Source organism: Kluyvera ascorbata, assembly GCF_023195735.1.
GTDB lineage: Bacteria > Pseudomonadota > Gammaproteobacteria > Enterobacterales > Enterobacteriaceae > Kluyvera > Kluyvera ascorbata.
On sequence record NZ_CP096201.1, the window covers coordinates 3,846,363 to 3,904,033 of the forward strand.

51 protein-coding genes are annotated in these 57,671 nt (G+C 55.0%); 13 read left to right on the plus strand and 38 right to left on the minus strand.

The annotated features are described in order from the left end of the window. Window positions 1-190: 190 nt before the first annotated feature. The 6 genes from yajD to queA all read right to left on the minus strand — a co-directional run bounded on the left by yajD (window position 191) and on the right by queA (window position 6,120). Complete coding sequence (gene yajD / locus MY052_RS18510) at window positions 191-538, minus strand: HNH nuclease YajD (protein WP_035895149.1); 348 nt, start codon at window positions 536-538, stop codon at window positions 191-193. A 116-nt stretch (window positions 539-654) separates the two neighbouring features. Continuing rightward, entirely contained in the window at window positions 655-1,626 is a 972-nt protein-coding gene (secF, locus tag MY052_RS18515; RefSeq protein ID WP_035895147.1) for a protein translocase subunit SecF, read from the minus strand. Window positions 1,627-1,636: 10 nt separating this feature from the next. Beyond that, on the minus strand, window positions 1,637-3,484 hold the full coding sequence (gene secD / locus MY052_RS18520; RefSeq protein WP_072011411.1) for a protein translocase subunit SecD: 1,848 nt from the start codon (window positions 3,482-3,484) through the stop codon (window positions 1,637-1,639). Between the two features lie 27 nt (window positions 3,485-3,511). Then, window positions 3,512-3,844, minus strand: coding sequence for a preprotein translocase subunit YajC (gene yajC, locus MY052_RS18525; RefSeq protein ID WP_123649994.1), 333 nt, complete (start codon window positions 3,842-3,844; stop codon window positions 3,512-3,514). 22 nt (window positions 3,845-3,866) lie between these two features. Continuing rightward, window positions 3,867-4,994 (minus strand): tRNA guanosine(34) transglycosylase Tgt, encoded by a 1,128-nt coding sequence (tgt, locus tag MY052_RS18530; protein WP_123649993.1) that lies wholly within the window; start codon window positions 4,992-4,994, stop codon window positions 3,867-3,869. A gap of 55 nt (window positions 4,995-5,049) precedes the next feature. After that, on the minus strand, window positions 5,050-6,120 hold the full coding sequence (gene queA / locus MY052_RS18535; RefSeq protein ID WP_248537597.1) for a tRNA preQ1(34) S-adenosylmethionine ribosyltransferase-isomerase QueA: 1,071 nt from the start codon (window positions 6,118-6,120) through the stop codon (window positions 5,050-5,052). Window positions 6,121-6,211: 91 nt separating this feature from the next. Here queA and acpH point away from each other — a divergent pair, with 91 nt between their 5' ends. After that, window positions 6,212-6,793 (plus strand): ACP phosphodiesterase, encoded by a 582-nt coding sequence (gene acpH / locus MY052_RS18540; protein ID WP_248537598.1) that lies wholly within the window; start codon window positions 6,212-6,214, stop codon window positions 6,791-6,793. Window positions 6,794-6,962: 169 nt separating this feature from the next. Beyond that, window positions 6,963-7,565 carry a peroxiredoxin gene (locus tag MY052_RS18545; RefSeq protein ID WP_064547849.1) on the plus strand — a complete coding sequence of 201 codons (603 nt, stop codon included), beginning with the start codon at window positions 6,963-6,965 and terminating at the stop codon, window positions 7,563-7,565. Between the two features lie 125 nt (window positions 7,566-7,690). Here MY052_RS18545 and MY052_RS18550 read toward each other — a convergent pair whose 3' ends face one another. From MY052_RS18550 to MY052_RS18560, 3 genes are read right to left on the minus strand one after another with little or no spacing between them, the layout of a single operon-like run. Beyond that, a complete protein-coding gene (locus MY052_RS18550) occupies window positions 7,691-9,559 on the minus strand; it encodes an amidohydrolase (RefSeq protein WP_035895139.1) in 1,869 nt (622 codons plus the stop codon). Between the two features lie 20 nt (window positions 9,560-9,579). After that, window positions 9,580-10,122, minus strand: a complete 543-nt coding sequence (locus MY052_RS18555; protein ID WP_248537599.1) for an antibiotic biosynthesis monooxygenase — start codon at window positions 10,120-10,122, stop codon at window positions 9,580-9,582. 59 nt (window positions 10,123-10,181) lie between these two features. Then, entirely contained in the window at window positions 10,182-10,823 is a 642-nt protein-coding gene (locus MY052_RS18560; protein WP_035895136.1) for a hydrolase, read from the minus strand. A gap of 250 nt (window positions 10,824-11,073) precedes the next feature. Between MY052_RS18560 and MY052_RS18565 the strand changes: the two genes are divergently transcribed. Continuing rightward, window positions 11,074-11,976 (plus strand): LysR family transcriptional regulator, encoded by a 903-nt coding sequence (locus MY052_RS18565; protein WP_248537600.1) that lies wholly within the window; start codon window positions 11,074-11,076, stop codon window positions 11,974-11,976. On the opposite strand, the gene malZ is transcribed toward MY052_RS18565, so the two are convergent. From malZ to phoB, 5 genes are all read right to left on the minus strand, one after another. Then, window positions 11,970-13,790 carry a maltodextrin glucosidase gene (gene malZ / locus MY052_RS18570; RefSeq protein WP_248537601.1) on the minus strand — a complete coding sequence of 607 codons (1,821 nt, stop codon included), beginning with the start codon at window positions 13,788-13,790 and terminating at the stop codon, window positions 11,970-11,972. The two genes, MY052_RS18565 and malZ, sit on opposite strands and share 7 nt — an antisense overlap. Before the next feature lie 201 nt (window positions 13,791-13,991). After that, window positions 13,992-15,344 carry a proline-specific permease ProY gene (gene proY, locus MY052_RS18575; RefSeq protein ID WP_202218156.1) on the minus strand — a complete coding sequence of 451 codons (1,353 nt, stop codon included), beginning with the start codon at window positions 15,342-15,344 and terminating at the stop codon, window positions 13,992-13,994. Between the two features lie 128 nt (window positions 15,345-15,472). Next, window positions 15,473-16,792, minus strand: a complete 1,320-nt coding sequence (brnQ, locus tag MY052_RS18580) for a branched-chain amino acid transporter carrier protein BrnQ (protein WP_035895133.1) — start codon at window positions 16,790-16,792, stop codon at window positions 15,473-15,475. Between the two features lie 409 nt (window positions 16,793-17,201). Next, window positions 17,202-18,497, minus strand: a complete 1,296-nt coding sequence (gene phoR, locus MY052_RS18585) for a phosphate regulon sensor histidine kinase PhoR (RefSeq protein WP_035895132.1) — start codon at window positions 18,495-18,497, stop codon at window positions 17,202-17,204. Window positions 18,498-18,518: 21 nt separating this feature from the next. Beyond that, window positions 18,519-19,208 (minus strand): phosphate response regulator transcription factor PhoB, encoded by a 690-nt coding sequence (gene phoB / locus MY052_RS18590; protein WP_035895131.1) that lies wholly within the window; start codon window positions 19,206-19,208, stop codon window positions 18,519-18,521. A gap of 191 nt (window positions 19,209-19,399) precedes the next feature. Here phoB and sbcD point away from each other — a divergent pair, with 191 nt between their 5' ends. Together sbcD and sbcC are read left to right on the plus strand one after the other, a co-directional pair. Continuing rightward, on the plus strand, window positions 19,400-20,602 hold the full coding sequence (gene sbcD / locus MY052_RS18595; protein ID WP_248537602.1) for an exonuclease subunit SbcD: 1,203 nt from the start codon (window positions 19,400-19,402) through the stop codon (window positions 20,600-20,602). Then, a complete protein-coding gene (gene sbcC / locus MY052_RS18600) occupies window positions 20,599-23,739 on the plus strand; it encodes an exonuclease subunit SbcC (RefSeq protein WP_248537603.1) in 3,141 nt (1,046 codons plus the stop codon). The genes sbcD and sbcC overlap by 4 nt, the downstream gene beginning before the upstream one ends. Before the next feature lie 104 nt (window positions 23,740-23,843). Here the strand turns inward: sbcC and mak are convergent, their stop codons facing one another. Continuing rightward, the gene (gene mak / locus MY052_RS18605; protein WP_248537604.1) at window positions 23,844-24,746 is read right to left on the minus strand and encodes a fructokinase; all 903 of its coding nucleotides are present in this window, start codon (window positions 24,744-24,746) and stop codon (window positions 23,844-23,846) included. 87 nt (window positions 24,747-24,833) lie between these two features. On the opposite strand from mak, the gene rdgC reads away from it, so the two are divergent. Continuing rightward, on the plus strand, window positions 24,834-25,745 hold the full coding sequence (gene rdgC / locus MY052_RS18610; RefSeq protein WP_123649988.1) for a recombination-associated protein RdgC: 912 nt from the start codon (window positions 24,834-24,836) through the stop codon (window positions 25,743-25,745). Between the two features lie 40 nt (window positions 25,746-25,785). Here rdgC and ppnP read toward each other — a convergent pair whose 3' ends face one another. The 4 genes from ppnP to MY052_RS18630 form a co-directional block, all read right to left on the minus strand. Further along, entirely contained in the window at window positions 25,786-26,070 is a 285-nt protein-coding gene (gene ppnP / locus MY052_RS18615) for a pyrimidine/purine nucleoside phosphorylase (RefSeq protein ID WP_035895638.1), read from the minus strand. A gap of 78 nt (window positions 26,071-26,148) precedes the next feature. Beyond that, window positions 26,149-26,826 (minus strand): AroM family protein, encoded by a 678-nt coding sequence (locus MY052_RS18620; RefSeq protein WP_202216357.1) that lies wholly within the window; start codon window positions 26,824-26,826, stop codon window positions 26,149-26,151. Between the two features lie 292 nt (window positions 26,827-27,118). Beyond that, window positions 27,119-27,643, minus strand: coding sequence for a shikimate kinase AroL (gene aroL, locus MY052_RS18625; RefSeq protein WP_202216358.1), 525 nt, complete (start codon window positions 27,641-27,643; stop codon window positions 27,119-27,121). Window positions 27,644-27,916: 273 nt separating this feature from the next. Next, window positions 27,917-28,369, minus strand: a complete 453-nt coding sequence (locus MY052_RS18630; RefSeq protein ID WP_035895634.1) for a YaiI/YqxD family protein — start codon at window positions 28,367-28,369, stop codon at window positions 27,917-27,919. 157 nt (window positions 28,370-28,526) lie between these two features. On the opposite strand from MY052_RS18630, the gene proC reads away from it, so the two are divergent. Beyond that, window positions 28,527-29,336, plus strand: coding sequence for a pyrroline-5-carboxylate reductase (proC, locus tag MY052_RS18635; protein WP_035895632.1), 810 nt, complete (start codon window positions 28,527-28,529; stop codon window positions 29,334-29,336). 68 nt (window positions 29,337-29,404) lie between these two features. On the opposite strand, the gene MY052_RS18640 is transcribed toward proC, so the two are convergent. The 4 genes from MY052_RS18640 to MY052_RS18655 all read right to left on the minus strand — a co-directional run bounded on the left by MY052_RS18640 (window position 29,405) and on the right by MY052_RS18655 (window position 33,115). Continuing rightward, complete coding sequence (locus MY052_RS18640) at window positions 29,405-29,743, minus strand: PsiF family protein (RefSeq protein ID WP_035895629.1); 339 nt, start codon at window positions 29,741-29,743, stop codon at window positions 29,405-29,407. Window positions 29,744-29,843: 100 nt separating this feature from the next. Next, window positions 29,844-31,253, minus strand: a complete 1,410-nt coding sequence (gene phoA / locus MY052_RS18645) for an alkaline phosphatase (RefSeq protein ID WP_123649987.1) — start codon at window positions 31,251-31,253, stop codon at window positions 29,844-29,846. Window positions 31,254-31,352: 99 nt separating this feature from the next. Continuing rightward, entirely contained in the window at window positions 31,353-31,613 is a 261-nt protein-coding gene (locus tag MY052_RS18650) for a sigma-S stabilization anti-adapter protein IraP (protein WP_248537605.1), read from the minus strand. Between the two features lie 302 nt (window positions 31,614-31,915). Then, window positions 31,916-33,115: a multidrug efflux MFS transporter gene (locus MY052_RS18655; protein WP_248537606.1), complete on the minus strand. Its 1,200-nt coding sequence runs from the start codon at window positions 33,113-33,115 to the stop codon at window positions 31,916-31,918. A gap of 275 nt (window positions 33,116-33,390) precedes the next feature. On the opposite strand from MY052_RS18655, the gene ddlA reads away from it, so the two are divergent. Beyond that, complete coding sequence (gene ddlA, locus MY052_RS18660) at window positions 33,391-34,491, plus strand: D-alanine--D-alanine ligase (RefSeq protein WP_035895622.1); 1,101 nt, start codon at window positions 33,391-33,393, stop codon at window positions 34,489-34,491. 61 nt (window positions 34,492-34,552) lie between these two features. Here ddlA and MY052_RS18665 read toward each other — a convergent pair whose 3' ends face one another. Next, window positions 34,553-34,747: a DUF2754 family protein gene (locus MY052_RS18665; RefSeq protein ID WP_035895620.1), complete on the minus strand. Its 195-nt coding sequence runs from the start codon at window positions 34,745-34,747 to the stop codon at window positions 34,553-34,555. A 248-nt stretch (window positions 34,748-34,995) separates the two neighbouring features. Between MY052_RS18665 and MY052_RS18670 the strand changes: the two genes are divergently transcribed. After that, on the plus strand, window positions 34,996-35,298 hold the full coding sequence (locus tag MY052_RS18670) for a DUF2755 family protein (RefSeq protein ID WP_035895618.1): 303 nt from the start codon (window positions 34,996-34,998) through the stop codon (window positions 35,296-35,298). Here the strand turns inward: MY052_RS18670 and MY052_RS18675 are convergent. Next, window positions 35,295-36,401: a DUF1615 domain-containing protein gene (locus MY052_RS18675; protein ID WP_035895616.1), complete on the minus strand. Its 1,107-nt coding sequence runs from the start codon at window positions 36,399-36,401 to the stop codon at window positions 35,295-35,297. The two genes, MY052_RS18670 and MY052_RS18675, sit on opposite strands and share 4 nt — an antisense overlap. Before the next feature lie 25 nt (window positions 36,402-36,426). Next, the gene (gene sbmA / locus MY052_RS18680; RefSeq protein WP_035895614.1) at window positions 36,427-37,656 is read right to left on the minus strand and encodes a peptide antibiotic transporter SbmA; all 1,230 of its coding nucleotides are present in this window, start codon (window positions 37,654-37,656) and stop codon (window positions 36,427-36,429) included. Between the two features lie 330 nt (window positions 37,657-37,986). Between sbmA and ampH the strand changes: the two genes are divergently transcribed. After that, window positions 37,987-39,144, plus strand: a complete 1,158-nt coding sequence (gene ampH / locus MY052_RS18685; RefSeq protein WP_202216362.1) for a D-alanyl-D-alanine-carboxypeptidase/endopeptidase AmpH — start codon at window positions 37,987-37,989, stop codon at window positions 39,142-39,144. Here the strand turns inward: ampH and MY052_RS18690 are convergent. Further along, window positions 39,141-39,767, minus strand: coding sequence for a helix-turn-helix domain-containing protein (locus MY052_RS18690; protein WP_248537607.1), 627 nt, complete (start codon window positions 39,765-39,767; stop codon window positions 39,141-39,143). The genes ampH and MY052_RS18690 overlap by 4 nt on opposite strands. A gap of 92 nt (window positions 39,768-39,859) precedes the next feature. Beyond that, window positions 39,860-42,712, minus strand: a complete 2,853-nt coding sequence (locus MY052_RS18695) for an autotransporter outer membrane beta-barrel domain-containing protein (RefSeq protein WP_248537608.1) — start codon at window positions 42,710-42,712, stop codon at window positions 39,860-39,862. Between the two features lie 529 nt (window positions 42,713-43,241). Between MY052_RS18695 and hemB the strand changes: the two genes are divergently transcribed. After that, window positions 43,242-44,216, plus strand: a complete 975-nt coding sequence (gene hemB, locus MY052_RS18700; RefSeq protein ID WP_248537609.1) for a porphobilinogen synthase — start codon at window positions 43,242-43,244, stop codon at window positions 44,214-44,216. A 159-nt stretch (window positions 44,217-44,375) separates the two neighbouring features. Beyond that, entirely contained in the window at window positions 44,376-46,082 is a 1,707-nt protein-coding gene (gene olsF, locus MY052_RS18705; protein ID WP_248537610.1) for a bifunctional ornithine lipid synthase OlsF, read from the plus strand. Between the two features lie 48 nt (window positions 46,083-46,130). On the opposite strand, the gene tauD is transcribed toward olsF, so the two are convergent. The 8 genes from tauD to MY052_RS18745 form a co-directional block, all read right to left on the minus strand. Continuing rightward, window positions 46,131-46,982 carry a taurine dioxygenase gene (gene tauD, locus MY052_RS18710; protein WP_035895605.1) on the minus strand — a complete coding sequence of 284 codons (852 nt, stop codon included), beginning with the start codon at window positions 46,980-46,982 and terminating at the stop codon, window positions 46,131-46,133. Then, complete coding sequence (tauC, locus tag MY052_RS18715; protein WP_035895603.1) at window positions 46,979-47,806, minus strand: taurine ABC transporter permease TauC; 828 nt, start codon at window positions 47,804-47,806, stop codon at window positions 46,979-46,981. Before tauC ends, tauD begins: the two co-directional genes overlap by 4 nt. After that, entirely contained in the window at window positions 47,803-48,570 is a 768-nt protein-coding gene (gene tauB, locus MY052_RS18720) for a taurine ABC transporter ATP-binding subunit (RefSeq protein ID WP_202218157.1), read from the minus strand. Before tauB ends, tauC begins: the two co-directional genes overlap by 4 nt. Before the next feature lie 10 nt (window positions 48,571-48,580). Continuing rightward, window positions 48,581-49,546 carry a taurine ABC transporter substrate-binding protein gene (gene tauA / locus MY052_RS18725; protein ID WP_035896519.1) on the minus strand — a complete coding sequence of 322 codons (966 nt, stop codon included), beginning with the start codon at window positions 49,544-49,546 and terminating at the stop codon, window positions 48,581-48,583. Between the two features lie 172 nt (window positions 49,547-49,718). Further along, on the minus strand, window positions 49,719-50,651 hold the full coding sequence (gene mmuM / locus MY052_RS18730) for a homocysteine S-methyltransferase (RefSeq protein WP_248537611.1): 933 nt from the start codon (window positions 50,649-50,651) through the stop codon (window positions 49,719-49,721). After that, window positions 50,638-52,047: an S-methylmethionine permease gene (mmuP, locus tag MY052_RS18735; RefSeq protein ID WP_035896522.1), complete on the minus strand. Its 1,410-nt coding sequence runs from the start codon at window positions 52,045-52,047 to the stop codon at window positions 50,638-50,640. The genes mmuM and mmuP overlap by 14 nt, the downstream gene beginning before the upstream one ends. A 178-nt stretch (window positions 52,048-52,225) precedes the next feature. Next, window positions 52,226-53,347 carry a ribosomal protein uL16 3-hydroxylase gene (locus MY052_RS18740; RefSeq protein ID WP_035896523.1) on the minus strand — a complete coding sequence of 374 codons (1,122 nt, stop codon included), beginning with the start codon at window positions 53,345-53,347 and terminating at the stop codon, window positions 52,226-52,228. Window positions 53,348-53,439: 92 nt separating this feature from the next. Next, the gene (locus MY052_RS18745) at window positions 53,440-54,738 is read right to left on the minus strand and encodes a sensor domain-containing diguanylate cyclase (RefSeq protein ID WP_248537612.1); all 1,299 of its coding nucleotides are present in this window, start codon (window positions 54,736-54,738) and stop codon (window positions 53,440-53,442) included. A gap of 165 nt (window positions 54,739-54,903) precedes the next feature. Between MY052_RS18745 and MY052_RS18750 the strand changes: the two genes are divergently transcribed. Next, the gene (locus MY052_RS18750; protein ID WP_202216369.1) at window positions 54,904-55,119 is read left to right on the plus strand and encodes an ECs_2282 family putative zinc-binding protein; all 216 of its coding nucleotides are present in this window, start codon (window positions 54,904-54,906) and stop codon (window positions 55,117-55,119) included. A 274-nt stretch (window positions 55,120-55,393) separates the two neighbouring features. On the opposite strand, the gene MY052_RS18755 is transcribed toward MY052_RS18750, so the two are convergent. Then, the gene (locus tag MY052_RS18755) at window positions 55,394-55,909 is read right to left on the minus strand and encodes a 4-hydroxyphenylacetate 3-monooxygenase reductase subunit (protein WP_035896532.1); all 516 of its coding nucleotides are present in this window, start codon (window positions 55,907-55,909) and stop codon (window positions 55,394-55,396) included. 19 nt (window positions 55,910-55,928) lie between these two features. Further along, complete coding sequence (hpaB, locus tag MY052_RS18760; protein ID WP_035896538.1) at window positions 55,929-57,491, minus strand: 4-hydroxyphenylacetate 3-monooxygenase, oxygenase component; 1,563 nt, start codon at window positions 57,489-57,491, stop codon at window positions 55,929-55,931. Window positions 57,492-57,671: the final 180 nt, after the last annotated feature.

Genomic DNA, 57,671 nt, shown 5'->3' on the forward strand with positions numbered 1-57,671 from the left:
TGCGGGGGTTTTCTCTTTCCAGCGACAAGGCCACCGGGGATCAAGCCCCCGCAACACTGCGCCTCACCGGAATAAACCGGCTTGCCGCTGATTCTACTCTGCTCATTGATTTCGACATGGCCTAAAAACGAAAAAATCCCGACCTTACGATCGGGATTCCAGTAACCATGTACGCGTTACATCACACCGGCTATTTCTTCTTATTCAGCATCGCTTTCAGGTCCGCAAACGGGTTGTAGGTCGCCTCGCCCACGTCTTTTTGCGCATCTTCCCCGGCCACGACCGTCGAACCGTACTGATCCGCCTCAGTGTACTTCGAGTGCTCATGATCGTGACAGAACAGGCACAGAAGCTCCCAGTTGCTGCCATCTTCCGGGTTATTGGTATGGTCGTGATCCATATGGTGAACCGTCAGCTCACGCAGGTTGGAATAGACGAACTCGCGCGAACAGCGTCCGCATACCCATGGGAACAGTTTCAGCGCTTTTTCACGGTAGCCGCTTTCCAGCCGCACGTAGTTTTTTGGGATGATGGCCATAATGACTCGATATGTCGTGTTCAATGTAAGGGAATACGCACAGTCTAAATGGGCAATAAAAAAGCCGCAACACCCTACGGCGTTGCGGCTTTTATTCGTGCCCTAAGTGCGGAAGATTACGGCAGAATTGACGGCTGATCCGCCCCTTCTTTCTCCACTTTCTGCTGCAGCATGTGCTCGCGTTTCATACCCAGCTTCAGCGCCAGCGCCGAGGCTACGTAGATAGACGATGCAGTACCGATGGAAACACCGATAAGCATAGTCAGCGAGAAGCCTTCCAGTACCGGACCACCGAAGAGGTACAGCATCAGAATAACCACTAACGTCGTACCGGACGTAATCAACGTACGGTGCAGCGTCTGGGTCAGCGACACGTTAAAGATTTCGTATGGCGTACCGCGGCGAATCTTGCGGAAGTTTTCACGAATACGGTCAGATACCACGATACTATCGTTCAGTGAGTAACCGATAACCGACATCAACGATGCCACGATAGTCAGGTCAATCTCGATATGGAACAACGAGAGTATACCCGCAGTAATGATCACGTCGTGCGCCAGTGAGATAACCACACCCGCCGCCAGTCGCCACTCAAAGCGGAAACCGACGTACACCAGAATGGACAGCAAAGCCACCATCAGCGCCATCGCACCGGTTTGCGCCAGATCGGCGCCCACGCTTGGTCCGACGAATTCGATACGCTTAACGGCAGCATTCTGACTGGTGGCTTCGTTAATCACACTCAGCACTTTGCTACCCAGTACCTGGCCGCCATCCGCACCTTTGGTTGGCGGCATACGTACCATAATGTCATGGCTGCTGCCGAAGTTCTGCAGAAGCGGATCAACGAAGCCCGCTTTCTCCAGCGCATCGCGCATTAAGTCCATGTCCGCCGGTTTTTCCAGCGTAATTTCAATTACCGTACCGCCGGTGAAATCGAGACCCCAGTTAAACCCGCGTACGCCCATCACCACGATGGCCGCAATCAGCAGGAAACCCGAGATACCGAAAGCCCAGTAATCCCAGCGCATAAAGTCATAGACTTTACGGCCGTGGTTTAGTTGTTCAACGCTATATTCCTGTGCCACATCGCACTCCTCAGATTGACAGCTTTTTGACGCGCTTGCCGCCATACAACAGGTTTACGATGGCACGCGTACCGACAATCGCGGTAAACATCGACGTCGCCACACCGATACCGGTAGTAATCGCGAACCCTTTAATTGCCCCGGTGCCGACTGCATACAGGATCAAGACTTTAATCAGCGTCGTGATGTTCGCATCGAAGATGGAACTGAACGCGCCAGCATAGCCTTCGTTGATTGCCTGCTGTACCGAACGTCCGTTACTCAGCTCTTCTTTGATGCGTTCGTTGATCAGTACGTTAGCATCGACGGCAACCGCAAGGGTTAACACAATCCCCGCGATACCCGGCATACTCAACGTCGCGCCCGGCAGCAGTGACATGATACCGACGATCAGTATCAGGTTAGCCAGCAGTGCGCTTGTCGCAATCAGACCGAACTTCTTATAGAAGACGAGCATGAACAGGATAGAGACCACCAGACCGGCCAGACACGCTTCCAGGCCCTGCTTGATGTTCTGCATACCCAAGGTTGGACCGATGGTACGTTCTTCAACAATCTGAATCGGCGCAATCAGCGCACCGGCACGCAGCAGCAGAGAGAGCTGACGCGCTTCGTTCGGGTTGCTGATACCGGTAATACGGAAGCTGTTACCCAGGCGAGACTGGATGTTGGCGATGTTAATCACCTCTTCCTGTTTCACCAGAATGGCGCGACCGTTAGCATCTTTCTTACCGCTGTCTTTGTACTCCACGAACAGGGTCGCCATCGGCTTACCGATGTTGTCCTTGGTGAAGTTAGACATGATGTTACCACCCGCGCTATCGAGCGAGATGTTAACCTGCGGCTGGTTGTACTCGTCCTGGCTTGAAGTGGAGTCGGTGATATGGTCACCGGTCAGGATCACACGCTTGTACAGCACAACCGGCTGGCCTTCACGAGTATCTTTCACTTCAGAGTCGCCCGGCACGCGGCCAGAGGCAGCGGCAGCCTGGTCAACGTTGGTGTTTACCAGACGGAATTCCAGGGTTGCAGTGGCACCCAGAATTTCTTTCGCACGCGCGGTGTCCTGAATACCAGGCAGCTCAACCACGATGCGGTCAGCACCCTGGCGCTGAACCACTGGCTCAGCAACGCCCAGCTGGTTTACACGGTTACGCAGAATGTTGATGTTCTGCTGAACGGCGTATTCACGGGCTTCGCTCAGGCGAGCATCGGTCATCACCGCACGCAGCGCGGTGCTACCCTGACTGGAAATCACCAGATCCTGATGACGCTTGCTCAGATAAGAGACGGCTTCATCACGCGCATTGCTGTCACGGAAAGCGATGCTCAGACCGTAGTTGTCTTCTTTGCGAACGGTAGTATAAGGAATGCCTTTTTCACGCAGGTCACTGCGCAGGCTATCGATATTTTGTTCCTGCAGTTTGCCCAGCGCAGTGTCCATATCCACTTCCATCAGGAAGTGCACACCACCACGCAGGTCAAGACCGAGCTTCATTGGCTCTGCGTTAATCGCAGCCAGCCAGCGCGGCGTTGCCGGAGCAAGGTTAAGCGCCACGACGTATTTGTCACCCAGCACGTTTACCAGCGCTTCACGCGCACGCAGCTGGATGTCGGTGGTGTCGAAGCGCGCAAGAATAGCGCCCTCTTCCAGTGCCACAGACTTAGCGGTAATTTTTTCTTCTTGTAACGTTTTCTGGACCTGGATCAGCGTTTGCTCACTGGCGGCGACACCGCGCACGCCAGTGATTTGAACGGCCGGATCCTCACCATACAGGTTGGGAAGCGCATACAGCAGGCCGACGACAATCACGACGACCAGCATGACATACTTCCACAAAGGATAACGGTTTAACACGGCAGTTCCCTTTGGGAAAACGAATTATTACAGCGCCTTCATGGTGCCTTTCGGCAGAACGGCAGCTACGAAGTCACGTTTGATAACCACTTCAGTGGTGTCGTTCAGTGCGATAGCAATGTAGCCAGTTTCTGCTACTTTGGTCACACGACCAACCAGGCCACCGTTAGTCAGCACTTCATCGCCTTTCGCGATGGAGCTCATCAGGTTTTTATGTTCTTTGGTACGTTTTTGCTGTGGACGCAGAATCATGAAATAGAAGATCAGGCCGAAAACCACCAGCATCAGAATCAGAGACATCGGGCTGCCCTGCGACGGAGCCCCGGTTGCTGCTACCGCATCAGAAATAAAAAAGCTCATTCAAATTCCCTCATTATTAAAATTAATCAACGTTCAAAGGTGGAACGGTACGCCCCTGGCGTTGGTAGAAATCGGTCACGAAGCTCTCTAATTTACCCTCTTCGATAGCCTTGCGTAAACCAGCCATTAAGCGCTGATAGTAGCGAAGATTATGAATGGTATTGAGGCGCGCGCCCAGTATTTCGTTGCAACGGTCAAGATGATGCAAGTATGCACGCGAATAATTGCGACAGGTGTAGCAATCACACTCGGCATCAAGCGTGCTGGTATCGCTCTTATGTTTGGCATTACGGATTTTCACCACACCGTCGGTCACAAACAGATGACCGTTACGGGCGTTACGCGTTGGCATAACGCAGTCAAACATATCGATACCGCGACGAACGCCTTCAACCAGGTCCTCTGGTTTGCCGACGCCCATCAGGTAACGCGGTTTGTCAGCAGGGATCTGCGGGCAAACGTGCTCCAGGATACGGTGCATGTCTTCCTTCGGCTCACCTACCGCCAAGCCGCCGACAGCGTAGCCATCAAAGCCAATCTCCACCAGACCTTTGACGGAGATATCACGTAAATCTTCGTAAACGCTGCCCTGAATGATGCCAAAAAGCGCATTTTTGTTGCCGAGGCCATCAAAACGGTCACGGCTACGTTTGGCCCAACGCAGAGACATCTCCATGGAGCGCTTAGCGTAGTCCCAATCCGCCGGGTACGGCGTACATTCGTCGAAAATCATCACGATATCGGAGCCGAGATCGTACTGAATTTCCATCGATTTTTCTGGATCGAGGAAGATCGGGTCGCCGTTAATTGGGTTGCGGAAGTGCACGCCCTGCTCGGTGATTTTGCGGATATCGCCCAGGCTGAAGACCTGGAAACCGCCGGAATCGGTCAGGATTGGGCCTTTCCACTGCATGAAATCATGCAGATCGCCGTGCAGCTTCATGATTTCCTGACCCGGGCGCAGCCACAGGTGGAAGGTGTTGCCGAGAATGATTTGCGCGCCGGTCGCTTCGACTTCTTCCGGCGTCATGCCTTTAACGGTGCCGTAGGTACCTACCGGCATAAAGGCAGGCGTTTCCACTACGCCACGATCAAAAACCAGGCGGCCGCGGCGGGCGCGACCGTCTGTGGTGTCCAGTTCAAATTTCATCTTCACTCCTGCGTCAGAAAAACAGTCCGACGTTTTAAACACTCATGCCGGAAATTTATTCCCCGACACGCTCAGAAATAGCCTGCGGATTGTACGTGATAAACATGGCATCACCGTAACTAAAAAAGCGATATTTTTGTTCTACAGCAGCCTTATAGGCGTTCATGGTGTGCTGATAACCGGCAAAAGCGGACACCAGCATAATCAGCGTGGATTCCGGCAGGTGGAAGTTGGTGACCAGCGCATCAATCACCTGGTATTGGTAGCCTGGGAAAATAAAGATTTGCGTGTCGCCGAAGAACGGCGCAATCAGCTCATCTTTTGCCGCCTGCGCCGCGCTTTCCAGCGAGCGAACGGAGGTGGTACCGACCGCAATCACGCGGTTGCCGCGTGCTTTCGCCGCCAGCACTGCATCCACCACCTCTTGCGGCACTTCCGCGTATTCGGAGTGCATGATGTGGTCTTCAATGCTGTCAACGCGCACCGGCTGGAAGGTACCCGCGCCCACGTGCAGCGTGACAAACACCATCTCGACGCCTTTCTCGCGAAGCTTCGCCAGCAGCGGTTCGTCGAAATGCAGGCCCGCGGTCGGTGCCGCAACGGCGCCCGGCTTTTCGCTATACACGGTCTGATACAGCTCGCGGTCGGCGTCTTCGTCCGGACGGTCGATGTACGGCGGCAGCGGCATGTGGCCGATAGCGTTCAGAATGTCCAGCACGCTGCGTTCGTCGTCGAATTCAACTTCAAACAGCGCGTCATGGCGAGCGACCATTGTTGCTTTAATGCTTTCATCATCGCCCAGCAGCAGCTCGGCACCCGGCTTCGGCGCTTTAGAAGCGCGAATATGTGCCAGAATACGTTTATCATCCAGCATACGCTCGACCAGCACTTCAATCTTGCCGCCGCTGGCTTTACGGCCAAACAGGCGCGCCGGAATCACGCGGGTATTGTTAAAGACCAGCAGATCGCCAGGGTTGAGCTTATCGAGCAAATCGGTGAAAGTACCGTGCGTCAGCGCGCCCGTCGGCCCGTCCAGCGACAGCAAGCGACAGCTGCTACGCTCGGCTTGCGGATAGTGGGCAATCAGGGATTCTGGTAGTTCAAAGGAGAAATCGGCAACGCGCATGACAGTGACTCTGGGCTTAATAATGAGGCGGGTAGTCTAGTGCCGGGGAGACATCCCTGCAACCCTTACCCCTCTGGATAAACGTTTAACAATGAATTTTCTCGCTCACCTGCACCTTGCTCACCTCGCCAATAGCTCGCTTTCGGGAAATCTGCTGGCGGATTTTGTTCGCGGTAACCCAGGGCAAGATTATCCGGCCGCCATCGTTGACGGCATCCATATGCATCGCCGTATTGACGTAATGACCGACAATTTGCCGCAGGTAAAAGAAGCGCGCGAATGGTTCCGCCCCGAAACGCGCCGCGTGGCACCCATTACCCTCGACGTGATGTGGGACCATTTCCTTTCCCGCCACTGGAGCCGTATTTCACCGGACATCGCATTACCGGACTTTACCCGCTATGCCCGCGCCGAAGTCACCACGATTCTTCCGGATGCGCCAGCACGCTTTCTCACGCTGAACGAGCACCTGTGGACGGAACGCTGGCTGGAGCGGTACGCCGAGATGGATTTTATCCAGCGGGTACTGAACGGCATGGCCAGCCGTCGACCGAAGCTCGATGCGCTGCGCGACTCCTGGCATGATCTCGACGCGCACTATGATGCGCTGGAGACCCGTTTCTGGCAGTTCTATCCGCAGATGATGGCGCAGGCGAAAAACAAAACGCTGTAGGACTTGCATCGGGCCACGGAACGGCTATGCTTATTCCTTTGATAAAATAATAATTGATAGGTGAATCCTATCTTATTAATCGTCATAGTCTTTTTGTGTTCCTCGCTTACCCTCCTTATACTGGCCCGCGTTGCGTTCCATTAACCTTATAAATTCAAAGGAGAACCCCATGGTTCTGGTTACTCGTCAAGCGCCTGACTTCACCGCAGCAGCGGTACTGGGCAACGGTGAAATCGTTGAGAAATTCAATTTCAAACAGCACACCCAGGGTAAAGCCACCGTTCTGTTCTTCTGGCCGATGGATTTCACCTTCGTCTGCCCGTCCGAGCTGATTGCCTTCGACAAACGTTACGAAGAGTTCCAGAAGCGCGGCGTTGAAGTGGTTGGCGTTTCTTTTGACTCTGAGTTCGTCCACAACGCATGGCGTAACACCCCTGTCGACAAAGGCGGCATCGGTGCAGTGAAATACGCAATGGTTGCCGACGTTAAGCGTGAAATTCAGAAAGCGTACGGTATCGAACACCCGGACGAAGGCGTTGCGCTGCGCGGCTCCTTCCTGATCGACGCTAACGGCGTGGTTCGCCACCAGGTCGTTAACGACCTGCCGCTGGGTCGTAACATCGACGAAATGCTGCGTATGGTTGATGCGCTGCAGTTCCACGAGCAGCACGGCGAAGTGTGCCCGGCGCAGTGGGAAAAAGGGAAAGAAGGCATGAACGCGTCTCCGGACGGCGTTGCTAAGTACCTGAGCGAGAACGTTTCCAGCCTGTAATCGGCTGACGTTCCGGCAAAAAAAGGCTCGCATTGCGCGAGCCTTTTTTGTTTCCCCGGCGTCGGCGATGACTCGCCTGAGCTACATCCTGTAGCCCGGCCAAGCGAAACGCCGCCGGGATCGTTTTAGAACGAGAAGCAAGAACAGCCTAGCGCGCCCCAGAAGGCACGGTCATCCGATACCGGAATACCGGACTGGCGCGCAATATCGTGCTGATGCCCATGCACGCCGCAGCTGCCGCAGCACTGATGCATCTGCACCACTGCACCAATATGCTCTGAGCCCGGAGGCGCGGAGCGATAGTGGCCCGGCACTTTCACCACCGGTGACCAGTCCGGCACCACCGGAATCGACGGCGGGGCGATCGGCGTGAAGTGTCCGGCGGCGTAGACTACGCGGCCATCAACAATCGTCATCACCGACTCAATGCCTTTAATCTCTTCTTCCGGCACACTGAAGTAGTCCTTCGACAGCGCCACCAGATCCGCCAGTTGCCCAGCAGCAATACGGCCTTTTTTGCCCTGCTCGCTGGAGAACCAGGCGCTACCCGCCGTCCACAGTTCCAGCGCCACATCGCGCGGCAGACGGTTTTCATCGTCATACATCGCCATGCCGCCGACGGTCCGCCCGGAAACCAGCCAGTACAGGGCCGTCCACGGGTTATAGCTCGCCACACGGGTAGCGTCCGTCCCCAGACCAACAGGCACCTCCATCTCCAGCATTTTCGCCACCGGCGGCGTATGTTTCACCGCATCTTTACCGTAGCGATCGACAAAGTACTCGCCCTGGAAGGCCATACGGTGCTGCACCGCAATCCCGCCGCCCAGCGCCTTCACGCGCTCAATGTTGCGCTCGGTGATGGTCTCGGCGTGGTCAAAGAACCAGTGCAGACCGTTGAACGGAATATCACGGTTAACCTTCTCGAACACATCCAGCATACGGCTAATCGACTCGTCGTAGGTGGCGTGCAGGCGGAACGGCCAGCGATGCTCAACCAGATGACGGACGACGCGTTCAAGTTCATCTTCCATACCCGGCGGCAGATCCGGGCGCGGCTGCAGGAAATCTTCAAAGTCAGCCGCCGAGAAGACCAGCATCTCGCCTGCACCGTTAGCACGGTAGAAATCAGTGCCCTGCCCCGGTTTCAGCATATCGGTCCAGCGTTCGAAATCCTCAACTTCCTGCTTCGGACGCTGGGTAAACAGGTTATAAGCAATGCGGATGGTCATCTGCTTATTGGCATGCAGCTGCTCAATAATTTCGTAATCTTCCGGGTAGTTCTGGAAGCCGCCGCCCGCATCAATGGCGCTGGTCAGCCCCAGTCGGTTCAGCTCGCGCATAAACTGGCGGGTGGAGTTGACCTGCATCTCCAGCGGCAGCTTCGGCCCCTTCGCCAGGGTCGCGTAGAGGATCATGGCGTTGGGTTTGGCAATCAGCATCCCGGTCGGGTTGCCGTTGTTATCACGGACAATCTCACCGCCCGCTGGAGCTTGCGTATCCTTGGTGTAGCCCACCGCCTTCAGCGCAGCGCGGTTGAGCAGGGCGCGGTCGTAGAGGTGCAGGACGAACACCGGCGTATCCGGCGCGGCATCGTTAAGCTCCTGCAGCGTCGGCATCCTGCGTTCGGCAAACTGGAACTCACTCCAGCCCCCCACCACGCGCACCCACTGTGGCGATGGCGTACGATCGGCCTGCTCTTTGAGCATGCGCAGCGCATCCGCCAGCGACGGTACGCCTTCCCAGCGCAGCTCCAGGTTGTAGTTCAGCCCGCCGCGAATCAGGTGCAGGTGCGAGTCGTTAAGGCCAGGGATCACCGTATGGCCGTGAAGGTCAACAATCTGCGTGCCTTCACCCGCGTAGGACAGCATCTGCGCGTCGCTACCGACGGCGAGAATTTTGCCATCAGCGATGGCCACCGCTTCGGCGATGGGCTGTTGCGGGTCAAGAGTGTGAATCTGCCCCTGCGTTAAAATCAGGGTAGCGGTTTGTGACATAGCGTTCTCCTCGCGTCGATTCAGGCTTTTTTCAGCCAACCGGCAAACAGGCGGGTCACGATGGGCATCCAGAACCAGACCACCAGCGCGACCACACAAGCATCATTAATAAAATGCAGTAACAGGGTTCCCTTTAACGACGGCAGCAGCGCGCCGGTAATCGCGGGGACCAGGTTAGTACTGGGGAAAATCACCAGCAGCGTTATCAGAGACTGTTTCCAGCGCTTTGGCTGGCGAACGTTAGCGGCAGGCGGGGTGAACCAGAAAGCGGCTTCGGTGCGCACCTCGGTGCGGTCGCCGTCCCCCAGAACCGGGGCGATTTCCTCCACCAGCTTGCGTCGCACGTCAGACTGGGTCCAGGCGTAGAGGTGCTCGATGGTGTCGAAGCGGATGATAATATTCCAGGCCGTCTGTCCATCGACCGGACGAATAACGTTGGCACCCAGATGACCGGGATAGCTAGCGGCAATAGGCATAATTTCGCCAAGCCAGGCTTCGTACTGCGCAACGTGTTCGGGACGAATAGCGTGGGTAATAACCAGCGTGACATGCTTTTGCGTCATGAAGATGGGTTCCTTGCGCTTGCAACCGGTGGGGTCGACGCCCCACCGGGTCGCGGACCTTAAGCTTTGCGCTCTGGCGCGCCGTGCACCATGGTATAGGCATAGTCCACGCCCATCCCATACGCGCCGCTGTGTTCACGCACCAAATCCATCACCGCGTCGTAAGTTTCTTTGCGTGACCAGTCGCGCTGGTACTCAAGCAGCACCTGCTGCCAGGTCACCGGCACCGCACCAGCCTGCACCATGCGGTCGATAGAACGCTCGTGGGCATCAACAGAGGTGCCGCCGGAGGTATCAGTCACGACATAAACTTCATATCCCGCTTCCAGCGCCATCAGTGCCGGGAAGGTCAGGCAAACTTCAGTCCACAGCGCCGAGATAATCAGTTTTTTACGCCCGGTCGCTTCTACCGCTTTCACAAAAGCAGCGTCTTCCCAGGAGTTCATTGAAGTACGTTCGATAGGCTTAACGTCGGGATGAACAGCGAGTAATTCTGGCCAGATATAGCCGCTAAAACTTTTCGTTTCGACGGAAGTGTAAATTACCGGAACATTAAATATTTTACCGGCCTTCGCTAATGCTACGGTGTTATTTTTCAGCGTCTGGCGATCAATATTCGCCACCCCGAATGACATTTGTGGCTGATGGTCAATAAAAATAAGCGCAGAGTTTTGAGGGTCAATCAGTTCCCGGATAGACATAACACACCTTCTTAATCAATAAGTTAAAAGGTAACGGTCTTAAACTGCCGTCAGCAGCAGGATCCTGAATCAGAAAGCTTGTTGAGTATAGCGGGAAATTTCTAACGAGTTATTAAAGAAAACTTACCATCCCGTGACGGTAATAAATCAGCATCAAAAAAATGCGACAGTTTTATCTAATTTATTCACTGGCTTTGTTTTTCGCTATTCGTTACAACGTAGTGGTTTAATTTTCAGGATATTTTTTATTATGCGACTCAATCTGGACGTACTGCTCATTCTTGATGCCCTTGATAAACACGGGTCTTTCGCCGCCGCCGCTGATTCGCTGTTCAAAACGCCCGCCGCGCTTAGCTATATGATTCAAAAGCTGGAAAGCGACCTGGAAATTACGTTGCTGGACCGCTCCGGGCATCGGGCTAAATTTACCGATACCGGACGAATGGTGCTGGAAAAGGGCCGTCTGCTGCTCAACGCGGCAAAAGATCTGGAAAAACAGGCGGTACAGCTGACCTCTGGCTGGGAGAAAGAGCTGGCGATAGCACTAGACGACTCGTTTCCCTTTGCCGCGCTATTGCCGACGATAGACGCCTTTTACACCCTGAATAAACAAACGCGCCTCAACTTTACCCATCATACGCTGGCCGGTTCCTGGGAAGAACTCACCCATAACGGCGCGGATATTATCCTCGGTGCGATTAACGAACCGCCCACCTCCGCCGCCTGGTCGTACCGTATGCTCGGCACGCTGGATAACGTGTTTGTGGTCGCGCCAAGTCACCCGCTGGCCACCGCGTCAGAGGGCTTAACCAACGAGCAGCTCTGTTTACATCGCGCGGTAGTGATAAGCGATAGCGCACGGGTATGCCATCCCTTGCAGACCAACCTGATGGATGAACAGCCGCAGATTCGCGTTGACGATTTTCACAGTAAGGTGACGCTGCTGCGCGCCGGTATGGGCTGTGGATTCCTCCCCCGCCATATTGCCAGCCCATGGCTGGCGACAGGAGAGTTAGTGGAGAAAACGGTAAACTCATTTCGCCAGAAAGACGTCGCCTATATGGCCTGGCGCAACGGCAGCGACGGGCTCGCCCAGCGCTGGTGGCGTGAAACCCTGCTCGCCAGCGCTGAAATTCGCCGTCTCTATCAGTGACCGGTCCACACCGACGCGGAGATATCCGGTAGCGTCAAGCGCATCCCCTCAAGCTGCGCATCGCCCTCCCTTCGCTGCCAGTGAGCCACGTGCAGCAACGGGGAGTCAGAGAGCGTGACGTCGCAGGCTTCCCCACGGTTAATCGCCACCAGCACGCGCTCTGCGCCAAGCACGCGCAGGAACACCACCACGTCTCCCGCCGCATAGAGCACCTGGCAAGCGCCAAGGCGCAGCGCAGGCGTCGCTTTACGCAACGCGGCCAGACGCTGGTAGAGCGCCAGCAGATTTTTATCCTGTTTGCTTTCATCCCACGGGAACGGCTTGCGGCAGAGCGGGTCGTTATCGCCGTCCAGCCCCACTTCATCGCCATAGTAGATACAGGGCACACCGGGCCAGCTAAACAGCCAGACCACGGCCAGCGGCAGACGCGCCACATCGCGACCCAGCAGCGATTTAAAACGCGCCGTATCGTGGCTATCAAGCTGGTTAAACATCCGTAGCTGCTGCTGATGCGACAGCCCGGCGCGGTAGTCTTCCATCCACGCGATACAGGTTTGTGCATCAATCTTCTGCGGGTCGTAGGAGATATCGGTATTCGCAAGGAATCCCCACAGCGGGAAGGTAAAGCCGCGATAGTTCATCGCCGCGTCTTCCGCATCCTGCTGTAACCACTGACGCGCATCGCCAAAATGTTCGCCGAGCACGTAGGCGTCCGGTCGCGTGGCTTTCGCCGCCTGGGTTATCCCTGCTACATGCTTCAGGTTGTTCTTTGCGCCACCCGCTTCGCCGAGCATGTGCACCACGTCCAGTCGCCAGCCGTCCATATTCCACGGCGCTTTCAGCCAGTGGCGAACGATGCTGTCTTCACCGCCGTAGATTTCGTCAATCAGCGCCTGAGACCGGTAATCCAGCTTCGGCAGGCTCGCGTAGCCTAACCAGTCGAGCGCTTTACCCTCCGGTGAAAAACTGTATTGGTCGCGCCACGGAGAGTCCGGGTGATGGCAGGCCCCGCTCGGTGTGCGGTTGTGGCGGTCAAACCAGGCGTGGGTATCACCGCTGTGGTTAAACACGCCATCGAGGACGAGGCGCATCCCCTCGCGCTGGGTGTTATGGCGCAAGCGCAGCAGTGCGTCGTTGCCGCCGAACTGTGGGTCGACCTGACGATAATCTTCAGTATCGTACTTGTGTACGCTGGGTGCGGTAAACACCGGGTTCAGGTACAGCGCGGTGACGCCAAGCGCTTTCAGGTACGGCAGTTTTTCGCTGATACCGTCGAGGTCGCCGCCGTAAAAGGTCGAGCCACCCGCTTCGGCAGTGAGAGGGTCATCCCAATCGCGCAGGACGATGTCGTGCCCGGCGGCGTGATGATGGTAGACCTTATCCTGCTGGTCGCTGCGCGATGGGCTGCGGGCGAAACGGTCCGGGAAAATCTGATAGAAAACCTGTTCGGTCACCCACTGTGGGCCAGCGTCCGGGCAGTCAAAGGCAAAGAGTTCGAGCTTGGCCGGTGGAAAGGCGCTAAAGCCTTTTGGCGAAAACCACTGCTGGCGGTCATCCCACAGCAGCTTAAAGGCGTAACGGCGGCGCGGCTGGCCTTCATGCAGGCTGATTTCCGCGCGCCATTGCACGATATCGCGGCTCGGCGCTTTGCCGCTGCGGCGCATCGGTAGCGCCATCTCTTCGTTATCAACTTCCGAGCGCATCGTCACCCGCTGCGGCAGATCATCGCCACGAAGCCACAGCGTGATAATGAGTTTGTCCTGTTGCTGTTTAATAAAGGGAGCAACAGGAAGGTGCCAGGCATTCAACATCATCTATCCCCTATCCTCAAAGTGAGCTCACCTTGCCATACGACTATTGCACCCTACTCATCTTTTGAACATTTTTGTAGGGAGGAGGACGGGGGCGGAGAATAGAGAGGCAAAAACGTTGTAACCAGGCCAAGCGAAATGGTGCCGGTAAAGCTCCCGGAGTCGGTGCTGACGCACCGACTCCGAGCTACTTGATAGAGCAGATTATTTGCGGCGACGGGTTTTAAATGCCCAGCCGACTAACAGCAGCAGGATCCACGCAAAGCCCACGTACAGCGAAATACGCGTGTCCGGGTGGTAACCAATCAGCGCGATGATAAAGACCAGGAAGACGATACCGACAATCGTTGTCGCCACGCCGCCAGGCACTTTAAACTTCAGCGCTTTGATTTCATCAGCCGACAGGCGGCGACGGAAAGCCACCTGCGAAAGCAGGATCATAATCCACACCCACACCGTCGCGAAGGTCGCCAGCGACGCAATCACCAGGAAGACGTTTTCCGGCATGATGTAGTTGAGGTAAACCGCAAACAGCAGCGCGATGGTCATTACCATCACCGTCACCCACGGAATACCGCGACGGGACGTTTTAGCGAATACCTTCGGTGCGCTACCCTGCTCCGCCATCCCGTGCAGCATACGACCCACGCCGAACACGTCGGAGTTAATCGCCGACAGCGATGCCGTCAGGACCACAAAGTTGAGGATGCTGGCCGCGAAGGTGATCCCCAGATGCTGGAAGGTCATCACAAACGGGCTGCCGTTGGTACCAACCTGGTTCCACGGATAAATAGACATAATGACGAACAGCGTACCCACGTAGAACACCAGAATACGCATCGGCACGGAGTTAATCGCGCGCGGAATCGAAGTCTCAGGGTCTTTCGCTTCACCGGCGGTAATACCGATAATTTCGATACCGCCGTAGGCAAACATCACCATCTGCAGCGACATCACCATGCCAAGCAAACCGTTGCTAAAGAAGCCGCCGTTGCTCCACAGGTTATGAATCCCCGTCGGCTGCCCGCCGTTGCCAATACCCCAGATGATGATGCCAAAACCGGCGATAATCATGATGATAATGGTGGCAACTTTGAAGAACGAGAACCAGAACTCCAACTCACCGAATACCTTCACGCTCATCAGGTTGATGGCGCAGATAATCAGCACCACGCTGAGCACCCATATCCAGTGCGGCACCGCCGGGAACCAGACGCCCATATAGATACCAAAGGCGGTCACATCCGCAATGGCTACAATCAGGATCTCAAAGCAGTAGGTCCAGCCGGTGATGTAGCCCGCCAACGGGCCCAGGTTATCCTGCGCGTAGCGAGAGAAGGAGCTTGCAGACGGGTTATGCACGGACATTTCGCCCAGCGCACGCATGATGATATACGCGGCAACGCCGCCAATAATGTAGGCCAGCAGAACGCTTGGCCCGGCCATCTTGATCGCATCGGCGGAGCCGTAGAACAGCCCCGTACCAATGGCCGATCCGAGGGCCATAAAGCGAATGTGTCGGGTGCTTAACCCGCGCTTCAGCTTGTTGTTTTCCATCGTTTCCAGTGCCATGTCATACCCATCATCATCGCGCCGCAGCGCGAACGACTTAGGTGAAAGTACCCAAAATAAAAAACCACGGAACATCACGTTCCGTGGTTAAAACACCTTGATGTCAACGCCGGTTAGTGGGCGCTTGATGTCACCTGACGACCTGCTGTGCGGTCCCAGATTATGGCCAGAACCGCCATCACAACCGTCGGCATCAGCCATGCAAGGCCTTGCTCGGCCAGCGGTAAACGGGTCGTCCACGCTGGCAGCACATCTGCAAAGGCAGAGGCTTTGATGCCGTCAAGGATACCAAATACCAGGCTGATAAACATCGGTGGTGCAATAACGCGGCCCGAATTATGCCACCAATTGCGGGTAAAACTCAGCACTACGAGTGCGATACATGGCGGATAAATCGCGGTCAGCACCGGAATGGAGATTTGAATCAGGTGGCTCAGCCCCAGATTCGACACCGCCATCGAGAACAGGCCAAGGATAAAGACCAGTGAACGGTAGGAGAACGGCAGGTACTGCGCAAAGAACTCAGCGCATGCACAGGTCAGGCCCACCGCCGTCACCAGACAGGCGATGAAGATCAATGCCGCCAGCAGGAAGCTGCCCGCGCCACCGAAGGTGTGCTGTACGTATGCGTGCAGAATTGCTGCACCGTTCGCGTTCTGATCGACAAGCGTCGCGCTGTCTGACCCCAGGCGGAACAGCGCCAGATACAGCAGCGTCAGGCCCACACCGGCCATCAGGCCAGCCCAGATGGTATAGCGGGTCAGCAGACGTGCTTCGGTCACACCGCGAGAACGCGCGGCGTTAACGATAACGATACCAAACACCATCGCACCCAGCGTATCCATGGTCAGATAGCCGTTCACAAAACCGTTTGAGAACGCGGCGGTTTCATAGGCTTCCATCGCGTGGCTGATAGGGCCAGCTGGCCACATCACGGCAGCAACGGACAGCACAATCAGCGCCAGGATTTTCAGCGGCGCCAGGAAATTACCCACGGTATCCAGCAGTTTGCCCGGATAGAGCGACACCAGAATCACCAGCGCGAAGTAGACAACGCTGTAGATAAACAGCGGCAGTTCACCGCTGCCGGTCAGCGGCGCGATACCAATTTCAAACGACACGGTCGCGGTACGCGGGGTCGCAAACAGCGGGCCAACCGCCAGGTAGCAGACCGTAGCGAGCAGTACGCCCGCCACTTTACCAATTGGCGTGCTCAGGCTATCGACGCCGCCGCCCACTTTCGCCAGCGCGACGACGGTCAGCACAGGCAGACCTACCGCAGTAATCAGGAAGCCGATAGCCGCAGTCCAGACGTGTGGACCGGCCTGCAAGCCAACCATAGGAGGGAAAATGATGTTGCCTGCGCCAACAAACAACGCGAAGGTCATAAAGCCCAGAGCGATGATGTCACGCGATTTTAATTGATGGGTCATATGTAACTACAGCCTGTGGATGTGGTGTTGTAAAACAAATTTATTGTGTCAGCGCCTGTGGAATGATGCAGAGGAAACTGACAATAAACTCAGCGGGATATGCTCCCTTCGCGGCGTAGAGAAGAATAGTTTTTTGATTTACCGCGTATATACAGTCTGTTTACGACTGCATGGGGGCCAATTTAAACGCTTATAACGTTTTAAAGCAACACGGGATCGCAAAACCAGATGATTATATTGATAGTGAAAAAATAAGCAGACGGATTAACTGGATTTAAGAAAAACATCCGGCTAATCATGCGAACAAAAAATAATCAGACGTTCGTAAATCACGCGGGGGTTACTTGACTGCAAAGCAAACAGACCAGCCGAGGCTGGTCTGTGGAAAGTTAAGCTGACAAGCGTGAAATTACTCGCTATTTTTGGCAATTAAACGTTCCGGCAGCAGAAAGCTGAAACACGAACCTTTGCCGAGCTCACTGGTAATATCCAATCGGCTATCGTGATGATTAACCGCATGTTTAACAATTGCCAGCCCCAAACCGCTACCGCCGGTCTGCCGTGAACGCGCTTTATCCACGCGATAAAAACGCTCGGTCAGCCTTGGCAGATGCTCAGGCGAAATTCCCGGTCCGTTGTCCTCCACGCTGAACAATGCCCCGTGCGGCGCATGCTGCCAGCGCACGGTAATCAGCGTCCCTTCCGGCGTATGATTCACCGCGTTGTAGACCAGATTCGACATCGCGCTACGCAGCTGATCCTCATTGCCCAGCACTTTTAACGTCTCATCAATTTCAAAATGGAACTGATGCTTATGCTGACTGAGCGTTTGCGCCTCGCGCTCGACTACCCGCAGCATCATCGGCACATCAATTTTTTCATTGAGCGCCAGCGTCGGTGAAGCCTCAATCTTAGAGAGCGTCAGGAGTTGGCGCACCAGCCCTTCCATCCGCTGCGTCTGCTCACGCATGGTGTGCAGCGCTTTTTCACGCACGTTCCCTTCCAACACCTGCTCCTGCATCATCTCCAGATAGCCCTGCAACACGGTTAACGGCGTGCGCAGTTCATGGCTAACGTTGGCAAAGAAGTTGCGTCGAGCGCCTTCCAACTGGTGCATCTGCGTCACATCACGCGCCACCATCAAAAGCTGACGGTCGGTGTAGGGCATGACGCGGATCTCCAGATGGCGACCGCTGTTCAGCACCAGATGCAGTGGCTTTAAGAACTCACGTTTTTTGAGGTGTTGGGTAAATTCGGGGTAGCGCAGCAGGTTGAGGATGTTTTGCCCGCTATCGTCGGGCCAGCGAAGCCCCAGCAGCTGCTGGGCCAGGCCATTACACCAGAAAATAGCGCCCTCTTCGGTGGTAAGCACCACCGCATCCGGCAGCGACTCCGCGCCGCTGCGAAAACGTTTAATCAGATTACCCAGTTCGCGGCGGCGTTTTTTATTACGCAACTGCATCTGGTTGAGCCCGTATAGCAAGGGCTCCCAGCTACCGCGTCCCGGCGGCGGGGTCATACTTCTGTCAACCCAAAGCCACCATGAAAGTCGCAGTAAATTCCAGAAATGCCAGATAAGCAGCCCGGTCACCGCCGCCAGTAAAAACCACGGCAGATAACCAAAAATCAGTCCCAGTATCACGGCCGGGAGACAGCATAACACCAGCTCCAGTACCAGCCTTTTCCATGACAGCCGTTCCAGCACGCGTCACACTCCTGTCAAAATTTAGAAACGGGCGGAAAAACGATAACCCGTGCCGCGAACGGTTTGCACCATGCGGTCATGACCACTGTGTTCCAGCGCTTTACGCAGACGACGGATATGCACGTCGACGGTACGGTCTTCAACATAAACGTTAGTGCCCCAGACGTGGTTCAGCAGCTGTTCGCGGCTGTAAACGCGCTCCGGGTGCGTCATAAAGAAGTGCAGCAGTTTAAATTCAGTTGGGCCCATGTCCAGCGGGTTTTCACCGGTCATCACGCGATGAGAGGTCGGGTCAAGGCTCAGCCCCTGCATCTCAATCACCTCTTCCACCGCCATCGGCGAAATGCGGCGCATCACCGCTTTAATGCGGGCGACCAGCTCTTTTGGTGAGAATGGCTTGGTAATGTAATCGTCAGCGCCCGTTTCCAGGCCACGCACGCGGTCTTCTTCTTCACCGCGAGCGGTGAGCATTACCACCGGAATGTCACGCGTCAGCGCTTCACGTTTGATATGCTTAATAAATTGCAGTCCCGAACCGCCCGGTAACATCCAGTCGAGCAGAATAAGGTCGGGCCAGGGTTCATTCAGTTTACTGACAGCGGTGTCGTAGTCTTCAGCTTCTACCGGCTGGAAACCATTTTGTTCCAGTACGAAGCAGACCATCTCGCGGATTGGCGCTTCATCTTCAACGACCAGAATACGTCTTGCCATTATTTGCCCTGTTTTTAGACATCAGTATTATATACGGCGTCATTATGCGTCAGATTTATGACAGATTTATGAAAAACATGACCGTTAGATGATCGCGGTTTGCCGTTTATGACACTGCCGAAACGCGCTCATCGACCTCAACGTAGGCTGATGTTTATAATCAACTTTACGCCACTTCTCACGGAACCGCTATGCGCATCATCCACACATCGGACTGGCACCTCGGCCAGAACTTCTACAGCAAGAGCCGCGCGGCTGAACATGAGGCTTTTCTGCACTGGCTGCTCGCGACCGCCGAAACCGAACGAGTCGATGCCATTATTGTGGCGGGCGATATCTTCGATACCGGCTCCCCGCCGAGCTACGCGCGTGAGCTGTACAACCGATTTGTGGTTAATCTGCAACAAACCGGCTGCCATCTGGTCGTGCTGGCGGGCAACCACGACTCTGTGGCAACGCTGAATGAATCCCGCGATATCCTTTCATTTCTGAATACCACGGTGATCGCCAGCGCAGGCCATGCCCCCTTTATCCTGAACCGCCGCGACGGCACGCCCGGCGCGGTATTCTGCCCGGTGCCGTTCCTGCGCCCGCGCGACATCATAACCAGCCAGGCCGGGCTTTCCGGCAGCGAAAAAGTCCAGCAGGTACTGGCGAGCATTACCGATTACTACCAGTTGCAGTACCAGCAAGCCTGCACGCTACGCGGTGACGCCACGCTGCCGATTATTGCCAGCGGTCATTTGACGACCGTCGGTGCCAGCAAAAGTGACGCGGTACGCGACATTTATATTGGCACACTGGACGCGTTTCCGGCGCAAAACTTCCCGCCGGCCGACTACATCGCGCTGGGCCATATTCACCGGGCGCAGAAAATCGGCGGCAGCGAGCATATTCGCTACAGCGGTTCGCCTATCGCCCTCAGTTTTGATGAAACCGGCAAAGCCAAAAGCGTCAATCTGGTGAGCTTCGCCGACGGCAAGCTTTCCGAGGTCACACCGCTTACCGTTCCGATTACTCAACCGCTGGCGGTGATCAAAGGCGATTTTGACACAATCAGCGCCCAGCTCGCTGAATGGCGCGATGCTGCCGCAGAGCCGAGCACCTGGCTGGATATCGAAATCACCAGCGATGAATACCTGCATGATATTCAACGTAAAATTCAGGTTATCACCGATGACCTGCCGGTAGACGTGCTGCTGGTGCGCCGCAGTCGCGAACAGCGCCAGCGCATTCTGGCAAGCCTTGAGCGCGAGACCTTGAGCGAGCTGAGCGTCGAAGAAGTATTCCAGCGTCGTTTGTCGCTGGAAACGCTGGAGGAGGAGCAGCAGCAGCGTCTGCATGCGCTGTTTAATGACACGCTCCAGAGCCTTGGCGAGGAGGAACAGCCATGAAAATTCTCAGCCTGCGTCTGAAAAACCTCAACTCGCTAAAAGGCGATTGGAAAATCGATTTCACCCAGGAGCCGTTTGCCAGCAACGGTCTGTTTGCCATTACCGGCCCCACCGGCGCGGGCAAAACCACACTGCTGGACGCCATCTGCCTGGCGCTATACCACAAGACACCGCGCCTAAGTAACGTCTCCCAGTCACAAAACGACCTGATGACCCGCGACACCGCCGAGTGTCTGGCGGAAGTGGAGTTTGAAGTTCAGGGCGTGGCCTATCGCGCTTTCTGGAGCCAAAACCGCGCCCGCAACCAGCCGGACGGCAACCTGCAAGCGCCACGCGTCGAGCTGGCACGCTGCGATGACGGGCAGATTCTGGCGGACAAAGTGAAAGACAAGCTGGAGATGACGGCCTCGCTGACCGGTCTCGACTACGGCCGCTTTACCCGCTCAATGATGCTCTCTCAAGGCCAGTTTGCCGCCTTCCTGAACGCCGAACCGAAAGAGCGTGCCGAACTGCTGGAAGAGCTGACCGGCACCGAAATTTACGGCCAGATCTCTGCGCAGGTATTTGAAAAACATAAACACGCGCGCGGCGAGCTGGAAAAACTTCAGGCGCAGGCCAGCGGCGTGGTGCTGCTGAGTGAAGAGCAGCAGCAGACCTTGTCACAGAGTTTGCAGGCGCTTACTTCTGACGAACAGCAGTGGCAACAGCAACACACCCAGGCCGCCCAGCATCAGCAGTGGCTGGTTCGCCAACAGGAACTTGAGCAGGACGAACGGACTCATCAGCAGGCGCTGATTGCCGCAAAACAGGCGCTGGAAGCCGCCAAGCCGCAGCTCGCCACGCTCAGCCGGGCGCAGCCAGCCGAGGCATTACGCCCGCGTTGGGTCCAGCTACAGGAGCAAGCCGCCACGGTGGCAAAAACCCACCAACTGACAGAGCAAGTAAATACTCGCTTACATGATTCTCGCCGCCTTCGCGACCGTATCCGCCTGAGCGCCGAACGGCAGGCCACCTCGCTCCAGCACACGCAAAGCCAGATTCAGCAGTGGCTTCAGGAACATGATCATATCCAGCATTGGCAGGGGGAACTGACCGGTTGGCGCAGCGCCTTTAGCCAACAGGCTCGCGAACGCGCTCAGATAGAATCCTCCGCGCAACGTTTAAAGGATCTGGAGAAACAGTTCGCTCAACTGCCGCCGTCAGCCTTAACGCTGACTCAGGAAGAGGTTGCCGGACAAATTGCGCAGCACGCGGCCACCCGCCCGCTGCGCCAGCAATTGAGCGCGCTGCATACCCAGTTCATCCCACTCCAATCGCGCCGCCTGCAGCTTCTGCACGCTCAGCAGCAGCGCCAGCAGCAGTTGGAGAAACTGAACGCCGGACTTACCCAGCTTCGTCAGACCTATAAAGAGAAAAAGCAGCAGCGCGACGACGTTAATGCCATCTGCGAACTGGAGGCGACCATCGTCCGCCTCGAGGCCGAGCGCGCGCGTCTACAGCCAGGCGCCCCCTGCCCGCTGTGCGGCTCCACCAGCCACCCGGCGCTCGCGGAATATCAGGCGCTGACTCCAGATGCCAACAAAGCTCGCCGCGACGCGCTGGAAAAAGAGGTCGCTCATCTGGCGGAAGAAGGCGCCACGCTGCGCGGCCAGCAGGCCGCACTGGAAAAACAGCAGCAGCAAGAAAATACGGAGCTAGAGACGCTTTCTGAGCGAGAGCAAGCACTTACATCACAGTGGCAAACCGTCATTCAAGGGTTGAATATCACGCTGCAGCCCGCTGACGACATCAACGGTTGGCTCGCCGCCCAGGACGAGGCAGAACAGCAGCGCTATCACTACAGCCAGCGCCTGACGCTCGACGCGCAAATTCGCGAGCTTCGCGCCCAACAAACCCAATTGCGCGATGAACTCGCTCAACGTGCCGCCGCGCTGACCCAGACGTTCTCCGCTTTCGGCCTTCCCCCTGCGCAACCAGGCGAAGAGAGCCAGTGGCTGGCCTCCCGTGAAGCGGATACCCAGCGCTGGCAACAGCAGCAAAAACAGCATCAGGAGATTCAACAGCAGCTCGCGCAAATCCAACCGCTGCTCGAGACGCTGCCTGCGGTACAAGACCCAACTGACGTCGCCCCAGTGGCGCTCGACGGCTGGCAGCAGGTGCATCATGACTGCGTGTCGCTGGAAAGCCAATGGCACACGCTCCAGCTTCAGGAGGTGCAGGAGAAACAGCGCTTGCAGCAGGCCGAGCAGGCCTTCGACCAGGCGCTTGCCGAATCCCACTTTAGCGATCGCCAGGACTTCCTCAGCGCCCTGCTGGACAACGAAGAACGCCAGCGTCTGGAACAGTTAAAACAGACGCTGGAGACCCAGCATCAGCAGCGCCAGACCCTGGCCACTCAGGTGCAGGAGGCGTTGCAGCGTCATCTAACGTTGCGCCCGGAATCCCTGAATGCCGCGCTAACCCTCACCGATGCTCAGATGCAGCTCCAGCAAATTTCCCGTCAGCTGCGCGAAAACAGCGAGCGGCAGGGCGAGCTTCGCCAGCAGCTTAAGCAGGACGAAGAGAATCGGCAGCAGCAGCAGGCGCTGTTCCTGGAAATCGAAAAAGCCAGCGCCGCGCTGGAAGACTGGGCGCATCTGAACGCACTGATAGGCTCTAAAGAAGGCGATAAGTTCCGCAAATTCGCCCAGGGCCTGACGCTGGATAATCTGGTCTGGCTCGCCAACGAACAGCTTAGCCGCCTGCACGGTCGCTATCTACTCCAGCGTAAGGTCAGCGACGCGCTGGAGCTGGAAGTGGTCGATACCTGGCAGGCAGACGCGGTGCGTGATACCCGGACGCTTTCCGGCGGCGAAAGCTTCCTCGTCAGCCTTTCGCTGGCGCTGGCGCTTTCTGACCTGGTGAGCCATAAAACGCGCATCGATTCGCTGTTCCTTGATGAAGGCTTCGGCACGCTGGATAGCGAAACGCTGGACACCGCGCTTGACGCGCTGGATACGCTTAACGCCAGCGGCAAAATCATCGGCGTGATTAGCCACGTAGAAGCGATGAAGGAACGGATTCCGGTGCAGATTAAGGTGAAAAAGATCAACGGGTTGGGATATAGCCGATTGGATAAAGCGTTTGCGGTTGAGTAAGCCCTCCACCTAATGTAGGCCCGATAAGCGTAGCGCCATCGGGCATTCCGGTGCACATTGCCGGATGGCGGCTACGCCTTATCCGGCCTACAGAAAATACCAACTCACGCCGGCCACAGCCACGCCGCCCCACGCACCCCGCTGGAGTCTCCATGCAACGCCTTGCGAATCGGCGTTTCACACTCCCCGCCGAATACCCACTCTTTCACCAATTCGGGCACCGTCTGGTAAAGACGCTCAACGTTACTCATCCCGCCGCCCAGCACAATGACATCCGGGTCGAGGATATTCACCACGTGCGCCAGCGATTTCGCCAACCGCTGTTCATAGCGGCCAAGCGCCTGCTCCGCCAGCGCATCCCCTTCGCTCACCAGCTGCATAATTTCACCGCCTTTGAGTGGATTACCGCTCAGGCGGTGATAATCCGTAGCGAAGCCGGTGCCAGAAATAAAGGTTTCAATACAGCCCTGCTTACCGCAATAGCACGGTACTTCAGCCCGGAAACGGAGTTCATCGTCATTCATCCACGGCAGTGGATTATGCCCCCACTCGCCGGCCGTACCATTACCGCCAATATGCGCGCGGCCGCCCAGTGCCACGCCCGCGCCGCAGCCGGTGCCGATAATGACCGCAAACACCGTCTGTGCGCCCGCCGCCGCGCCATCTACCGCTTCAGATACCGCCAGACAGTTAGCATCGTTGGCCAGTCGCACCTCGCGATTCAGGCGACGGCTAAGGTCTTTATCAAATGGCTGGCCGTTGAGCCAGGTGGAGTTGGCGTTTTTCACCACGCCGGTATAGGGCGAGATCGAGCCGGGAATACCCATGCCCACCGTCCCCGTTTGTCCAGTTGCCTCTTCGGCGAGAGCAACAAGATGCGCAATGTTCTCAATGGTTTGCTGATAGTCACGCGGCGTCGGCAAACGGTGGCGATAAAGCTGCTCACCCTGGTCGCTTAGCGCGATGACTTCGGTTTTCGTTCCACCTAGATCGATACCAATTCGCATTCATTACTCCTGTTTAAAACAATGCAAGGGCGTGGACAATTCGTTATCATTGCCCGCTGATTTAACGACAACACCGTGGAAATTATCATGCTGTGGTTCAAAAATTTAATGGTTTATCGTCTCAGCCGCGACATCTCTCTGCGCGCGGAAGAGATGGAAAAACAGCTCGCTGAGATGACCTTCACCCCATGCGGCAGCCAGGATATGGCAAAAACCGGCTGGGTACCGCCGATGGGCTCACACAGCGATGCGCTGACGCACACAGTAAATGGTCAGATCATCATTTGCGCTCGCAAAGAAGAGAAGATCCTGCCCTCTCCGGTGATTAAACAGGCGCTGGAAGCGAAGATCCAAAAGCTCGAAGCCGATCAGGGCCGCAAGCTCAAGAAAACCGAAAAAGATTCGCTGAAGGATGAAGTCCTGCACTCTCTGCTGCCGCGCGCTTTCAGCCGCTTCAGCCAGACGATGATGTGGATAGACACCGTTAACGATTTGATTATGGTCGACTGCGCCAGCGCCAAAAAGGCGGAAGATACGCTGGCGCTGCTGCGTAAAAGCCTCGGCTCGCTGCCGGTGGTGCCGCTGACGCTGGAAAATCCGATCGAACTGACCCTGACTGAATGGGTACGATCTGGTTCGGCTGCGCAAAGCTTCCAGATCCTGGATGAAGCCGAGCTGAAAGCGATCCTCGAAGACGGCGGCGTGATCCGCGCGAAGAAACAGGATCTGGTGTGCGATGAAATTGCCTGTCATATCGAAGCTGGCAAGCTGGTGACCAAGCTGGCGCTCGACTGGCAGCAGCGCATTCAGTTTGTGATGTGCGATGACGGCTCCATCAAGCGTCTGAAGTTCTGCGATGAACTGCGCGATCAGAACGAAGATATCGACCGTGATGATTATGCTCAGCGTTTCGACGCGGACTTTATTCTGATGACCGGTGAGCTGGCTGCAATGATTAAAAGCCTGGTTGAGGGTTTAGGCGGCGAAGCCCAGCGTTAAGCGAGATATTCCCTTCCTGCCGCAGCAGGAAGGGAATAGATTACAGATAGCGGCACAGATAAGAGGTTGGTTCTGCAACCTGCAGGTTAAATTCACTGTGGCCCGGCACGTTGAACACTTCCCCTGCGGAATAGACTTTCCACTCAATTTCACCCGGTAACAGCACGTTCAGCGCACCGCTAATCACGGTCATTTCTTCCGGCTGTGCGGTACCGAAGGTGTATTCGCCTTCCGCCATCACGCCCACGCTGGCACGACCCGTGCTGCTGCTGGTGAAGCCAATGGATTTCACTTTTCCCTCAAAGTACTCGTTGCTCTGAAGCATAAACAGGCCCTTATTATCTTGTCGTCAAAAGACCAATATAGAGTTGCAAACAGAAGCCTGTCACGCGAAATCATACGCTTAACACAATAATTCTGCCGCCAGCCTGGCCACCAGCACATTCGACAATAGAACCGGTATGTCCAACGCTTTTTGTAGCAGATCACGGTGACGCTGGTGATAGCTCAATGAATCAAGCACCAGCACATCAGCGCCTTGTTCCTGCAACGAACTGCCCGCAGAAATCAGATGCTGGTCGGTATCGATGTTCGGGTTTGCCAGCGCGTAATAGGGCAAATTAGACAACATCTGCCACTTCTCCTGCTGGGCATCGAGAATGGCTTCAATGGGGACCAATACCCCAACCTGATGTCCCTCGACGATAGAGGCGACCAACGGTGGAATAATACGCTGAGGCTCCAGCAATATCGCGTTGCGCGCCACCATACTGCGTAATTTAAACGTATTCAGCAAAAGAATGACGTCATAAGATTGATTGTCGAGCACCTCAATCACGGCCTGTAGGCTGTGCTCAACTTTCAGACGGGAAACTTCGACAAACTGGTTATCATTTAATAGAACCAACAAACGGTCTTCACCGGGTTCTGGTGCATACTCTTCCATGACTTGCGCACGGCTCATTTTGCCTAATAGGCTAATGTGGGTGATTTGATCTTCCCTGATGTGCTCGGTCAAAAGCGGCAACACTTCACTGACGGGCACCACCCCTATAGTAAGAATCGCCATCGTTGCACTCATGTTATCTACCTTCTGCTTCTCACATGCTCGTTTTACACATAGCCACCTGGATGGATGAAAAACACCGCTCAGAAGCGTAGCAGTTCAGCCAACGGGTGGAATGTAAAGATTCCAGATGTTTCCAGTACTCTCCTGATATGGTTTGATTTTAACTTTTCTATAACATTAATGATAGCTAAAAATGTGACTTACGCAGAATATAACCACGAATTAAAAGTGGTTATATCGGCAATCAGAAGAGAAACCTGAGGGGAATAAACGGGATGTAAAACCAGGGAGTAAACGCGCCCTGCTAGCTGGCGGTTGCCAGATGCAGAGCGTCAAGGATCAGCGTCACGACGCGCTCTGGCGCCGCAGAAGCATCAACAACGTAGTGAGCCGTTTCACGGTATAGCGCATCGCGCTGAGCCAGCACTTCTGCCACTTCTTCGCTAATTGGCTTACCGGTCAACGTCGGGCGCTGAGACTCTTCTGGAAATGCTTCCAGACGACGCGCCAGAACTGGCACAGGTGCATTCAGGTAGATAACCACGCCGTTCTGGCGCATAAATTCACGGTTAACCGGCGCAAGGATAATCCCACCGCCCGTCGCCACCACGGTGCCTGGTTGCGTCACCGACATCAGCGTTTGCGTCTCTCTGGCGCGAAAACCTGCCCAGCCTTCAAGGGCGACAATGTCCGCCACGCTCATACCAGACTGCTGCTGCAACGCCAGATCAGTATCAACAAAGTGAAAATGGCAGGCATGAGTCAGCGCTTGGCCTATCGTCGTTTTTCCGCAGCCTCGGGCTCCGATAAGAAAAATAGGCTGTGTCATGACCTGGAATTCCCCTTGATAACGCGTAAATGCGGGATCGGTGATTGAAAAGTGAATGATACCATCAAACTAGTACGCAAGTAAGTGTAAACTTTATATTACATTCTGATGTATTTTGAGACATGCTGCATCGGTATGCATTGATAACAATGGCAACTAAGGCGTAAAAAAAACATGCCACAAAGCGTTGCGCTAACAGTACATGAAAGTATCTTGCTTTGACAAGCCGGATGTCGCGGCAAAAGGTAGCACATTATTGTGACAGAAATCACGTCAGCCGCGTTTTACCGCCAGCAACCATTTATCCAGCTCGGCGGCAAACTGCTGGCGATCGCGCTGAGAGAGCGCAGCCGGCCCGCCGGTCTGAATACCGCTGGAGCGCATGGTATCCATAAAATCACGCAGCGTCAGACGCTCCTTAATGGTCGCGTCGCTGTAGCGTTCACCGCGCGGATTCAGCGCCGCACCGCCCTTTTCCAAAACCTCTGCCGCTAGCGGAATATCCGCGGTGATCACCAGATCTCCAGGCTTGCAAAGACGCACGATTTCGTTATCCGCTACGTCAAATCCCTTCGGTACGACCATCGCACGAATAAAGCGTGACGGCGGCACACGCAAATACTGGTTAGCCACCAGCACCAGTTCAATCTGCGTGCGGTCTGCGGCGCGAAACAGCACCTCTTTAATCACGTTCGGACAGGCGTCCGCATCAACCCAAATGGTCATCGTCACTCCACGGTGAAAATTATCGCAAAGCGTGATTATACAGAGAGCGGAGGTGCGGACGTAATAATTGCCGCCGGAATGATAAAAGTGCGTTACCCATCGCGGTGAATCGCCTATAACAGTAAACTACGAAAAAAACAGACAGAGGGAGAGAAAGATGGAGAAGAAAATTGGCTTCATTGGTTGCGGTAACATGGGCAAAGCTATTCTTGGCGGCCTGATTGCCAGCGGTCAGGTACTTCCTGGGCAGATTTGGGTCTATACACCGTCGCCGGATAAAGTGGCCGCGCTGCGCGATGAATTCGGCATTAATGCGGCGCAGAGCCCGCAGGAAGTCGCTCAGGTTGCCGACATCGTCTTCGGTGCCGTCAAGCCAGGTATCATGGTTAAAGTGCTGAGCGACATTGCCTCCAGCCTGAATAAAGATTCCCTGGTGGTCTCCATTGCCGCAGGCGTCACCCTGGAGCAGTTGGCTCGCGCACTGGGCCATGACCGTAAAATCGTCCGCGCCATGCCAAATACCCCGTCGCTGGTGAACGCTGGCATGACCTCCGTCACCCCAAATGCGCTGGTGACGCCAGAAGATATCGCCGATGTGTTGAACATTTTCCGCTGCTTTGGCGCGGCGGAAGAGATTTCTGAAGCCATGATTCACCCGGTCGTCGGGGTGAGCGGCTCAGCGCCAGCCTACGTATTTATGTTTATCGAAGCGATGGCCGATGCTGCCGTGCTGGGCGGTATGCCACGTGCTCAGGCCTACAAGTTTGCCGCGCAGGCGGTCATGGGCTCGGCCAAAATGGTGCTGGAAACCGGTAAGCATCCGGGTGAGCTGAAAGATATGGTCTGCTCGCCGGGCGGGACCACGATTGAAGCCGTGCGCGTGCTGGAAGAGAAAGGCTTCCGCTCTGCGGTCATCGAAGCGATGGCGAAATGCATGGAAAAATCAGAGAAGATGAGCAAGTCATAAGTTGCAGGCCCGGCACACTGCCGGGCCTGATTCACTTGCCATAAAAAAAGCGCCCGCGGCGCCATTACTTATTTGTTTTTCAGACAGGTACTCATAAAGGTTTTACGTTCGTCACCTTTTAAGGTTTTGGTTGCCGCCTGTGCGTTACAGTCCTTCATTTTTTGCTGCTGTGGCGTGAGCTTTTTACCATCAGCGGCGGCCGCCCCTTCTCCTTTCAGACAGCTGCTCATAAAGGTTTTACGCTCATCGCCTTTCAGGGTTTTTGACGCCGCTTCGTGATTACACGTGCTCATACGCTGCTGCTGTGGCGTCAGGGTTTTCTCCGGCGCTGCGGCCGTTGTTGCCGCCGACACGGCACCCGCCGTAAACAGACCACACAGTAGAGTAACCAGTAATGTTGTTTTCATTGCACCATCCTTTTGTGAGTAGAACTCTGTAAGTCTGGTCGCTGGAAGGAAAATTACCAACCCGGCGGCAAAATTTTACCGCCGGGTGGTGAGCGTAGGGTTACAGCCCCAGCGCGGCTTTCATCGTATAATACAGATCCGTCTGGTCGGTCAGACCGACGACGTTCGCCGCGTGTGGGCCATAGGCCGCAATGCGCAGCTGCGTGCCGGTATGTTCCATCGACTCTTCTTCCGAGTTGCCGTAGCTCATGACCATTACCGAACCATCTTTCGTGTTCAACGCCTGCGTCAGGCCGGGCGCTTTGGTTTCTGGTGGAATAATTTGGCTTGAGTGCGCGTGGTCAGCCGTCACGATAACCAGCGTATTGCCGTCTTTTTTCGCAAACTCCAGCGCCTTCTGTACCGCTTCGTCCAGATCGACCGTTTCGCCAATCTGCCCGCATGGGTTCGCCGCATGGTCCTGTTTATCAATGGACGCGCCTTCAACCTGCAGGAAGAACCCTTTTTCGCTGGTGCTCAGCAAAGAGATCGCTTTATCGGTCATCTGCGCCAGGGTCGGCACGCTGGCATCGCGTTTCGGGTTAGGCGTACAGGTTACCGCAGGCTTATCCAGATTGCCGTGGTAAGACGCTTTTGGCCCTTCCCAACGCACTGGCATATTGCCGTCAGAGAACAACCCCAGCAGCGGTTTATCCTGATTTGCCTGAGTAATGGCATCAAGCGTCGTCACATTGTCGACGAGCTGATAGCCCCTTGCCTGCGCCTGTTCGCGCAGCGTTTTACCCTGCCATTCGCCCGCGGTCGCGGTTTCAGCAAAGGTCTTTGCGCCGCCGCCAAGCGTCACGTCGGCGCGCGCATTCAGCATCTGTTCAGTGATGGAGCCTTTGCCGCCTTTTTCCAGCGCGTTGGTTGGACACTTCTCGCTGGTAACGCTCGGACCGTAGCATTTACGCGAGGTGACGTGTGAAATCAGCGCCGCAGGCGTGGCATCCTGCAGTTCGGCGGTAGAAACGTTCCCTGTCGCCAGGCCGGCGGCTTTTGCCAGCTCGAGAATGGTCTGATGATCTTTTTCGTGAATATCGACGCCCAGCGCGCCGTTATAGGTTTTCACCCCGGTGCTCCACGCCGTTGCGGATGCCGCTGAGTCGGTCACGTAGTCCGGCTTGCCGGTTTTCTTATTCAACGCATAGTGCGTGTACTGCCCGGTTAACGGTAACGCATCGATACCTTTAAAATAACCGCCCGCCCCTTCGGCATAGTTTCGTGCGGCGGTAATTTCAGAATCGCCCATCCCATCGCCAATCAGCAAAATAACGTTTTTGGCCTGCTTATTATTCAAGGAGGCGCGAATAGCCTCGGTTTGATCGGCAGATAAACGACGAGCACCGCCCGGCTGGGTTATATCCCCTTGCGCAGCGCGGTTATCAAGAACGGCAGTAGAAGTATCCGCGTGCGCGGCAGGTAAACCCAGCAGAGGTAATAATGCGGCAAAAATAGCACTGTATTTCACGTTAGTTTCTCCATGTACAAATACTTAAATAATGAAACACGGAGACTGTAAGAAAAGAGCGTTACATTTTAATGACACCATAACCAGTGCCATTACCTACTAATTTTCGGGGTGTAGAAATAACCGTTTAACATGGTTATATAAGAGTTCGCTATTATGATCGCGGACATGTTCAGCAGCAGCGAGCTTATTCAGCGTTGCGCTTATTTCATCTTCCAGCGCCGGGCTGGATTCCTGCTTCAAATGCTGTAAAAGTGTGGTCACCACCACTTCAAGTGCATCGACCTGAATGCGTAACGCGTTTGCTTCATCTTCCTTTTCGGCCAGCTTGACCAGCAGTTCTGCAATGAAATTTTTCATCGCGCGTTTTCCTTGTATGACGGCGTGGGCAGAGTTCGGGCTCTGAAAAATAAATAGACCGATAAAACATACGGTTCTATTCCCCCTTTAGCAACATCGAATAGAATTACAATATATTTCGCATTCTGCAATAGCTGATGTTAAAAATATAATCCTCATCAATATCATGGAATTGGCTGTAAATGCAGTCATCGAAACGTTTTTCTCACGATAATAATAGGAAAACAGAAATCGCTATAAAAATCGTTGAGGCAGGAATCAGGGAATAAAAGCGAGCGCATTTATTCCCTGTTGTGGGCATATTACTGGCGTACAGGCTGAGCGCGGCGCAGCATCACCGCTAATTGCCATAGGTTAATCAACACAATCACGGCGGTCACAATAAATACCCAGCGGAACCCCGCCATTGCCGAAATGGATGCGCCGATCAGCGGACCCGCCACGTTACCCAGATACATAAAGGACTGGTTATAACCAAAAATACGTCCGGTGACGCGTTCGCTAATATACTTCAGCAGCAAAGTTTGTACCGCAGGCAGCATGGCACCATCGGCAAAACCAAGAATAAAACGTAGCACCCCCAACTGGAATGGCGTGGTGACAAACGACATCGCAAAGAACAGTATCACTGCAAACGTCAGCGTGCCTAACAGTATGCGACCCGTACCGATACGGTCGCCCAGCTTACCTAACCGCGGTGCCGATATCAGCGCCGACACGCCGGGGACGGCGGCGATCATGCCGCTTAAGAAGGCAATATTCGTGCTGTCTGGCGACATCGATTTAATAAACAGCGCCAGAATGGGGCTGATAGAACCATTACACAGCTGGATAACCATCGTGGTAACAAACAGGCTGATAACCAGCCCCGGATAAGGCAGTGTTGCAAACACCGCTTTGCCGCTGAGTTTTTCGCTTTTATTAAACTGTGGGCGCGGGCCTTCTTTTATCAGGAACAACGTCACCAGGAAGCTCACCAGCAGCAGGAAGGCGGTGATGTAAAAGACCATTCTCAGACCCACGTGGTCAGCCAGAAAGCCGCCAAGCAGCGGGCCGCCAATCACGCCGGTGATTTGTGCCGTAGAAAGCGTGCTCAATGCCCAACCGCTACGTTCACGCGGTACCTGAGAGGCCACCAGCGCCATCGCGTTTGGGATATAGCCAGACGTTAAGCCCATCACCGCGCGCAGGAAAAAGAGCTGCCAGACGTTGGTGGCAAAAGCCTGAAGCAGGATAGCAACCGCCATGCCCAGGGAAGCACGCAGCAGCATCAGCTTACGGCCTTTACGGTCGGCGAGGCTGCCCCACATTGGCGAAACAATGGCAGAAACCAGGAAGGTGACGCTGAACGTTAACCCGGACCACATGGAGAGAGATTCATGGGAGGTTACCCCCAACTGCGCCACATAAAGCGGCAAAAAGGGCAAAATCTGGCTGATAGCCAACCCGGTGAAAAAACAACCGAGCCAAACAGAAATAAGGTTAACCTTCCAGGATTCCATAACTACACGTATTGATTCAATTTGCAGGGACGAGTTAACAGGTTAGCAAGATGCGCTTTGCGCCGTATTGTCAGAGATGCTTAATCCATTATTTCAGAACAATATCAGCCACTCAGCGTTTTTGTGTGATAAATATCACGCTTATGATGCCATTACGCAGTCACTTATTCTTAAGCCTTGTCTGTGATTCACTCACTTTAGTATGGAAAAGGCAGATGCCTCACCACGCCCGTGGTATGTTATGTGCTTTGCGTTTGGAATGGATGGAATTTGAGATGGCAAAGTTGCGGGTTGGGATTGTTTTTGGCGGCAAATCAGCGGAGCACGAAGTCTCCCTACAGTCTGCTAAAAATATCGTAGAAGCGATTGATAAAACGCGTTTTGAAGTCGTGTTGCTGGGGATTGATAAACAAGGGCAGTGGCACATCAGCGATGCGCAAAACTACCTGCTAAACGCCCACGACCCGGCACACATCGCGCTACGCCCTTCCGAAATCACGCTGGCCCATATCCCAGGCAAAGAGCATCAACAGATGATCAATGCGGCAAGCGGCAAGCCGCTGGACGCCATTGACGTTATTTTCCCGATTGTCCACGGCACCCTGGGTGAAGATGGCTCTCTTCAGGGCATGCTGCGCATGGCCAATCTGCCATTCGTTGGCTCTGACGTGCTGGGCTCCGCCGCCTGCATGGACAAAGACGTCACCAAGCGTCTGCTCCGCGACGCCGGGCTGTCTATCGCGCCGTTTGTGACCTTAACTCGCCGCACCCGCGACAGCTTCTCCTTCGATGAGATTAAAGCGAAGCTCGGCCTGCCGCTGTTCGTCAAACCGGCAAACCAGGGTTCTTCCGTCGGCGTCAGCAAAGTCAACAGCGCCGAGCAGTATCAGCAGGCCGTAGCGCTAGCCTTCGAGTTTGACCATAAGGTAGTGGTTGAGCAGGGTATTAAAGGGCGTGAAATTGAGTGTGCGGTACTCGGCAACGATGACCCGCAGGCCAGCACCTGTGGCGAGATCGTCCTGAACAGCGAGTTCTACGCGTACGATACCAAATACATTGACGATAACGGCGCAAAAGTGGTGGTCCCGGCAGCGATCTCCGCCGATGTGAACGACAAAATCCGCCATGTTGCCATTGAGGCTTATCAGACCTTAGGCTGTAGCGGAATGGCGCGCGTTGACGTATTCCTGACTGAAAACAACGACGTGGTGATTAACGAAATTAACACCCTGCCGGGCTTCACCAATATCAGCATGTATCCAAAACTGTGGCAGGCCAGCGGCCTGGATTACACCTCGCTGATTACGCGTTTGATTGAGCTGGCGCTGGAACGTCATCAGGCCGATAAGGCGCTGAAAACGTCGATGAACGGCTAAGGCATTTCCCCGGCGTCGCTGTCGGTTGGGCAGCGACGTCGAAATACATTCGCAGAACAAATTACTCTTCCCGACGGCGAATAATAAATCCCGCCAGCCAGAAGCTAATCACCCAGGTCACCATTCCCACGGCATAGGTTTGCCACCCCTTGGCTTCAAACCCGAGCAGCCCGACAATTCCATTCAGAATAAAGATCAGGCCGATGGCAAAAGCATAGTAATGCCAGTCACGGCGAATTTTTACAGGCAGGTTCATAGCAGCTCCAGCAAAAAAAAAGATGATGCCATAAAGCCGCGTCAGCGTCTGTGGTGTGAACAACAATTAGCAGATGTTAATTTAATTAACGTCAAGCCGAAAACCGGCAATGGATAAGCGAGAGTGATATTCCAGGATTATTCTTGCTCAAAATTTACCATAAATCCGATATTGACAATCCCCTTCTGCTGCCACACTCACCCCTGTATCACGAAACAATCTGCATTCACGTTATCCTGGAGGTCTCAATGACAGATTTCACGTTGTCAAAACTCATGTTCAGTGGGAAAAAGAGGGACTCCTCCGCCTCAGGCAATCTGGCCTACGCGCTTTTCGTACTGCTCTGCTTTTCGGTTGGCGCGCAGCTGTTGACTCTGGTGGTTCACGCACCAGGTGTCTATGAACACCTGATGCAAATGCAGGACAGTGGCCGTCCGCGCGTTGAAATTGGCCTTGGCGTGAGCACGCTGTTTGGCGTAGTGCCGTTCCTGGCAGGCTGCGCTATTCTGGGAGTAGTCTCCCTCGTGCACCGCCTGCGTCATCGCGATTAATTGATGGCCATGCATTTGGCCCGACGCTCATCCACTCTTTTTGCAAACCACGCCGTGGTTAATTTGCGGGTGATCTTCGGGCTCTCAAGCTGAATGCCTGGCAGCATCTCTCTCGCCAGCGGTTTACCCGCCTTCTGTTCCGCAATCTTATAAACGCCCTTGTAGAGCGCCGTGGTCTCAAACGCCTGGCTATCGCCTTTTTGTAGCTGGCGATGAATATCGCTATTACTCAACGATAGCTGATTAGCCAGCTTTCTGACCGCCATCTCCGTGCTCCCCGGCTCATCGCTACCGTAAAGAATCACGTCACCGTCGAGCGCCAGTTTCACGCCGGTGGCCTTGCTAACCGCGTACTGGAATGCCGCATTACGGCTGGCGTACCAGCCGGCATTAAAATCGGCAAAGCGATAAATAGGTGCCGTGTAATTAGCCGGATAGTTCAACAAGTGATAGGTACCAAACCACAGGCCGCCGCGCAGGGTAAAGACCTCCTGACGCACGGTGCCATCCATCTTCCACGGATAGCCGTTCTGGTGCTGTTCGGCAAAGGCGATGCTCACCTGCATTGGCCCGCCGGTATGTACCGGATTCAGTGAGCCAAAGAGCTTCTGCCCCATCGGCACCATACCGATAAAGTCATCAAAGATAGCGCTTAGCTGCTTTTCTGTTTTCACCGCGTCCAGCCGCTCGCTGTAGCTCTTACCGGTTGGCGAATTGATTTTCAGCGCCGTATGCACCAGGAAGACCGGGATGTGCATCTTCTCAGCACGACGGTCGATCTCCTGCCAGGCAATTTTGCCCAATCCCGGCACCGCCGGGTCGGCCTGATAGTTAGACTCCTGCTGGGCCACCGCCAGTACCGAACAGATATTCTCTTCGGTTGGCGCGAGCTTCTGGCTTTCAAACGTTTTCGCCAGCGCCTGCGCCCAGGCATCACGGTCCTTCACGCTGGCGGGCATTTTTTGCCGCACGACGCTTGCCACATCTACCGGTTTTTCTCCCGCTTTCATCTGCGGTGCCTGCTGGCTGGTACAGGCGCTGAGCATCAGGCCGCCAAGCAGAGTAAGAGGTAATGAACGGTAATACGTTGCGGCAGTCGCCATGCGTTTTCCTTGTAAAATTTAATCGTTATGCCTGGCTCTGCGGCTGGGCAAGTTCATCCGTCAGCGGTTTATTATCTAACTCACGCTCGAAGCTGCGCAGACGTTTGTAGATGGACATCAACTCCACCAGCGTAGTCCAGGAGCTTATCAGGTACTGGAAGGAACCGCGTACCTGGCCGAACACGTTGGTAATCTGCGTCATCAGGCCGAGCGTAATCGTACCGGCAACAATCGACGGAAACAGCAGGAACAACCCGAAAACGTTATCCACCTGCAGATACAGAATACGGGCAATGTTGAAGTACATGTAGTGGAAGTAGAGGCGGAAGTAGTTCTGACGTACCGCGCTGAACAGCTCGCGCACCGTTGGCGGTGTGGCACGGCTGGCGTCATCTTCACCGTATACCAGCTCTTTACGATAGGCCGCTTCAACGCGTTGGTTTTTAAAGTTCAGCCCCGGCAGTTTGATCCCCACCACCGCCAGCATCCCGGTGCCCATCAGCGACCAGACGATAGCCGCAATCACCAGACCATAAGGCACATGACCAATAATCGGCAGGTCAGGCACGTGCGCAGAGAGCGTCACCAGCACCGGCAGGAAGGCAATCAGCGTCATAATGGCGTTGATAAAGCTGGTCCCCATATCTTCCAGCGTCGAGGCGAAACGCATCGTATCTTCTTGCACACGCTGCGCGGCACCTTCGATATGGCGCAGGTGCTGCCAATGCGTCATATAGTGTTCGTTCATCGCGGTACGCCAGCGGAAGACGTAATGGCTGACAAAGAAGTTGTTCAGTACACCAATCACCACGGCGATAAGCGCAATCCCAAGGAAGATACCGATCTCCTGGTAAAACTGGTTAATTGAGACTTTGTTCGGCGCCGCCAATGCGGTCTGGATAAGGTCGTAGAACGGCGCATACCAGGCGTTTATCGCCACGCCCACTTCAACCATAAACCAGGTGACGAAGATGATGAGCGCGGTGCCCAATATGGACCAATACTGCCAGCGGTGCGGGCTGCGAATAAACCAGTAACCGGCAAACAGGCCAACACACACCAGGTAGTAGGCATAAAAGATCAGGTAGTTCATCGACCAAAAGCGCGCGGCGCTGATCGGAACATCGTTACTCGCGCCGGTCAGGCGAAGTAGCCAGCTACCGCCGCCCACCTGCCAGAAAATGACCGCTATCATTGCCCAAATAAACGCCGAGAGAAAAAAGGGACCCGGCTTAGGGAAAAAAGACTTAAACATAGTGCTCTCCTGCTAACTTCTTATGATTCTGCTTTTGCTGTGACAACAGAATACCGCTACGGATCATTTTTACCGTAAAGAGGTATTAGGCAATGTAACTGTGCAATCAGACCGGAAAACGGCGACAGAGTTCGCCAGACGGCATCGTATGTATCATACGCGCCGGATCACAAAAGTGCGTATCCGCCTTGATGAATAATCATTGCGTTTACGCTCGGTTACGTTTTTCCCGCTATCATACCGTTTAATGGCGCTGCGCCTGATGCCGATTCGTTGTATTTTTAGTATAAATACGCGTTACTTCCTCATTTCAATTCATGGATGCCTCCGTTGAAACGTAGTCTGCTTTTTTCTGCCGCGCTCTGCGTGGCGTCATTGACCTCGGTGCAGGCTGCACAGCCTCTTACCACCCCCGCGTTTGCGTCCGATATCGTTGACCGTTATGCCAACCATATCTATTACGGCAGTGGTGCTACCGGCATGGCGCTGGTGGTTATCGATGGCAACCAGCGGGTGTTCAGAAGCTTTGGCGAGACGCGCCCTGGCAACAACGTGCATCCGCAGCTCGATTCCGTTATTCGCATCGCTTCTCTAAGCAAACTGATGACCAGTGAAATGCTGGTGAAACTGCTCGACCAGGGCGTCGTGAAGCTGAGCGATCCGCTGAGTAAATATGCACCACCGGGATCACGAGTCCCAACCTATAACGGCGCACCTATTACGCTGGTGAATCTGGCAACCCACACCAGTTCCCTGCCGCGTGAGATGCCGGGCGGTGCCGCAAATCGCCCCGTTTTTGTCTGGCCAACGCAGTCACAGCGCTGGACCTATCTCAGCAACGCCAAGCTGCACGCGGCACCGGGGTCGCAGGCCAGCTATTCAAACCTGGCGTTCGACCTGCTGGCCGATGCGCTGGGTAACGCGGCGCATAAGCCCTACCCACAGCTATTTGAAGAGCAAATTACGCGTCCGCTTGGCATGAAGGACACCACCTTTACGCCATCGCCAGATCAGTGTGGCCGTTTAATGGTGGCTGAGAAAGGCGCGAGCCCGTGTAATAACACGCTCGCGGCGATGGGCAGCGGTGGGGTTTACTCTACACCTGGCGATATGATGCGCTGGATGCAGCAGTATCTTTCGTCTGATTTTTATCATCGCAGCAGCCAGGCAGACCGTATGCAGACGCTGGTCTACAAACGTAACCAGCTTACTCGCGTAGTGGGAATGGACGTTCCAGGGCATGCCGATGCGTTAGGGCTTGGCTGGGTCTATATGGCACCCAAAAATGGTCGTCCGGGGATTATTCAGAAAACCGGCGGTGGCGGCGGCTTTATCACCTATATGGCAATGATTCCACAGTCTAACGTTGGTGCCTTTGTGGTCGTCACGCGCTCTCCCCTCACCCGTTTTGTGAATATGAGCGACGGGATTAACGAGCTGGTGACGGAGTTAAGCGGCAATAAAGCGGCTATCATTCCTGCATCTTAATAGTGAGTAGGCAAACGCGTAATATTAACGAGTTTGCCTTTATTCATCTCGATATACTCTCCCTTGCGCAACGCGGATAACACCTCGGCAATGACCGAACGTGAGATTCGCGTACGCTGTTGGATATAGTTCAGCACACCAATCCGCGAGCGGATATCATCACTCCAGTCAATCATCGTTAATAGCGTCGAGCGAATCTGCTGGTAATGGTTTGTACCAATAAGCTGCCTGTCACGCATTTCCAGCATCCGCGTTTGCCATGCCATCCAGTAAAACGCTTCTCGCCATAGCTGATAGCGATCCAAGCATTTGAGCGTTTCTCGCGAAGGAAGATAGAAGCCACGACAGTCGCTTTCTGCGACTAACGTGTAATCGTTACGGATAGCATTAGCGGCAGCAGCGAGTCCAAAAATCGATGGGCTTTGCAGAATGCCATAAAGAATATTCCCCTCGCTGCGATGTAAAGAGACTACCCCCTGCTGAATGACAACGGTGGAATCATTCATGGTGCAATTGGCGGGCAGGATCAACTCTCCCGCAGCAATCTGGAAGCATGTTCCCATTTGCGACAGTTTTTTATCAAGAGCCATAAATTCATCGATCGGCTTGCTTGAAGAAGACATGTTATGCAATCCCTGCAAAAAAGCCCATCATCATGACGGGCGTTGAATAAAGCGTAATATACCGGGAAGTTTCCTTCCCGGTATGATGAGGATTACCAGGTGTATTTCACACCGGCTTTAGCAGCCCAATCCTGATCAACATCGCCGCCGCCGAGGTAGTTCACACCGGTGTAAGCGCTGAAGTTCTTGGTGAAGCTAACCTGGCTACCCACACCCACGCGAACCGCTGAACCTTTCACGCCATTATCGATGTTGTCACCATTGATATTGGCATCGTTGCTTGAGTCGTCATAGACGTAAGCCAGTTTGAAGTATGGAGATACCGCCTGCTCGCCGAAGCCGAAGGTGTAACCAGCATCGAAACCAAGTTCATAACGCATGCTGTCATAATCCTGGTCGCCAACATTCATGTTGTTGCTCAGACGGTAGTTATCACCGGACTGGAACAGACCAGAAATCGCACCGTACGGAGTGACATAGCCAGCGTCGTTGATTTTCCAGTCATAGCCCAGTTTCAGACCGAAGCCCCATGCATCAGAGGTTGTATCGCCATCAACGTAAGTACCATCGCTCATCGTCGCGGTCAGGTCGTTGCTGAAGCGGCTGTAGCTCAGGTTGCCATCTACAAAGATGTTGTTCGCAAAGCGTGCAGAAGAGTAGACGTAGGCAGACTGGCTATCCTGATCAACCTGACCTGAACGTTCGCTCATGTCGCCTTTCGCAAAGCCTGCTGCCGCACCAATGAGCCACTGTGCGTTGTTGCCATCAACTTTGGAGTCCACACCCACCATAATACCGTTAACATCCTGGTCGTATTTGATGGTGTTATTGTCAGCGTTGAAGCTACCGCCGAAGTAGCTCACCCACGCACCACCGTTGTCGGTGAAGCCGTGACGAGAAGCGCTCAGACGGGTATTCAGAGTATCCTGCTGCAGGTTCCAGATATTGGTGTTCGCAGACGGAATGCTCAGCGCCATGTTGGCGTAGTCGGTCAGACGAGTCTGTTCCAGTACAACGGTATTACCAGCCTGTTGAGCCTGATAGGTGTATGCACCCAGGTCAGCTTTGTTTGCCGCAGAGAAGGTCGCCGTACTGTTCTGATCGTTAACATAGATAAGCTCTTTGCCTTTGTAATCAGCGATGGAGCCTTTACCTGTTGAGTTGTTGATACGAACTTTATAGTTACCGCTTGCCGCAACGACGTTATCAGCAGCGTCATCTACGCTGAACTCCTGATCGGCGTTGTTGGTGTTGCCATTACCATTGATAGTCAGGTGACCATCGGCGTTCATCGCAATCACACCGTAGCCGTAGGTTGCATCAGACTTATTAGTGGTGTTGGTATGGCCGTTTACCAGGTCTGCATCTAACACATAATCACTGCTGTTGATGTTAAATACGCCGCCGTTTGTCAGCTCCATGGTATCGGTGCCAAACGCGTTAGCTTCATAAGCGCCCGCGCCGATGCTGAATTCACCGCCGTTAGAAACGGTGATGGTATTCGCATACAGGTAGGTGGTTTCGTTGTTCAGATCCACGGTACTGTAGCTATCAACGGTCAGATGATCGGTCGCCACCTGACCGCCGGAGCTCAGGTTCATCGCTGAGCCGTTGGTCAGAGTGATGGAGTCAGACAGCAGAGTAGAGCCGTTGGCCACGTCAACCTGAGAACCGTTATTCACGGTCAGCGTGTCGATATTGGAATCATTAACCGTGTTCCACTGTGAACCATTGTTCAGCGCAACGTTGAATACGCCGCTCTGGAAAGTCTGGTCATCAACAACGTTACCCCACTTGTCGTAGGTTGAAGCTGGTTCAAGGCTATTGACCGCCACGTCATACATATCGGCAGTGCCAATTGCATCGTAGCTAAAGACAGCCGCGCCGGTCCACTTGCTGCCGTTATCCAGGGTAATATTCAGTTCGTCAACGTTCAGACCATCGTCGACCCAGCCACCGTTAGTATCAACAACACCGCCGTTTACAGAAGCATGACCCGCTGGATCAAAGTTTGCATTCCAGGTGCTGGCGAATACAACATCGCCAGTCAGCGTTGAGTTGCTGAATGCTACGTTGTTTTTCATGGCGTAGTTGGAAGCAGAGCTGTCGTTAAAGGAGAGCGCGACATCGTCCGCACCGCCATTGCCTGTATAATCGCTCGGCTCTGCGGAGTTACCGTAGAAACCGGTGCTTTCCAACGCAGAATAAGCACCGGAGGTGACGGTAGAATTGGTTACAACAATGTTGTTGTCCCAGGTGTGGGATTCAGAAGTGTAATCAACGTTGGAAGTGTCACCCTGAGATAGCGCAATACCGGCCACGCGAGAGTTATCGGTAATATTAATATTACTTTCAACACCCAGATTAACCGCTACGCCTTGAGCCGCAATAGACGCCGTACGGTAATCTTCAGTCGCAGTTTTAGCTTCGCCATTCAGATAACTGTCGGTAAAATAGAAATACTCATAGTCATCATCAATAGTGGAGTTAGCCACATTCAGCGTAAAGACATCGCCATCATGCCATGCATAATCAGCATCGGTACCGTTGTTCCAGGTATAGCTATAGCCAGCATCGTCAACGTAGGCATATGGACGAGCCGAGGTAATCATACCGTGAATGGTTGAATTCTTAATGGTCAGCGAATTATCGGTACTGTCCGCGTAATCGTTATTCAGGTAATACGTTGAAAGAACGCCGTTTACCACATCACCATTGAAGGAGTTACCGTAGTCACTGTCATTGGCGTTGTTGTAGATAAAACCGTAATACGAGACGTAGTCGAGTTTATCTGCGTTCGTCCAGTCGTTCCAGCTGAACGCAGTGTCTGCGCCGTCATGATATCCAAAGGTGTCGTACGTCGCCGCATTTGCCTGAGAAGCGATCGCCAAAGTGCAGGCCAATGCTAATTGTGATACTACAAGTTTCTTTTTCCAGGAGTGCATTTGTCATCCCTCCTCAGGGATATATATGTTGGTCCATCAATTAACAATTGCAATAAAATGTTTTTACGCTATGCGGGAGGAATTATGCGGCGTGCATGACAAATGGTTCAATTATAGTTTACTCACAGTTCGAGTCCGGACAAAACGCCTAACGAAAACACTTACTTTAAAAACAAAAAATAAACATCAAAACCAACAAGTTCAATGCATTACAAAAAAAGAAAAAACCGAAAAACAAATCAATCAACAATTTTAAATACAGATGAGGAATATAAAATTCGCGTATAAAAAACAGAAAAATGAAACATATAAAAGTCACATTTATAAATAAATTAAAATTACAAAAAAAATATATATCTTAGAATAAATAGAATTCTGAGAAATATTACCAACCCTAATTATTATCAAGTAACGCTTTACATACCTGGCAGTCCCATCTCCGCTAGCCCATAAACACCACTTTAGTAAAACATCCACCTCCTGATTCGGTTACACTAGTTGCCCTTGTTTCACAAACATCAGGCATACCATGACAGATTTACTCCATCGCCCCCGTCGCCTGCGCAAATCCCCTGCGCTGCGCGCTATGTTTGAAGAGACAACACTGAGCTTAAATGACCTGGTGTTGCCGATCTTTGTTGAAGAAGAAATCAACGACTACAAAGCCATCGAGGCGATGCCGGGCGTGATGCGCATTCCAGAGAAGCATCTGGCACGCGAAATTGAACGCATCGCTAACGCCGGTATCCGCTCGGTGATGACATTTGGTATCTCTCACCATACCGATGACACCGGCAGCGATGCCTGGAAAGAAGACGGTCTGGTAGCGCGCATGTCACGCATCTGCAAGCAGACCGTACCGGAGATGATCGTCATGTCCGATACCTGCTTCTGCGAATATACCTCCCACGGCCACTGCGGCGTGCTGTGCGACCACGGCGTCGATAACGATCTGACCCTCACCAACCTCGGCAAGCAGGCCGTTGTTGCGGCGGCGGCAGGCGCAGACTTTATCGCACCTTCCGCGGCAATGGACGGCCAGGTGCAGGCCATTCGCCAGGCACTGGACGCAGCGGGCTTCACCGACACCGCCATCATGTCCTACTCCACCAAATTTGCCTCCTCCTTCTACGGCCCGTTCCGTGAAGCGGCGGGGACGGCACTGAAGGGCGATCGTAAAACCTATCAGATGAACCCGATGAACCGCCGTGAGGCGATTCGCGAGTCGCTGCTGGATGAAGCTCAGGGCGCTGATTGCCTGATGGTGAAACCGGCGGGCGCGTACCTTGATATCCTGCGCGATATCCGTGAACGCACTGAATTACCGATTGGCGCTTATCAGGTGAGCGGTGAATACGCGATGATTAAATTCGCCGCGCAGGCCGGGGCGATTGATGAAGAGAAAGTGGTTCTGGAAAGCCTGGGCGCCATCAAACGCGCGGGCGCGGACCTTATCTTCAGCTATTTCGCGCTCGATTTAGCCGAGAAGAAAATCCTACGTTAATCACGTAGCCCGGACGAGGCGTTTACGCCGACTCCGGGTTTTCCCGGCGGCGCTGCGCTTGGCCGGGCTACTTTCAACACCCTTCAAAACGTCACCAAACCGCCATACAACCGACACATCTCCCTTCTACTGTCACAGCAGGACAGAGGAGGAGCCGCTATGTTTAGTCTCGACAATGTCATCGACGACCTGTGGCCTCAGGCGAGGCCCGCCCCCTGGCAAAAAAAAGTGCTGAAGAAGCTGCTGCACGAGGAAGAATTTCAACAGTTTGCCGCACGCCATCGCCACCTGAAAGGGCTGGATACCGTCGAACAGGTACTTGAACATCTCAATATTGACTGCGCCGTTCCGGTTCGCTGCCTGGAGCAAATCCCCGAGAATGGTCCACTGGTTATCATTGCCAACCACCCTACCGGCACGCTGGATGGTCTGGCCCTGCTCTACGCAGTTTCCCGTGTTCGCCGCGACGTCAAAGTGGTCACCAACCGCATGCTCACCCACCTTGAACCCCTCAGCTCGCTGTTTATCCCGGTGGATAACATCAACGGTCGCACCTCAAAAACGGCGCTCCAGCAGATGGACACGCAGTTGCAAAACGGCGGCGTGCTGATTTTCTTCCCGGCGGGAGAAGTATCACGGCTGACGCGCCGGGGGATCCGCGATAAAAAATGGCACTCCGGCTTTATCAAACTTGCCGCAAAATACCGCGCCCCGCTGCTGCCCGCATGGATAGACGGGAGAAATAGCGCCCTGTTCTACGCTAGCACCATGGTGTCACAGCATCTGCCGCTGCTGCTCTTAATGCAGCAGATGTTCCGCCGCCGCAACGGCAGCTTGCCGGTGACGATTGGCGAGCAGATTGCCTGGTCGGCGTGGTTTAGCCCACAGGCCACACCGCGGGAAATGACAGATAAGTGTTATCGCCACGTTCAGCTGCTGGGCAAAGGCTTGCCCGGTGTGTTTAAAACGGAAAGCGCCATCGCGCGGCCAGAAGCACGCGCCCTACTGAAGCGCGAGCTGAGCCAGGCCGAGTGTCTGGGGCGCACCGCAGACGGCAAAGTCATCTATCTGTGGCAGCGCAACGGTCAGGAAGATGCGCCACTGCTGCGCGAACTGGGACGCCTGCGTGAAATCGCCTTTCGTGCGGTGGGTGAAGGAAGCGGTAAACGACGCGATGTCGACGGCTATGACGATGACTATCTACATCTGATCCTCTGGGATGAAGAGGATTTAGAAATCGTTGGCGCCTATCGTTTTATGCCTACCGCGATGCAGCTCGAAAAACGCGGGCTGGACGGCATCTACAGCTACAGTCTTTTCCACTACGACACGCGCATGGACGATATTCTGCAACACGGCATTGAGCTCGGACGCAGCTTTATTCAGCCACGCTACTGGGGCCGCCGCGGACTGGACTATTTATGGTCCGGCATCGGTGCCTATCTGGCGCGCTACCCGCACTATCGCTACCTGTTTGGCCCGGTCTCCATCTCTGGCGGTCTGCCGCCGTCGGCAAGGGATCTGCTGGTTGCCTTTTACCGTCTGTGGTTCCCGGCCACGCATTCCCTGGCAGAGTCACGCCGACCGTATCCCGCTTCGCTTCCCGACGTGCTGGCACAGTTTGGCGGCGAGAATTACAGCGAAGACCTGACTCGACTAAAGTCGCTGCTCGGCAACCTTGGCTGCGGCATCCCTCCGCTCTACAAGCAGTATTCGGAAGTCTGCGAGCCCGGCGGCGTGCAGTTTATCGACTTTGGTAGCGACCCGGAGTTTAACAACTGCGTGGATGGGCTGGTGTTGGTGGATTTAACCTATCTGAAGGCGAATCGGTATCAGCGGTATATCGGGGCGCATTTGGGGCTATAGGCTCCCTCTCCCCAAAGGGGAGAGGGAGCGGTACGGTGTCATGTTCTTTTATGGCGCACGATAAAACGGCTTATCCCCCAGAATCGTTGCCCGATGCATAATCCGCCGCTGTGGCAAATAATCGGCATTCGCGTAGTGCTGCGTGACTCGGTTATCCCAAATCGCCACATCGTTCGGCTGCCAGCGCCAGCGCACCTGAAACTCCGGCTTGGTGACGTGGGTAAACAGGAAGCTCAGCAGCGCCTCGCTCTCTTTTTCCGTCACGTCGACAATGCGGGTGGTAAACCCTTCATTAACAAACAGCGCCTGCTTACCGGTGACCGGATGGGTACGCACCACCGGGTGCAGCAGCGGCGGGTTTTTGGCGACGGCTTCCTGCCAGCGCTGGTGCTCCTCTTCGGTTTTGCGATACTTGTACTCCTGGAACGATTTGCGGAAATCGTGCTCGGCGCGCAGGCCGCTCAGCAGCGCCTTAAACGGCGCGGAGAGCGCGTCATAGGCCGCAACGCCGCTGGTCCACAGCGTATCACCACCGGTAGACGGCAGCTCTTTCGCCGCCAGAATCGCCCCGGCAGGCGGCGTGTCGATAAAGGTCACGTCGGTATGCCAGTTGTCGTTATCCGGCGGGTTATTGTCGTGCGTATCCAGCACAATAATCTCGTCCACGCCCGGCGCATGTGGGTAAACCGGGTGGATATGCAGGTCGCCAAAGCGTAGCGCCAGTTCGCGCTGTTGCTCCGGGGTAATCAGCTGTTCGCGCAGGAACACCACCTGGTGGCGGAGCACCGCATGATACAGCTGTTCAAACTGGTTATCGCTCAGCGGGCGGGTCAGGTCCGCGCCGGAAATCTGCGCGCCGATATACGGCCCCAGCGGGGTAATTGCCAGACGTTCACTCATTGTATTTCTCCATGCCAGGGGGTCAGACGACGCTGAAGCGCACGCAGCCCTAATTCCAGACTAAAAGCGATTATCGCTATCACCGCGATACCGGCCAGCACCACATCGGTGGCTAAAAACTCCCCGGCGGACTGCACCATAAAACCTAACCCACGGGTGGCGGCGATAAGCTCGGCGGCCACCAACGTCGACCAGCCCACGCCCAACCCAATGCGTAACCCAGTTAATATTTCCGGCAGCGCGCCGGGTAAAATCACCAACCACAGCACCTGGGCACGGTTAGCACCAAGAGACTGTGCCGCGCGAATACGGACCTGCTGCGCGCTCTTCACGCCTGCCAGCGTCGACATCGCTACCGGGGCGAAAATCGCCAGGTAGATCAGCAGGATCTTCGAGGTTTCGCCGATCCCAAACCAAATAACCATCAGCGGCAGATAGGCCAACGGCGGTACCGGACGATAGAGTTCAATTAAAGGATCAAGGATCCCGCGCACCGTTGGGCTTAACCCCATGGCGATCCCCACCGGAATGCCGATAAGCGTTGCCGCCAGCAGTGCCACAACAATACGCCCGAGGCTCGCCGCCAGATGTTGCCACAGCGTGGCATCCATAAACCCCTGTGGGCTGGCGATGGTCAGCAGCTTATTCAATACCTGCCCCGGTGCCGGTAAAAACAGCGGGCTCACCCAGTGCGCCGCCGCAACCGCCCACCAGATAACCAGCAGTACCGCCAGCGTGGCGAGGCTCAGCGTCAGGTGGCGCGAGAGGGGCCAGCGTAGCTTCAGCGCGCGCGTCCGCGGTTTATCGTTAATCACCACGCTCATGAGAAGGCCTCCCGTTGCTCAAACACCCGGCTCAGCACGTATTCACGCTGGGCAATAAATTGCGGATCAGACTTGATGCTGCGGCATGATTCCCCGGCCACAAACCGGCGGGCAAAATCGAGGGATAAACGCTCCAGCACGCGACCCGGCCCCGGCGACAGCAGAACCAGCTCGGTTGCCATAAACACCGCCTCTTCAATATCGTGGGTAATCAGCAGTACTTTTTTGCCCGTCTCATGCCACAGCGTGAGCAGCAGGGTTTGCATCTGCTCGCGGGTAAAGGCATCGAGCGCGCCAAACGGTTCATCCAGCAGCAGCAACTGCGGGTTGGCCGCCAGCGCGCGGGCAATGCCGACTCGCTGACGCTGGCCGCCGGAGAGCTGCCAGATAAAGCGCTTCTCAGCGCCCTCCAGCCCGACCTTTTTCAGCATCAGCGCCGCAATATCCCGGCGCTCAGTTTTGTTTACCCCGGCAAGCTGCAGCCCTAGCGCGACGTTATCCTGCACGTTGCGCCACGGCAGTAGCCCTTCATTCTGAAAGACCACACCGCGCTCGGCGCCTGGGCCATCAACGTATTTTCCATCGAGGATGATGCTGCCGTGCTGATACGGCACGAATCCGGCAATCAGGTTCAGCAACGTAGTTTTGCCGCAGCCCGACGGCCCCAGCACTACCAGCAGTTCGCCGCGGTCCAGCGTGAGATTGATATCCGCCAGCGCCGGTTTACCGCCGTAGTCAGCGGAAAGATGCGAGATTTGCAGCATCATGGCCTCCTTACTTCACGAAACGGTCGGTAACGTACTGGCTGTAGTCGGTCGCCACCGCCGGTACTTTGCCCTGCTCTTTGAGGAACTGCGCGGTGTCGACAATCGCCTTATTCACCGGGCCATTAAGTTCCTGCGCCTGCTGTTCGGCGGTGAGATAGGTGTTGCCCTTCACCAGCCCCGGAACGTCCGCTTCCGGTACGCCGCTCAGGCGCGCCAGCTTGCTGATGTTCTCCGGCTGAGCCAGCCATTTGTCCGGGTTGTCGATATAGCCGCGCTGGGCGTCAATCGCGCTTTTAGCAAAGGCTTTCACTACCTCAGGATGTTTGTCGGCGAAGTCTTTACGCACTACCCACACGTCGAGCGTCGGTGCGCCCCACTCGCCCACTTTGGACGAGTCGGTCAGTACGGTGCCGTCTTTTTCCAGTTCGTTCACCGCCGGTGCCCACACATAAGCACCATCAATGTCACCTCGCTGCCAGGCCGCAATAATCGCTGGCGGCTGCAGGTTCAGGATCTGTACCTGACCCGGCTTAATGCCCCAGTGTTTGAGCGCAGCCAGCAGGCTGTAGTGAGTGGTGGAGATAAACGGTACGGCAATGCGTTTGCCAATCAGGTCTTCAGGCTTGGTGATGGCTTTTTTCACCACCAGCGCTTCTGAGTTGCCGAGCTTTGAGGCCAGCAGGAAAACTTCAATCGGTACCTGCTGACTGGCGGCCACCGCCAGCGGGCTGGAACCGAGATTGCCAATCTGAACGTCGCCGGAGGCCAGCGCGCGGACGATGCTCGCGCCGCTGTCAAACTTGCGCCAGTCCGGCTTTGCGCCGCTCAGCTTTTCGAAGGTGTTATCCGCCTGCGCCACTTTGGCGGGCTCGGCGGAGGTTTGATAGGCGATGGTGACGTCCACGGCCTGCGCCTGGAATGCCAACAGTGCCAGCGTAGCGGCGATAACGGTGAAACGCGATGCGATTGCCATAATGTCCTGCTCCCATGTCTTGTTATGGAGGCAGTATTTCCGGCGCGGGGTATTTGATAAAGGAATTAAAAATGCTTGTTAATTCCAATTCGTTTTTAGAAAAAAAGTGGCAAAAGATAGTTGGGGGGTGGGATTTCCCCGGGGTCGCATGCGACCCCGGGAAAGCACAGAATCAGCAGTGCGCCTTCAGCGCCGCAATATCCTTCGGCGTAGTTCGGCAGCAACCGCCAATCAGCTTCGCCCCGGCCGCCAACCACTGCGCCAGATAGCCTTCCAGCGTGGCGCAGGCTTCGCCGTGGTGATGCCAGGTTTTGCTTACCGCGTCGTAGTGCTCGCCGGAGTTCGGATAAACCACCAAAGGCAGCGGTGTCAGGTTGTGCAGGTAGGACAGCGCCTCGACGGTATTTTCCAGCGCGATACAGTTAATGCCCACCGCCAGAATCTGCGGATAGTCCGCCAGCAGCGTCAGCACATCGCGCAGCGGCGTACCGTCGCTCAGGTGTTGAGCATCGCGCAGGGTAAACGAGAACCACGCCTGCGCTACCGGATACGTTTCCAGCAGCTGCGCCAGCGCGCGAATTTCATCAAAGGACGGCAACGTTTCGCAGGCCAGCAGGTCAACGCCCGCCTCCAGCAGTGCTTCAACACGCGGGCGATGGAAATCCTGGAACACCTGCGCACTGCGCTGGTAGTCACCGCGATACTCCGAACCGTCCGCCAGATAAGCCCCGTACGGCCCCACGGAGCCGGCAATCAGCAGCCCTTTTGCCGCCGGATTTTCCGCGTAATACGAGTCGCGAGCCTGCTTCGCCAGCTCCACGCTTTTGGCAATCAGCGACCGGGCCTGCGCTTCATCCAGCCCACGGGCGGCAAAACCGTCCGGCGTCGCCTGATAGCTGGCGGTAATCGCCACCTGCGCCCCGGCGCGGAAGTAGTCGAGATGCACGTCATAAATCAGCTGTGGATTTTCCATCAGCACTTTCGCCGACCACAGGCTGTCGGCCAGGTCGCAGCCGCGCGCCTCCAGCTCGGTGGCCATCGCCCCGTCGAGCAGTACAAACGGGCGATCGGTCAGAATGGACGTTAAGGGATTATTCTGCGGCATGCTGTGGCTCCTGCTGGCTCTGGCGCGAACGCGTTAAATAGTAGGCACCATAACACAGCGCCACGAACGGGATTCCGCACCACAGCGCAATCCGCTGCGAAGGGTCAAACGCCAGGCCAAGACAGGCCACCAGGCAGAGCACAAAGCCCAGCACCGGCACCAGCGGATACCACGGCGCGCGGTAGTGCAGCTCGCTCAGCGCCTTCCCCTGCTGCAAATGACGACGGCGGAACATAAAGTGCGAGGCGCAGATGCTAATCCATACCGCCACCACCGCAAAGCCAGAAATCGCCGATAGCGCGACGAACACGGTATCCGGCGCGACGATGCTGGAAAACAGGGCCAGCAGCCCGCCAAGCATACTCACCGACAGCGCCACCAGCGGCACGCCGTTTTTCGTCACCTGCGAGAAGCAGCGTGGCAGCGTACGCTCGTTAGAAAGCGACCACAGCATACGGCCAGAGGCGTACAGCCCGGAGTTCGCCGCCGACAGAATCGCCGTCAGAATCACGAAGTTGAAAATATCTGCCGCGTAGGGAATCCCCACCTTCTCAAACACCAGCACGAACGGGCTTTTTTCCACGCCCGCCTGCTGCATCGGGATCAGCGCCGCCAGCACAAATACGGTGCCGATAAAGAAGATAATCAGCCGCGCGATGGTGGTTCGAATGGCGACCGGAATCACCTTGTGCGGGTTCTCGGTTTCACCAGCGGCAATACCGATAAGTTCGGTGCCGGAAAACGCAAAGTTCACCGCCACCATGGTCATCAGAATCGGCAGGCCGCCGTGCGGGAACCAGCCCTCAGCGGTAATGTTCGACAGCCCCGGCGCGGGTGAGCCGTCCTGCATCGGAATAAAACCAAAGATAGCCGCACCGCCAAGAATAATAAACGCGATGATGGTAATCACCTTCACCAGTGAGAACCAGAATTCCCCTTCGGCAAAGAAGCGCGTCGAAATAACGTTGAGGCCAAAAATCATCACGCAGAACAGCAGACACCAGATCCACACCGGCACCTGCGGGAACCAGTACTGCATACAAAATCCGGCGGCGGTAAAGCTCGAACCGAGCGCTACCGTCCAGGTCAGCCAATAGAGCCACGCCACGGTGTAACCGGTAGCCGGGCCAATATAACGTGAGGCGTACAGATGGAACGCGCCGGTTTCCGGCATCGCTACCGACAGCTCGCCCAGACACTGCATCACCAGCCAGACAACCAGTGCGCCAATCAGGTAGGCCAGCAGCGTTCCTGCCGCACCGGTGGTAGAGATGATATAGCCGGTATTAAAGAACAGCCCTGTGCCAATAACGCCACCCAGCGACAGCATAATCAGGTGACGGGTTTTCATGGTGCGCTTTAATTGCCCACCTTGTTGTTGTGTTGTGTTTTGCATTATTACCTTCTAAACGTATGGACATCTAAACATCCAAATAAGAAGAAGGTTATACAACGATTGCGCGTCAATTGCAAAGCGGGGGAATCACTAGAAATGAGGGAGGGTGCGGGTTGTTTTCTCCCTCTCCCTTCCAGGGAGAGGGCCGGGGTGAGGGCACAACGCGCACCCTCACCGCTTACTCGTCAAAGAACCAGTACCCCTGATTAATCAACGCCGTCAGTTCCACCACAAACGCCGGATTCTGCAGCGCCTCACCCAGCAGCGTTTTATCCACTTCAGTAAAGCGGCTCAGCGCATCCATCGCCTGCGGCGCACAGGTTTCCACCCGCTCGCTGTTAATAAAGAAGCAGCCGCCAATGCTCAGCACCCGCAGCCCGTTCAGACGACGCAGGGTTTCACCGTCTTCCAGCGCGGCAGCAACCTCTTCCGGCTCATACGGCGGCTCGGCTGGCGCAAGATCCAGTTCATGACGCGGCGTGCTGATAAAGCTACCGAACCACTGCTTAAAATCATCCGGCTGGCGGATCATATCGATCATCATGGTGCGCAGACGTTCCAGCTCATGATCTTCCACTTTACCCGCATGTTCGCGACAGGTGAGATCGGGATCGGTGTAATACTTCTCACCCAGATCGTTTTCCAGCGCGTAATCGGCAAAGCTGCTGATAAGATCGCGACCGTTCGGCCCACGGAAGCCAACGGAGTAGTTCAGCGTTGCTTCAAAGGTATAGCCGTCATGCGGGAATCCCGGCGGAATATAGAGAATATCGCCCGGCTCCATTTCCACTTCGATAATCGGCGTAAACGGCTCAACGTGCAGCAGCGCCGGGTGCGGGCAGTGCTGTTTTAACGGTAGGGCATCGCCCACGCGCCAGCGACGACGCCCCATGCCCTGGATAATAAATACGTCGTACGGGTCGATATGCGGCCCCACGCCGCCGCCCGGAACCGAGAAGGAGATCATCAGATCGTCCAGACGCCAGTCCGGCAGCACGCGGAACGGGCGCACCAGCTCAGCGGAAGGCTCATGCCAGTGGTTCACCGCCTGCGCCAGCAGCGACCAGTTTTCCTCGCCCAGATGGTCAAAATCTTCAAACGGGCCGTTGCTGGCCTGCCATTTACCGTCGGCGTGGCTGACCAGGCGGCTGTCGACTTCCATCTCCATCGCCAGACCGGCCAGTTCGTCCGGGGTAATCGGGTCAACGAAGTTCGGGAAAGCGTTCTTCAGGACAACCGGTTGCTTCTGCCAGTATTTTTCTAAAAATTCCGGCCAGTTGAGGTTCAGCTGATAAGCCATGTTTCGATACCATCACAGTAGAGGAGTTGGCTCGATTATAAAGAGGCTCATGATGAGCCTCTTTGTGGTGAATCAATTGCCGAACGTTCAGCTTACGCCACCACGACGCGGTTACGTCCCGTCTGTTTGGCGCGATAGAGCGCCGCATCGCTGCTGCTGATAAGCTCGGCACCTATATCAACCACACTCTGGATGCTGCAAACATACCGCGGCGCATCCCAGGTCATCACGCCAAGACTGATTGTCAGCACGCCGCCAATCGGGCTGGTTTCATGCGCAATGTTGAGATCCATCACCCGCTCACGCAGACGTTCTGCCACCGCCCGCGCGCCCTCAGCATCGGTATCCGGCAGCATGATTAAAAACTCTTCGCCACCGTAGCGGCTGACGCTATCGTCCGGGCGCACCCCTCTTTTGAGCGCATCTGCCACCGCACGCAGTACGCGGTCGCCCGCCTGATGGCCGTAGGTATCGTTATAGCGTTTGAAAAAATCGAGGTCGGCCATGCAAAGCGAGAGCGATGAGCCCTCGCGCTGGGCGCGGGTGATTTCATAGTTCAGGCGCTCGTCCATATAGCGACGATTGAAAAGCCCGGTGAGATGGTCCCGCTCGGCGTACTGCAACAGCACCTGGTTGGCGCTGGCGAGCTGCTGTTCCGCCATCTTGCGGTCGGTGATGTCCATCCACGCGGAGGAGATCCCCGCCACATTGCCGCCCGCGTCATATACCGGCATCGATTTAATGTAGAAATAGCGCCCGTAGAGGAAAACTTCTTTGCTGGCTATCATTTCCCCGGCATCAAGCAAGATGAAATCCTGCTGAAACAAGAGATTCCACTCCGGCATAATGTCCCGTAGGCATTGACCAATCAGCGTATCTTCCGGCTGGCCGAGCAGCTCGCCCATCGCTTTATTCGCTTTGGTGAGCTGTCCAAAACGGTTAATCACGCACAGCGCCAGCGGCGTGTTCTGGTAGATAGATTCAAGCTGCAATACCCGTTCGCCAAGCTGCGAGATATCGCGGTCAATACCGCGATATCCGGTTAACTGCCCCTGGGCATCAAACAGCGGAATACCGCTAGTTTCGATAATCACCACGCTGCCATCTGCCCGACGGTTGCGGTTAATCATGCCGTTAAACGGTTGCTGAGACGCCAGTACATCGCCAAAATATTTCTGCGCCCGCTCCGATTCAGTGGGCGCCATAAAATCAAACGGCGAACGGCCAAGGACCTCTTCAGGCGAGTAACCCAGCAGGTTTTTCACCACGTTGGACACCCAAACGTAACGCCCCTGCACGTCAACTTCCCAGACCCAATCCGAATTGCGGTTAAGAATATCCGCGAGTTTATCGGCTTCACTTATACTCCCCTGTACGAATTGCTTATCCATCGCTTTCCCGTCCTTTTCCGTTAGCGCGCCACTCGCCTCATGAACAGGTCAAAAAACAACCCATTCATCAACCAATGCCTAATGAGTGGCTATTTAATAATCACAAGTGCTTTAACAATATGTGCTATTGAATTATTTTAGAGCAAGAATAAAGGAGGCCGGTTTGTGATTTTAATTAAATATTCATGCCCTAAATGCAAACATACAACAGAAATCGCTGATGTTGAAAAAATAACGAATTCTGCCGACGAATATCCTTTATCCTGCGCCGGATGCGGTCAGCATTTTAGCAAAACAACGCTGACAAAATTTGCCCGCCAGCATGCGGAAGAGATGATAAATCTCGCATTATCACGTTTGAAAAAAAATACGGAAAAATAATGCCGAAGTACGTATTTTGATTGATTAATAGCACTAATGAATTATTGCGCTGAGCAAATGGCTTTGCGTTAATATAAAGTGGCATGAATAATACTTCGAGCCGTTCCCCTTTCTGCGACCAATATCAATCATTCCTTTATTTCTCCATCCAACGCCTATCCGAGCGCCCGATATTTTATCTATTTATTTGATGCTGATACGCAGAACTGCGTGGGCGACTGAGTAAACCCGGAGTCGGCGCTTACGCACCTCATCCGGGCTACATGGGAGAGGGTTAGGCCAGGGCTTCCGCCTCCATCATCACCGGATGAAAACGGCGTTTGAAATAGATAAGTCCGTGGCTCTCCGCTTCCCCCAATGCAATGTTCTGAATCTCCACCAGGTAGACCAGATGGCTGCCGATGGTCTGTACCTGACGAATTTCACCTTCCAGACTTGCCAGCGCCCCTTTCAGCACCGGTTGTTCCAGCGCGCCACGCTGCCAGCCGGAAAGCCCGAAGCGCTCGTCCATCGCCATGCCGGTCATCCCGGCGAAGTGGCGCGCCATAATCTCCTGCTCGTGGTTGAGCACGTTGATGCACAGCTTGCCGTTACCCTGAAACACCGGATTCATGGCGCTGTTGGCGTTGATACAGACCATTACCGATGGCGGCGTGTCGGTAACCGAGCAGACGGCGGTGGCGGTGATCCCGCAGCGGCCCGCTTCCCCTTCAGTGGTAACGACGTTAACGGCGGCCGACAGGCTGGCCATAGCATCGCGAAAACGCAGACGTTGTTCATCTAATTGCATTTTGACCTCCTGCTGCGAATTACTTCAGCAGCTTATCCAGCAGATTAATATCAGCATTATTGTGCAGGTGTGGCACCGTCCAGCCGTTCTGGTCGTATTCAGACAGGCAGCGATCGACCATCGCCATCATTTTGTCCATATTGCCGGAGGTCTGCGCCTGACGCAGACACTGCAGTCGAATTTCATCCTGGCTACCGGAGTAGTTAATTTCATACAGCTCGTGACGGCCGCCGAACTCGCTGCCGATGGCGTCCCACATCAGTTTGAGGATCTTGATGCGCTCAACGTGATCCATTCCGTTGGAGCCACGCACGTACTTCGCCAGATACTGGTCGATCTGCGGATTGTTCAGATCGCGAGCGCTCGACGGCAGGTAGATCAGGCCGCTGGTGACGTTACGTTCAATAATGTTTTTAATCTTGGCGTAGGCCATCGGGGCCATCACGCGGTAGGTTTGCAGCGCCGCGTGATCCGGCAGGTACGCGCCGTTAACCCACGGGGTCGCTTCAGAACACATGGAGTCGCTCAGCGCCCAGAACATGTTGCGCCACGCCACCACTTCACCGAGGTCCGCCTGCACGCCGCGGAACTCAGAAGTGCCGGTGCACTCCAGCGATTTTTTCAGCAGGCCGGTGATGAAATCGAGCTTCACCGCCAAACGTACGCACGCCTGCAACGGATACATACGGGCGAAACCGCCTTCCATCGTCCAGCGACGGCAGCGATCGAAATCACGGTAAATCAGCACGTTTTCCCATGGGATCAGCACTTTATCCATCACCAGGATCGCGTCGTTTTCGTCAAAGCGGCTGGAGAGCGGATAGTCGTACGGTGAGCCGGTTGCGCCTGCCACCAGCTCGTAGGAAGCGCGGGAAATCAGCTTCACGCCTTCGGCATCCATTGGTGCGACAAACATCAGCGCGAAGTCCGGGTTTTCGCCCATCACCTGCGCGGAGCCGAAGCCAATCATGTTGTAGTGGGTCAACGCCGAGTTAGTGGCCACCACTTTTGCGCCGCTGACGATAATCCCGGCATCGGTCTCTTTTTCCAGCTTGATGTAGACATCTTTTACTTCATCTGCCGGCTTGTGGCGGTCGATCGGCGGGTTGACGATGGCGTGGTTGAAATACAGGCCGGTTTCCTGAATGCGGGAATACCAGTGGCGAGCGTTCTGCTCAAACTGGCCGTAGAACGCCGGGTTCGCCCCCAGCGCGCTGCCGAAAGCTGCTTTGTAGTCTGGCGTACGCCCCATCCAGCCGTAGGATAGACGTGACCACTCGGCGATGGCATCACGCTGCTGACGCAGGTCATCGGCACTTTTCGCCACGCGGAAGAATTTGTGGGTGTAGCCGCCGCTGCCGGTATCGGTGTTCCAACACAGCTTGTCCTGCATTTCTGGTTTGTGCAGCGCATCGTAGAGTTGGCCGACGGAGGCCGCCGCGTTGCGGAACGCAGGATGGGTGGTGACATCCTTGACGCGCTCGCCGTAGATATAGATCTCACGGCCGTCCTGCAGGCTTTTCAGGTACTCTTCACCGGTTAACGGGCGTTTGGTGTCTGCGCGGAAATCTTCAGGTTTCATTCGGGTACGCTCCAGTATTCATCGGATTTGTTAAATTTATGTTTTGTTCTTGTTTCTTAATTGAAGCGTTTAAAGGGTGAGCGGTGAAGAGACTTTTGGGTCAACGGCGGGTACTTTTCGGGCGAGGGGCGGTTCTGTGATCTGGGTGGGGTTTGGTGCGCGGTTGCCCCCTCACCCCGG

Coding starts and splice junctions, on each gene's coding strand:
- yajD (WP_035895149.1), bottom strand. CDS start 538: ATGGCCATCATCCCAAAAAACTACGTGCGGCTGGAAAGCGGCTACCGT.
- yajC (WP_123649994.1), bottom strand. CDS start 3,844: ATGAGCTTTTTTATTTCTGATGCGGTAGCAGCAACCGGGGCTCCGTCG.
- tgt (WP_123649993.1), bottom strand. CDS start 4,994: ATGAAATTTGAACTGGACACCACAGACGGTCGCGCCCGCCGCGGCCGC.
- queA (WP_248537597.1), bottom strand. CDS start 6,120: ATGCGCGTTGCCGATTTCTCCTTTGAACTACCAGAATCCCTGATTGCC.
- acpH (WP_248537598.1), top strand. CDS start 6,212: ATGAATTTTCTCGCTCACCTGCACCTTGCTCACCTCGCCAATAGCTCG.
- MY052_RS18545 (WP_064547849.1), top strand. CDS start 6,963: ATGGTTCTGGTTACTCGTCAAGCGCCTGACTTCACCGCAGCAGCGGTA.
- MY052_RS18550 (WP_035895139.1), bottom strand. CDS start 9,559: ATGTCACAAACCGCTACCCTGATTTTAACGCAGGGGCAGATTCACACT.
- MY052_RS18555 (WP_248537599.1), bottom strand. CDS start 10,122: ATGACGCAAAAGCATGTCACGCTGGTTATTACCCACGCTATTCGTCCC.
- MY052_RS18560 (WP_035895136.1), bottom strand. CDS start 10,823: ATGTCTATCCGGGAACTGATTGACCCTCAAAACTCTGCGCTTATTTTT.
- MY052_RS18565 (WP_248537600.1), top strand. CDS start 11,074: ATGCGACTCAATCTGGACGTACTGCTCATTCTTGATGCCCTTGATAAA.
- malZ (WP_248537601.1), bottom strand. CDS start 13,790: ATGATGTTGAATGCCTGGCACCTTCCTGTTGCTCCCTTTATTAAACAG.
- proY (WP_202218156.1), bottom strand. CDS start 15,344: ATGGAAAACAACAAGCTGAAGCGCGGGTTAAGCACCCGACACATTCGC.
- brnQ (WP_035895133.1), bottom strand. CDS start 16,792: ATGACCCATCAATTAAAATCGCGTGACATCATCGCTCTGGGCTTTATG.
- phoB (WP_035895131.1), bottom strand. CDS start 19,208: ATGGCAAGACGTATTCTGGTCGTTGAAGATGAAGCGCCAATCCGCGAG.
- sbcD (WP_248537602.1), top strand. CDS start 19,400: ATGCGCATCATCCACACATCGGACTGGCACCTCGGCCAGAACTTCTAC.
- sbcC (WP_248537603.1), top strand. CDS start 20,599: ATGAAAATTCTCAGCCTGCGTCTGAAAAACCTCAACTCGCTAAAAGGC.
- mak (WP_248537604.1), bottom strand. CDS start 24,746: ATGCGAATTGGTATCGATCTAGGTGGAACGAAAACCGAAGTCATCGCG.
- rdgC (WP_123649988.1), top strand. CDS start 24,834: ATGCTGTGGTTCAAAAATTTAATGGTTTATCGTCTCAGCCGCGACATC.
- ppnP (WP_035895638.1), bottom strand. CDS start 26,070: ATGCTTCAGAGCAACGAGTACTTTGAGGGAAAAGTGAAATCCATTGGC.
- MY052_RS18620 (WP_202216357.1), bottom strand. CDS start 26,826: ATGAGTGCAACGATGGCGATTCTTACTATAGGGGTGGTGCCCGTCAGT.
- aroL (WP_202216358.1), bottom strand. CDS start 27,643: ATGACACAGCCTATTTTTCTTATCGGAGCCCGAGGCTGCGGAAAAACG.
- MY052_RS18630 (WP_035895634.1), bottom strand. CDS start 28,369: ATGACCATTTGGGTTGATGCGGACGCCTGTCCGAACGTGATTAAAGAG.
- proC (WP_035895632.1), top strand. CDS start 28,527: ATGGAGAAGAAAATTGGCTTCATTGGTTGCGGTAACATGGGCAAAGCT.
- MY052_RS18640 (WP_035895629.1), bottom strand. CDS start 29,743: ATGAAAACAACATTACTGGTTACTCTACTGTGTGGTCTGTTTACGGCG.
- MY052_RS18650 (WP_248537605.1), bottom strand. CDS start 31,613: ATGAAAAATTTCATTGCAGAACTGCTGGTCAAGCTGGCCGAAAAGGAA.
- MY052_RS18655 (WP_248537606.1), bottom strand. CDS start 33,115: ATGGAATCCTGGAAGGTTAACCTTATTTCTGTTTGGCTCGGTTGTTTT.
- ddlA (WP_035895622.1), top strand. CDS start 33,391: ATGGCAAAGTTGCGGGTTGGGATTGTTTTTGGCGGCAAATCAGCGGAG.
- MY052_RS18665 (WP_035895620.1), bottom strand. CDS start 34,747: ATGAACCTGCCTGTAAAAATTCGCCGTGACTGGCATTACTATGCTTTT.
- MY052_RS18670 (WP_035895618.1), top strand. CDS start 34,996: ATGACAGATTTCACGTTGTCAAAACTCATGTTCAGTGGGAAAAAGAGG.
- MY052_RS18675 (WP_035895616.1), bottom strand. CDS start 36,401: ATGGCGACTGCCGCAACGTATTACCGTTCATTACCTCTTACTCTGCTT.
- sbmA (WP_035895614.1), bottom strand. CDS start 37,656: ATGTTTAAGTCTTTTTTCCCTAAGCCGGGTCCCTTTTTTCTCTCGGCG.
- MY052_RS18690 (WP_248537607.1), bottom strand. CDS start 39,767: ATGTCTTCTTCAAGCAAGCCGATCGATGAATTTATGGCTCTTGATAAA.
- MY052_RS18695 (WP_248537608.1), bottom strand. CDS start 42,712: ATGCACTCCTGGAAAAAGAAACTTGTAGTATCACAATTAGCATTGGCC.
- hemB (WP_248537609.1), top strand. CDS start 43,242: ATGACAGATTTACTCCATCGCCCCCGTCGCCTGCGCAAATCCCCTGCG.
- olsF (WP_248537610.1), top strand. CDS start 44,376: ATGTTTAGTCTCGACAATGTCATCGACGACCTGTGGCCTCAGGCGAGG.
- tauD (WP_035895605.1), bottom strand. CDS start 46,982: ATGAGTGAACGTCTGGCAATTACCCCGCTGGGGCCGTATATCGGCGCG.
- tauC (WP_035895603.1), bottom strand. CDS start 47,806: ATGAGCGTGGTGATTAACGATAAACCGCGGACGCGCGCGCTGAAGCTA.
- tauB (WP_202218157.1), bottom strand. CDS start 48,570: ATGCTGCAAATCTCGCATCTTTCCGCTGACTACGGCGGTAAACCGGCG.
- tauA (WP_035896519.1), bottom strand. CDS start 49,546: ATGGCAATCGCATCGCGTTTCACCGTTATCGCCGCTACGCTGGCACTG.
- mmuM (WP_248537611.1), bottom strand. CDS start 50,651: ATGCCGCAGAATAATCCCTTAACGTCCATTCTGACCGATCGCCCGTTT.
- mmuP (WP_035896522.1), bottom strand. CDS start 52,047: ATGCAAAACACAACACAACAACAAGGTGGGCAATTAAAGCGCACCATG.
- MY052_RS18740 (WP_035896523.1), bottom strand. CDS start 53,347: ATGGCTTATCAGCTGAACCTCAACTGGCCGGAATTTTTAGAAAAATAC.
- MY052_RS18745 (WP_248537612.1), bottom strand. CDS start 54,738: ATGGATAAGCAATTCGTACAGGGGAGTATAAGTGAAGCCGATAAACTC.
- MY052_RS18755 (WP_035896532.1), bottom strand. CDS start 55,909: ATGCAATTAGATGAACAACGTCTGCGTTTTCGCGATGCTATGGCCAGC.
- hpaB (WP_035896538.1), bottom strand. CDS start 57,491: ATGAAACCTGAAGATTTCCGCGCAGACACCAAACGCCCGTTAACCGGT.